This window comes from Agrobacterium sp. 10MFCol1.1, from assembly GCF_000381165.1.
Lineage (GTDB): Bacteria > Pseudomonadota > Alphaproteobacteria > Rhizobiales > Rhizobiaceae > Agrobacterium > Agrobacterium tumefaciens.
Map to the genome: position 1 here is coordinate 396,811 of NZ_KB906074.1, position 57,671 is coordinate 454,481.

The window sequence follows — 57,671 nt, forward strand, 5'->3', positions numbered from 1 at the left end:
CCGCCAGTCGACGCATCGCTATAGGGCTCGGTCAGTACTGGCTTGCCGGCCTTGACGGAGTCCAGATACCAGGGACGCTTGCGCGGGTCGTAGCCTTCCGGCAATGGCAATTTCGGGAAAGTCGTGAAACTGCCGCTTTCGGCATTGCCGAAATATGTGGACATGAACTGAGCCGTCAGCACGTCGTTCTGGAGGAACTGCAGCTTGGCGTCGTCATCTGGGAGCTTGGCGAGCGTCTTCGCAACCGTTTCGGTCAGCATGATGCGGCCGTTCAGCCAGTTGGCGATGCTTTGCGCTGCCTGCTTGCCGGACGAATCGATATTTTCCGCCACGGCTTGCGTTGTCACCTGGTGTTGAAGACTGTCGATATAGAAGGAAAAGCCGGCAAAAGCGGCGACGACAAGCGATGACGCCGCAAACAGAATGCGCGTCATGAGATTGGTTTTTTTGGGCAAGCTACACGTCCTTGGAACCAGATGTGCCCATTCGGCTCATCTTGGAAAATAATGGGAAAGACATGCCTCAATGGCGGGAATATTCTGCGTCATGCAGCTTATGGTTTGAAAGAACTTCGCGATATTCTAATGCGTAAAGTGAAATGGTAAAATTCGGCTAAATTTGTTATATGTCAGGCCTTTTCGGCCCAAGTGGACGTAAAATTGCCGCTCTGCGTAAATTTTGATCATTGATCCGCAAAGGTTGCGTGCAGGAAGGGAATATTTTATTCATCACCTGCTGCCATTGCGCAATTCGCGGGCAATGGCCAAAATTCAGGTGAATTACAATGTCTTCGTCGGTTGTTGCAGAAACCGTTCCCTCTGGATCGGGGTCGTGGCTTTCGCATTTCAAGGCTACGCTTGCGCTTGGAATTCCGCTTGTCGGTGCGCAGCTCGCGCAGCTTGGCATCCACACTACAGATATGGTCATCGTCGGTCAGCTCGGAGCTGAGAAGCTGGCGGCCATGGTGCTGGCCGGGCAGTTCTTCTTCGTTGTCTTCATTTTCGGCTCGGGATTTTCCGTGGCCGTGGTGCCAATGGTAGCGCAGGCTTACGGGCAGGGCGATGCGACGGCTGCCCGCCGCTCGCTGCGCATGGGCATGTGGGTTGCAATCGCGTACTGGATTCTTGCCCTGCCGATATTCTTCAACGCCGAGCGCATTCTGGTCTATCTCGGACAAAACCCCGAAGTTGCGGCGTTGACCGGCCATTATCTCGCCATCGCCAAGTTCGGCCTTTTGCCGGCGCTGCTTTTTTACGTGCTGCGCGGGCTTGTCAGTGCCATCGGCCGTGCGGGCATCATTCTGTATGTCACCATCATCATGCTGGTGATGAACGGTTTGATGGCCTATGCGCTGGTCTTCGGCCATTTCGGATTGCCGGTGATGGGTATGAACGGCGCGGCTGTCGTTGCCGTCATCGTCAATGCCTTCAGCTTCATCTTCATCGTCGCTTATGTGCAGACGCGTGAGGAAACCAGGAAATACGAGCTGTTCGTGCGCTTCTGGCGGCCTGACTGGCATGCGCTGTTCGAAGTGCTGCGCCTTGGCCTGCCTATCAGCATCACCATCCTTGCCGAAGTGACGCTGTTTGCGGCGGCTTCGATCCTGATGGGACAGATTGGCACCGTGCAGCTTGCGGCGCATGGCATCGCCCTGCAGCTTGCCTCCATCGCTTTCATGATCCCGCTCGGCCTGTCGCAGGCGGCGACCGTGAGGGTCGGTGTCGCGTTCGGTCAGGGTGATTTCAGGAACCTCGTGCGCGCCGCCATCATGGTCTACGCGATTGCCTGCGGTATTGCCGTTTGCGGCGGCATCCTGTTTGCGGCTGTTCCGGAATTTCTGGCGAAGTGGTTTCTTGACGCGAAGTTGCCGGAAGCGGCGGAAGTGCTTGCCTACGCAAGCAGCCTCGTGGTGATCGCCGGCATCTTCCAGCTGGTCGATGGTATCCAGGCCGTGACAGCAGGTTTGCTGCGCGGATTGAAGGATGCGCGCATTCCGGCGATGCTGGCGCTGATTTCCTATTGGCCGATCGGGCTGGCGCTGGCCTGGACCATGGCCTTTCCGCTCGGCTTTGGCGGACGTGGCGTCTGGTTCGGTTTCGTGATCGGCCTTTCGACGGCGGCCGTTCTCCTGACTATACGTTTCGTCATTCTGGTGAAGCGTGAAATGAAAACGGCCCGCTGAAAGCGGGCCGTATATTTTTCCTGATTTTCCGAAGATGTCTCAGCGCTCGGCGAGCGCTGCCTCACCTTGTCTCTCGCGCAGCAGGTTGACGAAGCGGCGGAAGAGATAGTGGCTGTCCTGCGGGCCGGGCGATGCTTCCGGATGGTGCTGGACGGAGAAGACCGGCTTGCCGACGATGCGCAGGCCGCAATTGGTGCCGTCGAACAGCGACGTGTGGGTTTCTTCGACGCCATCAGGCAGCGACTTGGCGTCAACCGCAAAACCATGGTTCATGGAAACGATTTCCACCTTGCCGGTGGTGAAGTCCTTGACCGGATGGTTGGCGCCGTGGTGGCCCTGGTGCATCTTTTCAGTCTTGGCGCCGACGGCCAGGCCAAGCATCTGGTGGCCGAGGCAGATGCCGAAGATCGGCAGGTCGCTGTTGATGAGGCTCTGAATGACCGGTACGGCATATTCGCCTGTCGCGGCCGGATCTCCCGGACCGTTGGAAAGGAAAACGCCATCCGGCTTCAATGCCAGAATGTCTTCGGCGGATGTCTGGGCCGGAACCACCGTGACCTTGCAATCGAGACCGGCGAAGAGGCGCAGGATGTTGCGCTTGACGCCGAAATCCACGCAGACGACATGGTACTTCGCATCGGCTTCATTCAGCGTGCCGTAACCCTCGTTCCATACCCAAGGCGTTTCCGTCCAGGTGGAGGATTGGCCGGATGTGGCTTCGATGGCGAGGTCGAGGCCGACGAGACCGCTCCATGCCTTGGCTTCCGCCTTTAGCGCCTCGATGTCGAACACGCCGTTGGGATCATGGGCGATCACCGCGTTCGGTGCACCGTTTTCGCGTATCCATGCCGTCAGCGCGCGCGTGTCGATGCCGCAAAGGCCGATGACGCCGCGGGCTTTCAGCCAGGCATCCAGATGCTTGGCGGCGCGGAAGTTCGAAGGGGCGGTGATGTCGGCCTTGAAGATGACGCCGACTGCGCCGCGGCGGGCGGCTGGCGTCAGGTCTTCGATGTCTTCCTCATTGGTGCCGACATTGCCGATGTGCGGGAAGGTGAAGGTGACGATCTGGCCGAGATAGGACGGATCGGTCAGGATTTCTTCGTAACCGGTCAGTGCGGTGTTGAAGCAGACTTCCGCCTGTACCTTGCCGGTTGCGCCGATCCCCGTTCCCTCGATCACTGTGCCATCGGCAAGAACAAGCATTGCGGTCGGTTTGCGGGTAGTCCAGGGCGCTGTCTCGGTCATCTCGTTCCGTTTCTGCCGCTTCGCACCCCGCCTCTTGAAAGGCAGGGGGAGAGGGGCCATTTTTTGTCGCAGGCTTCGTGACATAAAGGGGCGCGCGAAAAACTCGCGTTTTGACCCTTCGTTAAAATCTCGTGCAGGTGCCGGAAAATAACGAAAGCTGCTTAAACGGTCAACCGCAGGCTCGAGATTTACGCGGAATTAAACCTTCGCACATTCAAGGGCTTATGCATTTGATTTGCTTGAGCGGGTTTGCTCGGTTATGTCGTTTCGAAAAATAAGGTGGAAAGTTTCCGTGTCGAGAAGCTGCGGAATGCACTTTCCCAAGGAGAAGAAGAAATGATGCGCGACACGTTCGCTAATACTCTGAAAGACGCGCTGAAGGCTCGTGACGCCCGGCGTACATCGACCGTGCGTCTCATCCAGGCGGCCATCAAGGATCGCGATATTGCCAATCGCGGCGTGGGCAAGGACCCCGTCACCGACGACGAGATCATGCAGATCCTGACCAAGATGGTGAAGCAGCGGGAAGAGTCCGCCAGCATCTATGATGGTGCCGGTCGCGCCGAGCTTGCCGCTCAGGAGCGCGAGGAAATCGTCATCATCAAGGAATTCATGCCGGAAGAAATTCCGGCCGAAAAGGTGCGCGAATTGTGCCAGGCCGTCATCAGCGAAACCGGCGCCTCCGGCCTGCGTGACATGGGCAAGTGCATGAATGCGCTCAAGGAGCGCTATCCCGGCCAGATCGACTTCGCGAAAGCCTCCGGCGTCGTCAAGGATTTGCTGAAGTAGTTTTCGCCCGTTCGGAAAAAGTAAAGGCAGGGCAGCCATGGCTGCCCTGCCTTTTTGCTGCCGACGAAGGCGCATTTCGGCGGATCAAAATGCGGTCACGCGCAGGCGTTTTTCGGGGGACGTGCCTGCGGGCGTCAGCAGCTTTATGAGAATGTCCGGGCGCTGCCTTTGAATATGTTTTATACCTCGGCGACGGTTGGCTCAAATTACAAAAACATAATTTTTTGTGATGATGCGCTGCCATAAATTTGCCCGAAGCGGGCGACAGCGGCGATGCGGTTTTAGTGCGATGGCCTGTGAATATCGGGTATTCCGGTTCTTTGGGTTTGGTACTGACCCCTTTCTGCGCTTATATGAAAGACTGGCCTCGAACAGGTAACCCATGCGATTTTCCAATTCTTTTCTCGATGAGATACGCGACCGCGTGAACATCTCCGATGTGATCGGCAGACGTGTGTCCTGGGATAAGAAGAAGACCAATACGCCGCGGGGCGATTATTGGGCCTGCTGCCCGTTCCATGGCGAAAAAAGCCCGAGTTTTCATTGCGAGGATCGCAAGGGGCGATACCATTGTTTTGGTTGCGGTGTTTCCGGCGATCATTTCCGGTTTCTCACCGATCTCGAGGGGTTGAGTTTCCCCGAAGCCGTTCAGCAGATCGCCGACATGGCCGGCATCTCCATGCCGCAGCCCGATCCGCAGGCTGAGAAGCGCGAGCGCGAGCGCACCTCTTTGCAGGACGTCATGGAAATGGCGACGCTGTTCTTTCAGGATCAGTTGCAGACCGCGCTTGGTGCGCGGGCGCGGGCTTACCTGCGCGATCGCGGGCTGACTGGGCGCACCATCGAGACATTCAGGCTCGGTTTTGCACCAGATAGCCGCAATGCGCTGAAGGAGCATCTGGCGAGCAAGGGTGTGGCGCGCGAACAGATGGAAGCCTGCGGGCTGGTGGTGCATGAAAACGTGCCGGTTTCCTATGACCGCTTCCGCGACCGCATCATGTTCCCGATCCTGTCGTCGCGCGAAAAGGTGATCGCTTTCGGCGGCCGCGCCATGGCGGCGGATGCAGTGGCCAAATATCTGAACTCCAACGAGACCGAGCTTTTTCACAAGGGCAATGTTCTCTACAATTTCGCCCGCGCGCGGCGCGCCTCGCAGGCTTCCGGTGGGACCGTCATTGCCGTCGAAGGTTATATGGATGTCATTGCGCTTTATCAGGCGGGTGTCGAAAATGCTGTCGCCCCGCTCGGCACGGCGCTGACGGAAAGCCAGCTTGAGCTCCTGTGGAAAATGTCGCCGCAGCCGATCCTCTGCTTTGATGGCGACGGCGCCGGCATTCGTGCCGCCAACCGTGCAGCCGATCTCGCCTTGCCGCATATCAAGCCTGATCGTTCGGTGAGTTTTGCGCTTTTGCCCGACGGAAAAGACCCTGATGATCTCGTGCGGCTGGAGGGGCGTGCGCCTTTTGACCGTGTGCTTTCCGAGGCAAAACCGCTCGCGGCGATGATCTGGAGCCGCGAGACGTCTTCGGTGACTTTCGATACGCCTGAAAAGCGTGCCCAGCTTGAAAGCCGGCTGCGGCAGATCGTTGCCGTCATCGGCGACGAGGCGGTGCGGCGTTTTTACCAGCAGGATATGCGCGACAGGCTCAATGCCTTCTTCCAGCCGCGTTTTCAGCAGGGCGGTTCGCAGGGTGGAAATTTCCGCCGCGATGGCCAGCAGGGTAATGGGCGCGGGTTCCAGAGGAACGCTTCCGGACGGGGTGGAGCCATGGCTGCGCCGGCCAGCAACATTTCCGACCGGCTTACCCAGTCGGGTCTGGTCAGGGGGCACCAGACCAAGCCTTCACTTCGCGAAAGCGTTCTCGCCATCACCATCGTCAACCATCCCGAACTGCTGCTTGAGGAATATGACGAGATCGCCGCGATCGATTACGAGAACCGCGATCTGCAACGCCTGTGGTCGACTGTGCTGACCTTTGCTGCGGAAAGTGCGGCCGAGATTTCGCGGGCAGGGCTGATCGAGCGCCTGTCGCAGCAGGGTTTCGAGGTTCTTTTGAAAACCATGGACCAGCAGGTGCGCAATGCGCGCCTGTGGACGGCCACGGAACAGGCGGCGCTGGAAGATGCGCGTGAGGGATATGTGCAGGCGCTTTCCCTGCACAAGAGGACGAAATCCCTGCTCTGGCAGAAGCGCGAGCTGGAGCGGGAAATAGGCGAGGCGACGGACGACGAACGCGGCACGCTTCTGGTGCGGGCGCTGGCCGAAGTTCAGCTGGAAATCGGCCGAATGGAAAATCAGGAAGCGATCATCGATGGTTTCGGCGTCATGTCCGGCCGGGTAAAGGGTCCGGCTGTCGGCCATGGCTGAGGACTGCGGCCAAGAATAGAAAGACGTGTGGGGTTGCCTTTTGCTGCAAGCGCCCTAAATAGGGGGTAGTCTGGTGATAACTCGCAAAATGCGGCCCTTTTTATGAATTTCCGTGGCTGTCTCGCCCTCAAAGGCTTGACGGGGCGGGAAATAGCGGGAATCACCAATTCAGGAATAGTAAGGTGGAATGAGCCTTGGCGGATAGAAATTGCATGAGCAAGCATTTTCGGGTGCACTGTCTTTGCATTCTGCCTGAGGCTGCCGTGGTTAATCGGCAATTAAAGATCACTCCGTTAGGTGTCTGACAGTGATTCGCTGTTATCAGCCGGATGCTCTCAAGGCGAACGGCTATGCGGCGGAACAGGTGTTAGCGTCAGGGAAAGCGACGAGATAGATGGCAACCAAAGTCAAAGAAAACGAAGAAGCAGAAAACGAACGCGACGGTGCGACGGACGGTCCGCTTCTCGATCTTTCGGATGACGCGGTCAAAAAGATGATCAAGGCCGCCAAGAAGCGCGGCTATGTGACGATGGACGAGCTGAATTCCGTCCTGCCGTCCGAAGAAGTGACGTCCGAGCAGATCGAAGACACGATGGCGATGCTGTCCGATATGGGCATCAACGTTATCGAGGACGAGGATGCCGAGGAAGCACCGGGCGAAGCCGAAAGCGACGATTCCGATAACGAAGAGTCCGAAGGCGGCGAACTGGCACCTTCCGGCGGTACCGCGCTTGCGACCGCGAAGAAAAAAGAACCGACCGACCGTACCGACGATCCTGTGCGCATGTATCTGCGCGAAATGGGTTCCGTAGAGCTTCTGTCGCGCGAAGGCGAAATCGCCATCGCCAAGCGCATCGAGGCCGGCCGCGAAACGATGATCTCCGGCCTTTGCGAAAGCCCGTTGACGTTCCAGGCGCTGATCATCTGGCGCGACGAACTCAACGAAGGCACGACGCTGCTGCGCGAGATTATCGATCTCGAAACCACCTATTCCGGCCCGGAAGCCAAGGCTGCCCCGCAGTTCCAGAGCCCGGAAAAGATCGAGGCGGATCGCAAGGCCGCCGAAGAGAAGGAAAAGACCCGCAGACTGCGTGCGCCTTCCGGTGACGAGGATGTGACTGATGTGGGTGGCGATGGCCTGCCGCCGGAAGAGGAAGAAGAGGACGACGACGAGTCCAACCTTTCGCTTGCTGCGATGGAAGCCGAGCTGCGTCCGCAGGTCATGGAAACGCTCGACACCATTGCCGACACCTACAAGAAGCTGCGCAAGCTTCAGGACCAGCAGGTCGAGGCTCGCCTTGCCTGCACGGGGACCCTGTCCTCCGGTCAGGAGCGCCGCTACAAGGATCTCAAGGACCAGTTGATCACGGCTGTGAAGTCGCTGTCGCTGAACCAGAACCGTGTCGACAGCCTTGTCGAGCAGCTTTACGATATTTCCAAGCGTCTGATGCAGAACGAAGGCCGGCTGCTGCGCCTTGCCGAATCCTATGGCGTCAAGCGCGACAGCTTCCTCGAGCAGTATCACGGTGCGGAACTCGATCCGAACTGGATGAAGTCGATTGCCAATCTGGCCGCCCGCGGCTGGAAGGAATTCGCCCGCGAGGAAAGCAACACGATTCGCGAGATCCGTCAGGAAATCCAAAATCTGTCGACGGAAACCGGTATTTCCATCGCCGAATTCCGCCGTATCGTTTCCATGGTACAGAAGGGTGAGCGCGAAGCGCGTATCGCCAAGAAGGAGATGGTCGAGGCCAACCTGCGTCTCGTGATCTCCATCGCCAAGAAATATACCAACCGCGGCCTGCAGTTCCTCGATCTCATTCAGGAAGGCAATATTGGCCTGATGAAGGCGGTGGACAAGTTCGAATATCGCCGTGGTTACAAGTTCTCGACCTATGCGACATGGTGGATCAGGCAGGCGATCACCCGTTCGATCGCCGACCAGGCGCGCACGATCCGTATTCCGGTTCACATGATCGAGACGATCAACAAGATCGTTCGCACCTCGCGCCAGATGCTGCACGAGATCGGCCGCGAGCCGACCCCGGAAGAGCTGGCGGAAAAGCTGGCCATGCCGCTTGAAAAGGTGCGCAAGGTTCTGAAAATCGCCAAGGAGCCGATTTCGCTCGAAACCCCTGTGGGTGACGAAGAGGATTCGCATCTCGGCGACTTCATCGAGGACAAGAACGCGCTGCTGCCGATCGACGCCGCCATTCAGGCCAACTTGCGCGAGACGACGACCCGCGTTCTCGCCTCGCTGACGCCGCGTGAAGAACGTGTTCTGCGCATGCGTTTCGGCATCGGCATGAACACCGACCATACGCTGGAAGAAGTCGGCCAGCAGTTCTCGGTCACGCGCGAACGTATTCGTCAGATCGAGGCGAAGGCACTGCGCAAGCTGAAGCATCCGAGCCGCTCCAGAAAGCTCAGAAGCTTCCTCGACAGCTAAGCCTTTGCCTGCTTTAAAATTGAACCCGGTCAGTCACCTCTGGCCGGGTTTTTTGTTTCCCGCACTGGCGATCTCTGCGACAAGCCTTATGTGTGAAAACAAAGCGTTCCGCTTTTTCGGAAATGCTCAGGTTCGATTTGGCTCGATAACATGCAACAGGTTTCGGCAAGCAGATGGCGAGGGAAGGGATGGGCGGTGCCCGTCTCCGTGTTGCTGCATCTGGCTGTGGTCGCGATCTTTCTTTTTGAACTGCCCGAACGCATAGCCGAACCGCAGGAGCCGGAAAGCATCAGCGTCGATCTGGTGCCGCCGCCTGAGGAAAAGAAGCCGGAGGAAGCCAAGCCTCCCGCCGCCGAGCAGGCAAAGCAAGAAAAGCCGCAGCCTCCACCGCCGCCGCCCGCTCCGCCGGCAGACGAGCCGAAACCTTCGCCGCCCTTGCACGCGACGCTGCCGGCGATCGCCATGCGGCCGGAGGTGACGCAGGCGGACCCAGAGGACAAGCCAGGTAAGGCGGAGGAAGCGGACAAGGCCGACCCTTCCAAGGAGCCTGAAAGCCAGCCTGAAAAGACGGCTGAGGACAAGCCCGCGCCATCTGCCGACAACGGCGATCTCAAGGCGTCCGCCGAACAGGGCGAAATTGCGGTTTCACCCGTCAAGCAAGAGGCTGAGCCGGAAAAGGCGCCTGTGCCGCAGGAGAAACCGGCTGACGAAAAACCTGCCGAGGTGGTAAAGGAGAAGCCCGCGAAACTTCCGGCCGCGAAACAATTATTGTCTTCGTCGCTGCTTTCTCCGGCCCAAAGACGCCAGATGTTTGGTGATCTGCCGCCCCGCCGCCGCATTGTTCAGCTTTGCAGCACGGAGGCTCTGGCGCAAATTCAGGGCGCGGGTTTTGCCGCCCGTGGCATGATACCCTATTCGGATACGGGCGGGAGGATATCGGGGAATTCGATTGATGCTTCCGGCGGCGCATTCAACACCGGCAATAGCTGGCACGATGTGTCTTTTCAGTGCGAGGTCGATCTGGATAACTACGCCGTGACGGCCTTCCGGTTTAAAATTGGGAACGCCTTAACACCGGATGAGGCGAAAAAGCGGGGCTTCACCCGATTTCAATGAAGGCTAGTTTTTTAAACTTTCGGTTTGCTGACGAAGGTTTCCGTCCGCCACTCCGTCGTCCTCGGGCTTGTCCCGAGGACATGCAACCGACTGATTTTGTAGACGTGTTTAAATCCTCGGGACAAGCACAAGGATGACGTCAAGTCTGGAAATGTGTCGGTCAGCAGGGCTGGGAGTTTACACCCTCTCCGTATCACCGACCAACAGCCCGATACCCGCCATCAGCGCATCCTCGTCGTAAGGCTTCCTGATGACAGGCACGTTGCCGAAGTCGTCAGGCACCATGCTGGCATCGGCATAGCCGGTGGCGAACAGGAAGGGGATCCCGCGGCGGTGAAGCTCGCGTGCGACGGCGATGGAGGTGTCGGAACCGAGATTGATATCGAGGATAGCCACATCCGGCACGTAGCTCTTCAGCTTCTCGATGGCCATTGCCGAGGAGGTCGCGGTTTCGATTGTCTTGATGCCGTTGTCTTCCAGCATGTTTTCCACATCCATGGCGATCAGCATCTGGTCTTCTACGAGCAATATTTTCAACGTTTCCTCCCGGTTGGACCGTCTGGGTTGTGTTGCGGCGTCATCCTCCGTCTTCATCTCGGAAGCTGTCATGACTGCTGAGATATGGCGGGAGGGCAGGAGAATTTCCGCCTCCAGTCCATCAGGCAAATACCGAATGGTGCTGCGTCCGCCCAGATCGTAGGGGATGCTGCGGCTGATGAGCGCCGTGCCGAACCCGGAGCGTGATGGTGTGGGCAGCTTGGTAGGCAGAGTTTCGCGCCAATGTATCAGGCAATCGCGGTTTTCGTCGACTTCCCAGCGTAGATCCAGTTTTCCGCCGGTCTGAGCAAGCGCGCCGTATTTGGCAGCATTCGTCGCCAGTTCATGCAGTACGAGGGCCATGACGGAAAATGCGCGCGAATCGAGCGTGACCTGTGGTCCGGCGAGATCAACAATAGCCTCGGCTGAACGGTGCGGCGACAATTCGGCGTCCAGCAGGTCGCGCAACGACCCGCCGCCTTCACCGCGGATGATCTGGTCATGGGCAAAGGACAGTGCCTGGATACGACCCTTCAGCGCACCGACATATTCCTGCAGGGTTTTACCCTCCTGCGAGGGATTGCCGACCAGCGATTTGATAATGGCGAGAACGTTCTTGACGCGGTGGTTGAGTTCCTCGTTCAGCATGCGCTGGCGCACTTCCGCGCGCTCCCTTTCGCCCGCCATCAGCTCGCTGTGATGGAATGCGACCTCGACCAACGCTATTCTTGCGGCTTCGGCAATTTCCCGGTCCGCATCTGACCATGGCTGCGCCTGCAGGCGCACGGTCTCCTTCCAGATCGCGAAGCTCTTGCGCGGCGTGAGACGATCGCCGAGCGGACCGGTCTCATAGGATTTTTCCGGGTTGCCGGCCCAGTTCAGGTTCTGCACGATCTCCCTGCGGAAAAACAGCAGATAGTCGTTTTTGACCTGCGACAGCGGAATGGCGAGCATTCCGGCTGCGATATCTGCATAAATCTCCGCTTCCGGTATGGCTTGCGAGATGGCATGGGTTGCCCAGACCCTTCCCTCACTGACAGAGGTTACGAAGCGCGCCAGCCTTGGAATGGCATCCGCGGGCGGCGTTGCGCCGTGGCCGTGCCAGTTGTTGTCCACCCAAAGCCCGACGCCGTCGCATGGCATCAGATCGGCAAAATCCTGGAAACTGTCGATCAGCAGTTCCTCGATGTGCGCGTGATGGGCGGCGAGCCGCAGGAAGCGGTCGAGAGCGGCATGGGCGTGGTTGACGGTATCGAGTTTGCGCTTCTGCTTAAGGACCTGCAAATGCATGGAGAAAAACTCTCCAAACATTTCTGCGGCGATCCTGACCGACATCGTCAGAACGCGTGGCGAATAATGGTGGCAGGCGATAAGGCCCCACAGGGCGCCATCGACGATCACCGAAATCGACATGGAGGCACCAACGCCCATATTGCGAAGATATTCGCAATGGATGGGAGAAACGCTGCGCAAATGCGCGAATGACAGATCAAGCGGTTCACCAGACACATCGATGGCGGGCAATACGGGAACTCGTATTCCGCTGGCGTCGGAGATGATGCGCAGTGTGTTTTTAAGATAGAGCGTGCGGGCCTGCTGCGGTATGTCGCTTGCCGGAAAATATTGTCCGAGAAAGCTTTCCAGTTCCGGCTGCTTTGCCTCCGACACGACCTTGCCTGCACCGTCATCCTCGAAACGGTAGATCATCACCCGGTCGTAACCCAAGGTCGCCTTTACCAGCCGGGTTGTTCTCGAAATCAGGCTTTCGACCGTGTCTGCCTCGCGAATGCGGTCCACCATCTTGCGTGCGGTGCCAAGCGGCTGGGTCTCGCTCCCCGACGGTTCGAATTCGATGATCGTCGTGGATTTATAGCGGTGGAGCGCAATATCGAAGCTGCGACCATCGCGCAGTTCCATATTGGGCAGCATGGCAGGGCGGGTGGTCCTGCCGGTTACCGTGAGTGCATTGCGAAGGTCATGGACAAGATTTTTACCAAGCACTTCTTCGGCGGTTCTGCCGTTGATATCGCCATCGACGCGCAAAATCTCGCGACAGTTTTCCGAATGCCGCAGGACCATGCGCATGGCGTTGTCGCAAGCGATCAGGCAGCCGTGCGATTGAATATAACCTGGAATGTGGATGGGTTCGCGGTCGCAATTTGTCAGGTCGACATTATAATCAGTGGATGCCATGAATCTATCTCTCGCACCCTTTGCCTGTCTTGCACTGAAAATAGTTTAGTCGTCCGCAGACGGGAAAGCCTGAATGGTTCATTCTGATAGTGCCAATCCTTCCCCGTTTTTTGCAACCGTGACGCCGGTATTCCGTTCTATTAAAGGCAGCCGCCATGTCATGGAAGCACGCCTTTTCGCCATCAGTTACAATTCGACATGGTCCAACGTTTGCAGTGCCTAATTTGTTCCGAATTTTCTAAAGGAAATAACGTGCCGCAGAAGAAAATGACCATTACCACCACCCACGGGCAGGGGCTCTACGAATTTACGTCCGAGGCCGAGCGCTTTGTGAAGGAGGCAGGCGTGGACGAAGGCCTTTTGACCGTCTTCGTCAGGCACACATCCTGCTCCCTGCTTATCCAGGAAAATGCCGATCCGGATGTCCGGCGTGATCTGGCGGTATTTTTTTCCCGCCTCGTGCCACCTTCCGACGATGTCTCCATGCGCTGGGTCGTCCACACGCTCGAAGGCCCTGATGACATGCCTGCTCACATCAAATCGGCCCTGACCGCGGTTTCCATCGGAGTACCGATCAGCGATGGCAGGCTTACCCTTGGCACATGGCAGGGCCTTTATCTTTTCGAACATCGCGACCGGCCGCACCGCCGTGAAATCGTTCTGCATATCTCCCCATGATTCCCGTCAAAAGCCCCGACTTTTCCTTTCGTTTTCCCGTTAATGTCTCTGAACGTCTGCTGAACATGCGGTTCTGTCGGCGTTCAGGCGGGCGGGTCTAGGGTCTCGTCAATCGCCGGGGGACGTCCCTGCCGGCGCAGAAACAAACGGAGTGAGTTCATGTTCAGCACCTTCGCAAAAGCCGGCCTGGCTGCCCTCATCGCCCTCGGCGGAATTTCCGTCACCGCTCCAGCTGCCTCGGCTGGCCCGGATGTTCAGCTCAGAGTTCAGGTTCAGGATGGATACGGTCATGACAGAGGCCGCGGCCCGGGCTGGGGTCGTCCCGATCGTCCTGGTCCGGGTTGGGGCCGTCCTGACCGCCCGCGTTACGGTTGCTCGCCGCGGCTTGCGGAGGAAAAGGCTAGCCGCATGGGTCTTCGCCGCGCGCGCGTTGTCGATGTATCGCCGCGCCGTGTCGTGGTTGCAGGCTTCGACCGTCGCGGTCCTGACCGCATCTTCTTCGCCAATGAGCGTGGTTGCCCGGTGATCCGTCGCTAAACGGCTGATATTGATCCGCGGAAATCCCCCGCCCTTCGCGCGGATCAAAAAAAATGCCCCTCGCTTGTCATGACAGGCGGGGGGCGTTTCTTTTTGTGGCCTCTCGGGTGGCGGTTACGCGCAGCCGTTCGGCAAATGCGGGCGGCGGGCAATGCCGCCGCTCCGACTGTTTTATTCGCCCAGGGCGAAGGTGACGTTGACCACCACGCTGTAGCTGTTCTCACCCGAAGCGATCGGCACGCTGTCGGCCTCCTTCGCCATCGAAGCGCGCATCATGGTCTGCGGCACCGGCATGGGGCGCTGCATGTTCTCGCTGATCTGGATCACGCGTCCAAGCTTCACGCCCGCCGCTTCCGTCAGCGTTTTAGCTTTGGCCAGCGCATCGGCAACGGCCTGCTTGCGGGCCTCGGTAACGGTTGCTTCCGGCTTGTCATTGGTAAAGGTAATATCGCCGCCCTGGTTGATACCGAGCTTGACGGAGGTATCGAGTATCTCGCCCAGCTTCTTCAGGTCGCGTACGCGCACGGTCAGTCCGTTGGAAACCTGATAGCCGGTAATTTCCGGTGCGACGTAAACGCCGTCTTTCGGCTCATAATGCTTGTAAAGCGGCTGTACGGAGAAATTGCTGGTCTGCAGGTCGCGGTCTTCGATGGCGGACGCCTTCAGCGATTTCAGAACCTCGGCGAGCGCCTTGGAATTCTCTGTCAGAGCCGCAGCCGCCGTTTCCGCCTGCTTGACGACACTGAATGACAGGATCGCCATATCGGGCGCGATTGCCGACTGGCCTTCGCCGGAAACACTGATGGTTGCTTCGCGCGGGGTGGCATCCTGCGCAAGGGCATTACCGGCAAGCGGCATCATTGCTGCTGCGGTCAATGCACTAAGTGCGAAAAGGCGGGCCTTTGTCGTCGTCATGGTGTTTCCTCGTTGATTGTGTCCCTTTGCAGGGTATTGCCTTAGATTGTGAAGCTAATACGGCGACGGCAGCTTGCGATAGCATCAATGGCTTGTCGGGCCGTAAAAATTACGTTAGAGCGTGACCCACCGGATTCGAACCATTGCGAAGCCGGTGTTTCGGATAATTTTTCCGAAAGGGCCTGTAGCTCAATGGTTAGAGCCGGCGGCTCATAACCGCTTGGTTGGGAGTTCGAGTCTCTCCGGGCCCACCATTTTCCTTATATTTTGAACGGGTTGGTGCGATTCCGTATAGCAAGTCGACACATCATCGATCATTGCGCATTCCTTGGTTTTTGCTCATCCAACAAAAAATCCGACCAGCCATTCAGACTGATCGGATTGTTCATTACGGATTTTCAGCTATGGGGTCAGTCGCAGACCCGCATGCTTTCGGTGTGCCAGCCGCCATCATAGGAATTGGGAACGCGGCGGTCTTCGAACCAGCAGCGTGGGCGGGGCGGCGGTGGTGGCTCGTAGTAGCGGGGACCGCTGTTGCCGCCGTTGGCGATTGCGCCGCCGATCAGGCCGCCGATAACGCCTGCAGCCAGTCCGCCGGCAATCGCAGCACCATCATTGTGGCGGCGGTGTTCGCGATAGGGCGGTGGGGGCGGGCCGCCACGGTCGTAGCGCGGACGATAGGGATAGTCCTGCGCGGCAGCGGTGCCGTAGGACGCGAAGACGCTGCCGGTGGCAACCAGCGCGGCAAGGGTTGTAAGAATGATCTTTTTCATCGAGGGCTACTCCATAAGCCTGCTTCGGGAGATAGAGGCTCATTATGCCCGCATGATGGCACGGGCCGGCTGAACGGTCCGTGAATATCTCATTTTTGCGATGTTCACATTTTCCACGTTTTTACAGTCTCAGGGCGAAGCTGGTGCGGCGTTCCGACAAAGAAAAAGCCCGGCACTTGGCCGGGCTCTTTTGCTGACGTTTGTCGACGCTATCAGAACTTCACACCAAGGCCGACCTTGACGGTGCTCTGGTCGAAATCGGTGTTGACGCCGAAGATGTCCTTGTCACCATAGTCATTGTAGCGATATTCAATCCTGCCGAACACATTGTCGGTGAAGGCATAGTCCAGGCCAGCGCCGACGGTGTAACCGTTGAACGTGGTGCTATCCTTGCCGGCGCCAGGCGTTTCGATGAAGCCGCGCGTCGCTGTCCAGCCGGCGGTACCATAGATCAAGGCACGGTCGAAAGCGTAACCGACACGGCCACGAACGGAGCCCTGCCAGTCGGTGCCGATGTTCACGCCGGCATAGTCATTGTCGTTCCAGTTATAATCGACATCGCCTTCGATACCGAGGACGAAATTATTGTCGAACTGGTAATTGTAACCGGCAAAAGCGCCCAGAATGCCGCCATCGAAACTATCCGACGCGACGGGGCCGCCAGCCGAAAAATCGCCGTTCGCCCAGCCTGCGCCGCCTTGAATACCAAGATAGGGACCAGACCAGGTAAATACCGGCAGGGTTTCCTGCGCGACCGGAGGCGCCGGGGTTTCGTAGACGGCATCCGCAGCCATCGCGGTGCTGGCGGACAGGGCCAAGAGTGACGTTACGATCAGCGTTTTCATCGTTTTTCTCCCTGAGCTGATTGACTTCTATAACATATATTAGGTGCATTTAATATGGGTTGGAGATCGGCGGTTCCAAGGGGCAGATTGTTCCCTCGAGTTGCCGGCCTCCCTTGCCCAAATCGCGACGTTTTTTACCGCCCGGTCATGCTGTTCTGATGCGGCGAACGCCTTCAACGGCGTTTGGTTCCTTTCGCCGCCTTGTCAAAGCAACGGAAGCGGGGTCACGCTTGGTTGTCTTGACAGCGAGGGGCACGACCATAGAGTTGTGCCTGTCTGCGGCAATGCCGGTGCTTCGACACCTGGATAGGGCTGATGTTGCGGGCAGGAATGGGCAAGGGAGGACAGGATCGCATGCGGGTTAGTTTTCATGGGGGAGGGGCGACGTGATTGTCGGAGCCGTTCTCAGTGCCATTCTTCTTCTCACCCTCATCGCGTTTCCGCGGCACCTCAAACCGGTCGTCATCTGCCTGCTGGTGATCTGGGGAACCACCGCCGCCTTTGTCATTTACGACTGGCAGCGCGGCAGCCAGCGGCTCGACCATGTCATTGCGACGGCTAGCTTCGATGCGGCGTGCACGGATGCGGCATTGCCGATCCGCGTCAGCTTCCGCAACGACAATAATGTTGCCGTGCAGCGCCTGACCTATACGCTTGAAGGGTTCGAGCCTGCCTTCCGCGCCTCCGTCGCCTTTGATCCCTATCAGGTGAGTGAAAGGCGGATCGAGGCCGGGGAGACCTTTGCCGCGTGCCGCTCTTTCCGACTGCGCAACAACGAAACGGTAGATCCGCAACGGCTGGAATGGCGCGTCACCATCGTTTCTGCGGAATTCGATTGAACGGCTGTCGCTGCTTCCGACCCTCACGGTTTCTTGAACATTTTCGTGCTGTCGCCTGAACCCCTTGTTTCGCAAGGGGTTCGTAAAGGTGCCCGCGTCGTTGCCGGTCACGCCGAGGCCGCTTTCGCCGTTGCGGGACTTGTTTTCGCCGATTTGCAATGCCACCTGCCCACCCGTCCGATGAATGTTGCGGGTTTAGGTTTTGCGTATACTTCTGAAGTTTCTGAAAATTGCCGCCATTGGCCTGGTGGCTCTGCCGGTTCTGGCCGGCGCGCATATGGGCATTGGCCAGCTGACCGGAAATTTTCACGAGGTCATTCCCGGCGAACTTTATCGTTCGGCCCAGCCGAGCGGCAAGGACATCACTGCCTATGCCAAGGCCTACGGCATCAAGACGATCATCAATCTGCGCGATGAAAAGCGTGAAGGCTGGTATGACGCCGAAAGCCAGGCAGCGAAAAACAACGGCGTCCGGCTGGTCGATTATCCGCTAAGTTCAAGCGAGAAGGTCTCGGTGGAGGAAGCGGAAACGCTCGTCGCCGTGCTGCGCAACGCTGAAAAACCGATCCTCATCCATTGCGAACACGGCGCCAACCGAACCGGGCTCGCCTCCGCGATCTATGTGAGCGCTATTGCCGGCAAAAGTGAGGCTGCCGCCGAGTTCCAGCTTTCACCCTATTACGGACATGTGCCGATCCCGGGTATCGGCCGTTATGAAATGTACCAGTCCTGGGATGATTTCGAGGAAACTATCGGATTTTGAGGCGCCTCGATATGCCGACACCCCGGATTTGATCCGGGGTCCAGCATGATAACGTCCGGCATGACGCAGCGTGTCAGATGCTTCATTCTTGCAGCGGCCTCAATAGGAGCCGCCGACTTCCTTGATCACTTTCGTCAAACTTCCCGTTGCCGGAAATAGCGGGATCAGGCAGGCCTGAAGCGCGTGGTAGATGTCGCCCTTGCCGGGGAAAAGCGTGTTGGCTGGAATCAGATTTTCCGTCAGCTCCTCGTGCCAGCCGCCATTGTCGTGGTCGATGAAATTGTTGGCGATCGTGCTCCAGATGCGGCGGTAGCTGTCTTCGTAAAATTCGTCCGCCGGCAGATTTTCGTTGAGGAAGTGGGCTGCACCCGCCGCCTCGCACATGGGCCACCAGAGCTTTGCCGTCTTGTCGGGATTGTCGTGCCAGTCGAGCGTATAAAAGAAGCCGCCTTTTTCGCGGTCCCAGCCAAGCGCCATGGATTGCACGAAGAGCGATTTTGCCGCCACCGGCATCCAGTCATGGCGGCGTTCGCCCAGCACCCACAATTGCAGGATGAGGCGCGCCCATTCCAGCCAGTGGCCGGGAGTGGAGCCGGAGGGGCGGAACATTTCGTTGCCACGATACTCCTTGTCGAGTGTCCAGTTCTCGTCAAAATGTTCCGGCACGCGGAAATCCAGCTCACCGGCGCGGCGGCGGATGACGAGATCGGCGATGCGTTCGGCCTTTGTCAGGTAATGGCTGTCGCCGGTCGCCTCGTAGGCGGCCATCAGCGCTTCGGTCAGATGCATGTTGGAATTCTGGCCGCGATAATTGTCGATGGGTGACCAGTCGCGGTTGAATTCCTCGGCGATAGCGCCGTGTTTTTCTTCCCAGAAACGCGTTTCCAGAACCTCGGTGATGTCGGCCAACATCTTGTCAGCAAGCGGGTGGCCGACAGTTTTGGCGGAGGAAGCGGCCAGAAGCACGAAGGCGTGGCCATAACCCTGTTTGGTGGCGTCCACCGGGCCGCCATCGTTGACCTGCCAGAAATAACCGCCGTGCTCGCTGTCACGATGATTGTTCCAGAGGTAGGTCATGCCGTGGTCGACAATATCGCCGCAGCCCGGCCGTCCGAGCAGGTGGCCGATGGAGAAGCAATGCACCATGCGTGCGGAGGCATGGATGCCGCGCACGGGATCGTTTTTCTGCAGCGGCGCACCCTTTGCGTCGAGATCGAAGAAGCCACCGGCCGGATTGACGGCGCTGTACTGGAAGAAGTCGAAAAGCCCATCGGCCTGTTTGACCAGCCACTGGCGATGCCATGGCAAGGTGTTCCAGTTCCGGTTGTTGTGGTCGTCCTCGGGCATTTCGTCCTCCATACGGTTTGCTGCTTCGGCTTATATCCTTGCTGCATAAACCTGTCATCTGTCAGTGAAATTTCGTAGTCTGCCGCAACGACGCAAAGCCATACCTATACCTTGAAGATATATTGACATAAACATATCTTTATGTGACTTGACGGCTTGCGATCTTGCAAATCGAAATGAGGAGTGCGCCCGTGTTTGACGATCTGTTCGGCCCTGAAGGGGCAAAGCGCGACGGCGCGGAAATTTTGCGCGCGCTGCGCCAGGCCGCCAGCGAACGTATCCTCATTCTCGATGGCGCAATGGGCACGCAGATTCAAGGACTGGGGTTTGATGAAGATCATTTTCGCGGTGATCGTTTCATCGGCTGCGCCTGTCACCAGCAGGGCAATAACGACCTTCTGATCCTGACCCAGCCGGATGCCATCGAAGAAATCCATTATCGCTATGCGATGGCGGGCGCGGATATTCTCGAAACCAACACGTTTTCGTCGACGCGCATCGCGCAGGCGGACTACGAGATGGAAAACGCCGTCTACGATCTCAACCGCGAAGGGGCGCAGATCGTCCGCCGTGCTGCCCAGCGAGCTGAGCGCGAAGATGGCCGCCGCCGCTTCGTTGCGGGCGCGATCGGTCCGACCAACCGCACCGCCTCGATTTCGCCTGATGTCAACAATCCTGGTTACCGTGCCGTCAGTTTCGACGATCTGCGCATCGCCTATGGCGAGCAGATCGACGGTCTGATCGATGGCGGCGCGGATATCATCCTCATCGAGACGATCTTCGATACGCTGAACGCCAAGGCCGCAATCTTCGCCTGCGAGGAGCGCTTCGAGGCCAAGGGCATCCGTCTGCCGGTGATGATATCAGGCACGATCACCGACCTTTCCGGCCGCACGCTGTCCGGCCAGACGCCGTCTGCTTTCTGGAACTCGGTGCGACACGCCAACCCCTTCACCATCGGCCTCAACTGCGCTCTTGGTGCAGATGCCATGCGTCCGCATCTGCAGGAGCTTTCGGATGTGGCCGACACCTTCGTCTGCGCCTATCCGAATGCCGGCCTGCCGAACGAATTCGGGCAATATGACGAAACGCCCGAGATGATGGCGCGCCAGGTGCAGGGTTTTGCCCGCGACGGTCTTGTCAACATCGTCGGCGGTTGCTGCGGCTCGACGCCCGAGCATATCCGGGCGATTGCCGAAGCCGTCAAGGATTACAAGCCGCGCCCCATTCCCGAGCACAAGCCCTTCATGTCGCTTTCGGGTCTCGAACCCTTCGTGCTGACCAAGGACATTCCCTTCGTCAACGTGGGCGAACGTACCAACGTCACCGGCTCGGCCCGCTTCCGCAAGCTGATCACCGCCGGCGATTACACGGCGGCGCTGGCTGTCGCCCGCGATCAGGTGGAAAACGGTGCGCAGATCATCGACATCAACATGGATGAAGGCCTGATCGACTCGCAAAAGGCGATGGTGGAGTTCCTGAACCTCATTGCCGCCGAGCCTGATATTGCCCGCGTACCTGTGATGATCGACTCATCCAAGTTCGAAATCATCGAAGCCGGTCTGAAATGCGTGCAGGGCAAATCGATCGTCAATTCTATTTCGCTGAAGGAAGGCGAGGAGAAGTTTCTCCAGCAGGCGCGGCTCGTCCACAATTACGGTGCTGCGGTCGTGGTCATGGCATTTGACGAGGTCGGGCAGGCGGATACCTATCAGCGCAAGGTGGAGATCTGCACGCGCGCCTACAAGCTTTTGACCGAAAAGGCGGGCCTGTCGCCGGAAGACATCATCTTCGATCCAAACGTGTTTGCGGTGGCCACGGGTATCGAGGAGCACAATAATTACGGCGTGGACTTCATTGAAGCCACAAAGACCATCCGCGAAACCATGCCGCTGACGCATATTTCCGGTGGCGTTTCCAACCTGTCCTTCTCCTTCCGCGGCAATGAGCCGGTGCGTGAGGCGATGCATGCCGTGTTCCTCTACCACGCCATCCAGGTCGGCATGGATATGGGCATCGTCAATGCCGGGCAGCTTGCGGTTTACGACAACATCGATGCGGAACTGCGCGAGGCCTGCGAAGATGTGGTGCTGAACCGCCGCGACGACGCGACGGAGCGGCTGCTTGACGTGGCGGAGCGTTTCCGCGGCACGGGTGAAAAGCAGGCGAAGGTGCAGGATCTTTCCTGGCGCGAGCTTTCCGTCGAAAAGCGGCTGCAACACGCGCTGGTCAACGGCATTACCGAATTCATCGAAGCCGATACGGAAGAGGCGCGCCAGCAGGCCGCCCGCCCGCTGCACGTTATCGAAGGGCCGCTGATGGCGGGCATGAACGTGGTCGGTGACCTGTTCGGCTCTGGCAAGATGTTTTTGCCGCAGGTGGTTAAATCCGCCCGCGTGATGAAGCAGGCCGTAGCCGTTCTGCTTCCTTACATGGAAGAGGAAAAGCGCCTGAATGGCGGTGAGCAGAACAAGGCCGCCGGCAAGGTGCTGATGGCGACCGTGAAGGGTGATGTGCACGATATCGGCAAGAACATTGTCGGCGTCGTTCTTGCCTGCAACAATTACGAGATCATCGATCTCGGCGTGATGGTGCCGACGACGAAAATCCTTGAAACGGCGATTGCCGAAAAGGTCGATGTGATCGGTCTTTCCGGTCTCATCACGCCATCGCTTGATGAAATGGTGCATGTGGCGGCGGAAATGGAGCGGCAGGGTTTCAACATCCCGCTGCTGATCGGCGGCGCAACGACGAGCCGCGTGCATACGGCGGTGAAAATCCATCCGCGTTACGAACAGGGCCAGGCGATCTATGTCACCGACGCCTCGCGCGCGGTGGGCGTCGTCTCCGCACTTCTCTCCGCCGAGCAGAAGCCAGCCTATATCGACGGCATCCGGGCTGAATATGCCAAGGTGGCGGAGGCGCACGCCCGCAATGAGCGCGAAAAGCAGCGTCTGCCGCTTTCCCGCGCCCGCGAGAATGCGCACAAGATCGACTGGTCGACCTATAGTGTCGTGAAGCCGCAATTCTTCGGCACCAAGGTGTTCGAGACCTATGACCTTGAGGAGCTGTCCCGTTACATCGATTGGACGCCGTTCTTCCAGACCTGGGAGCTGAAGGGTCGCTACCCGGCGATCCTCGAAGACGAGAAACAGGGCGAGGCCGCGCGGCAGCTCTATGCCGATGCGCAGGCGATGCTGAAGAAGATCATCGAGGAAAAATGGTTCCGGCCGCGGGCTGTTATCGGCTTCTGGCCCGCCAATGCGGTGGGCGACGACATCAGGCTGTTCACGGATGAAAACCGCTCCGAAGAACTGGCGACCTTCTTCACGCTGCGCCAGCAGCTTTCCAAGCGTGACGGCCGCCCCAATGTGGCGCTTTCCGATTTCGTCGCGCCTGTCGATAGCGGCGTTGCCGATTATGTCGGCGGCTTCGTCGTGACGGCGGGTATCGAGGAGGTGGCGATTGCTGAACGCTTCGAGCGGGCCAATGACGATTATTCGTCGATTCTCGTCAAGGCGCTGGCCGACCGTTTTGCGGAAGCCTTTGCCGAACGTATGCATGAGCGGGTGCGCAAGGAATTCTGGGGTTATGCGCCCGAAGAAGCTCTTGCCGGCGATGAGCTGATCGGCGAGGCCTATGCCGGTATCCGCCCTGCGCCCGGTTATCCGGCCCAGCCTGATCATACCGAAAAGAAAACCCTGTTCTCCCTGCTCGACGCCACCAACGCGGCGGGCGTGGAGCTGACGGAGAGTTATGCCATGTGGCCCGGCTCCTCCGTCTCCGGCCTCTATATCGGCCATCCCGAGAGCTACTATTTCGGTGTTGCCAAGGTGGAACGCGATCAGGTGCTGGACTATGCGCGTCGTAAGGACATGCCGTTGGTAGAGGTAGAGCGCTGGCTCGGACCCGTGCTCAACTACGTACCGGTAAACGGTGCCGAGGAGATCGACAGCGCGGCCTGACGTTTCGGCCACCGTTGTTGCAATAAAAAGCGCGGGTCCTGCCCGCGCTTTTTTGTGTCGTCGTTGGGCTTACGACCTGAAGGCCGCCAGTTCCTCTATGCCGACATGGCTTTCGATCTCGCTGCCGCGCAGATAGAGGTAAACGCCGATGCAGAAGGCGAGGGCGGCGATGAACACCAGATACCACGCATGCGCCATTGGATTGACGGCTAGCGCCATCGTTACGCCAATCGGTGTCAGCCCGCCGAAGATGGCATAGGAGACGTTGTAGGCGAAGGAGAGGCCCGAGAAGCGGACCGATGCCGGGAAGGCGCGCACCATGACATAGGGCACTGCACCCGCCATGCCAACCGACAGGCCCATGACGCCGTAAAGCACGAACATGGTTTCGAGCGATGTGCCGGCATAGCTGTAGAAAGTGAAGGTGGCGATGCCGAAGAAGATGCTGGCGGCCATGAAGAAAATGCCGGAGCCGACACGATCGATCAATGCGCCGGCGATGATGACGCCGAAGATGAGGAATAGCGTGCCGAAGCTGGTGCCTGCCAGCGCCTGCGTCGGTGTGTAGCCATAGAGCTTCTGCAGGAAGGTTGCCGTCATCAGCGTGGTAACGACGATGGCTGCGGACAGAACCCAGGTCAGCAGCGCGGAAATGATCACGCCGCGCATATGGTGCTTCAGCACGAGGCCAAGCGGAAGCTTGTCCGTCAGCGACTTCGACTTTTTCATCTCCATGAAGATCGGAGTCTCTTCCAGCCAGCGGCGCAGATAGACGGCAATCAGGCCGAATATGCCGCCGAGCAGGAAGGGAATGCGCCATGCATAGGCCGCCACATCTGCTGCCGAGAAGAGGGAATTGATGGCAAAGGCAATCAGCGAACCGAGCATGATGCCGAAAGAGAGGCCGGACGTCAGAAAACCGCAGGCGAGCCCGACGCGGCGAAAGGGCACGTGCTCCGCAACGAAGGTCCAGGCACCCGGCACTTCGCCGCCGATGGCCGCACCCTGCAGCATGCGCAGGACGATGAGCAGGATGGGGGCCGCAACGCCGATGGTGGCATAGGTCGGCATCAGCGCCATGCCGAGCGTCGAAAGCGCCATGAGCAGGATGGAGAAGGCGAAGACGCGTTTGCGGCCATAACGATCGCCATAATGCGCGAGAACGATGCCGCCCAGCGGCCGCACCAGATAACCGGCGGCGAAGATGCCGAAGGTCTGGATCATCACCAGCCAATCGGGCATTTCCGGCGGGAAGAACAGATGGCCGATGACGGTGGCGAAAAACACGAAAATGATGAAATCGTAGAACTCCAGCGCGCCGCCGAGGGCCGAAAGGCCGAGAGTTCTGTAGTCCTGCCTGTTCAGGGGCCGGGCAGCTGCCGGTGTGGTGGTGGGAGACATAAGCCTGCTTCTTTTTCTAATTCACATGTTGCTAATGGGCATGAGGCAAGCGATGCGCGATTTCAAGCCTTATCAGCTCCTAATCGCTCATGAATTTTGATGGACGATCAAGAAAGCGCCGCAGGAAACTGATGTTTTCCAGCTCGTCATAAAGACGCTCGGTGATGCCGTTCTCGTCGAAGTAATAAATCGTCGCTTCTGGAATGGCCAAGAGCACCGGCGAATGGGTTGCGATGATCAACTGCCCACCACTATCTGCCGTGTGACGGACGAGGGCTGCAAGCTCCAGCTGCTTTTGCGGTGAAAGAGGACTTTCCGGTTCATCAAGAAAATAAAGGCCGGCGCCGTGCAGGCGCTGCTGCATGATATCGAGAAATCCCTCGCCATGCGAACGCCGGTCTATGACGTTGCTTCTAACGATATGCATGAAAGTGTCCGGTGGTTCCTCGGGAAAATCTTCGCCTCTTTTCAGGGCTTTTTCCCGCTCCCAGCGAAAGTCATCCAGGGTCTCTTCATTCTGCTTGCGGATGTAGCCAAGCACGTCTTCGGCGCGCATGAACATGCGGATTTTCGGGTATTTCTTGCGGGCGAAATAGAATGCCTTCGCCACGGTTTCCGCATGCTGAAGATAGAGGTCGCCGGCAACCTGTCCATGATTGCCGATGGCATAGGCCGTCATTCCGGCCGCCAGCCCTTCCAGCAGCGTGGATTTGCCGGAGCCGTTATTGCCAGCGAAAAAGGTGATCGGCGTCTTGAATTCGAGGCGTTCCAGCTGGCGCAGCGCCGGAACGGTAAAGGGGTATTCGTCCCTTCGGTCCGGAGTTTCCTTCATGGTCACGCTGTCGAGAAACAGCATTTTCAATCCTCTTTATCGATGCTTCTTTTTCTGTGCGTCCGTTTGCGGCGGAAGAGGAGTATATTATATTGGTGTATATTATAAGTATCAAAATTACATCTGTGTATTTTCAAAGTAATTAAATGAATAGTCATCGATTAAATTTTATATTAAGGCGATTGTAGAAATATATCCCGATATTTTTGTATTGCGGGGAAGATATGAATCAGATTGCGCTGGTTTACGTCGCCATCATATTTTTGTTCGCGTCTGCTGTGGATGCCGATGCCAAGCGTTTTCGGTTTTTTGCGGTGCCTGGCTTCAGTCGCGGTGAGACGATCGACAGGGTCTACGACTTGCCCAATCAAACGACTTTCGTGGTGGAAGGGAAGTTCTTTGACCTCGGCTATCTGAACAGCAGTAGTGGCGACGCTTATGTTCTTTATAATGGCGACCAATACGTGAAGTTGGACGAGGTGGGCCTTAAGGGCATTTCCAGTATGCTTGGATTTGACCCTACCGTCGAGGACCGCAAAAAGCGTGCGGCGGCTTCGGAGGCGGCTGAGCCTATAGGGAGACTGATAGGTGGGTTTGTGCTGCTCGTGGGCCTGTTCGTGCTCCTGCGCAGGGGTATTCGCTGGTACTATCGGTCGGGTAGCAGAAACGCTCGTCTCGAGCGGGAAGATATCGAGGCGGTCGTCGAATTACCGGAACCCCGTCCGCCGACCATACGTCAGCAACGTGCTCCAGTTACCCAGGATTATACGCCCGCTCTCAATGAGGTTGCACCGCCGACCAGAAGACCGGAGGCCGCGCCAAATCGCGCGGGGATGGCAGTCCGGCCGTTCGGACGCAGGAATGCCTGATGCCGTCTAGACAAACGGCATTTTCCGGGACGTTCCGGCTGTGACTGTTATTCGAACCTGTCGATGATGCTGATGCCACTTTCCTGGAAACGGTCCATGGCGGGAAGGGCGGTGATGGCATCGGAAAGGGTGATGTGGCGGCCGATCAGTTTTTCGGGCGCGAGCTTGCCGCTATCGATCATCGCCAGCATGTCTTCGTAGCGCCATGCCTGCATGCCGTGGCTGCCGTAAATCTCCAGCTCGTGGGCAATCACCCGGGCCATGGGGATGGCTGGCATGGCGTGATCGGCCAGCATCAGCCCTACCTGAACGTGGCGCCCGCGCCGGCGCAGGTTATTGATGGAATTGCAGCAGGTCTGCGGGTGGCCAAGCGCGTCGATAGAGACATGCGCGCCGCCGCCGGTCACTTCGCGCACCGCCTCCGTAACATCGGCAACCGAGCGGCTGTTGATGGTGGCGGTTGCGCCGAGTTGGCGGGCAAGTTCGAGCTTGTCTTCCGCAATGTCGATGGCGACGACCTGAGCGCCGAGGCCTGCGCCAATCATGATGGCGGAGAGGCCGACGCCGCCGCAGCCATGTACCGCCAGCCACTCGCCGCCTTTCAGGCGACCCTGGTCCGTCACTGCCCGGAAGGACGTGGCGAAACGGCAGCCGAGACCGGCGGCAGTGGCGTAGCTCATCGTATCAGGCAGATGAACAAGGTTCTGGTCCGCGTAATCGATGGCGACATATTCGGCGAAAGAACCCCAATGGGTGAAGCCGGGCTGGAACTGCGTTTCACACACCTGTTGATTGCCGGAGCGGCATTCATGGCAACGGCCGCAGCCGGAAACGAAGGGAACGGTGACACGGTCGCCTGTCTTGAACCTGGTAACGTTCTTTCCGACCGCAGCGATAACGCCGGCGAATTCGTGGCCAGGGACATGCGGCAGGCGAATATCCGTATCGTGGCCCATCCAGCCATGCCAGTCGCTGCGGCAGAGGCCCGTCGCCTTCACCTCGATGACCACGCCGCCGTCGGTCGGTTCCGGATCAGGCAGGGATGCCACAATCGGGGTCTCGCCGAACAGTTCGTAAAAAAGCGCGCGCATCCTGGCCTCACATTGTCGGTAAGCAGATTTGAATTATACCTGCTCTATCTGCTTCCGACGCTGGAGAAAAGCCATTTAATCTTTGATCACCATAAGATCACCAGCCGCGAATTTAAGCGTTACTTGTTCGCCAAGGGCGGGCGGTGCGGTGCCTGGATCGTTGAACATGTCGAAAGACAAGGTCGAACCGCCGAGATCAAGACGGGTTCGGATGACCGAACCCAGGAACTGGCTTGAGGTGACGATACCGGAAATAGCGACGTCTCCCTTCGCGTCAGCCCCGAGAGCTCCTGCTTCCGGGCGCAAGGCGAGGGTGATTTTTTCACCGTTTGCAACATCGACCGGCTTGTGGAGCGTCACGTTCTGCTCTCCGACACGAATTGTGCTGGTAGAGGAATCGACGACGGTTGCGTCGATCAGGTTCAGCGTGCCGACGAAGGAGGCGACAAACCGGGTCGCGGGCTTGTTGTAGATATCGAAGGGCGAGCCGATCTGGTCGGCGCGGCCGGAATTCATGACAACGATACGGTCGGAGATCGACAGGGCCTCTTCCTGATCGTGGGTCACGAAAATTGTGGTGATGCCAAGCTTTCTCTGGATCTGGCGGATTTCTTCGCGCAGCGATACGCGGATCTTGGCATCGAGCGCGGAAAGCGGCTCGTCCAGCAGAAGCACTTCCGGCTTCGGGGCCAATGCGCGGGCAAGCGCCACGCGCTGCTGCTGGCCGCCTGACATCTGGTAGGGGTAACGATCCGCCAGATGCTCCAGATGGATGAGCTGAAGCATTTCCTTCACGCGTGCATCGATCTCGGCTTTCGGCTTGCCGGCGACTTTGAGGCCGAAGGCGACATTTTCGTAGACGTTCATGTTGGGGAACAGCGCATAGGCCTGAAACACCATGCCGATATTGCGCTGGTTCGGTCTGAGCGTCGTCTGGTCCTTGCCGTTGATGACGATCGATCCGCCGGTCGGGATTTCGAAACCGGCGATCATGCGCAGCACGGTGGTCTTGCCGCAGCCCGACGGGCCTAGAAAGGAGACGAACTCGCCCTTTTCGATGGCCATGTTGAAATCATGGACGACCTGTACGGAGCCGAAGGATTTCTTGATATTGCTAAGTGTCAAAAAGCTCATGAAAATCTTGTCCTCAGGCCTTGGGAGGCGCGCCCTTCTGGTAGCGTGAAACGAGTTGGATCAACCCAAGGCAACCCCAGGTGATGCCGAAGGAGATCACGGCAAGTGCAGCCGGTTCATAGGCGCGGTTGGCGCCAAGCAGCTGCATATAGGGGCCAAAGGCCGGGCGGTTCAAAAGGGCGGCCATGGTGAATTCACCGATGACGATGGCGAAGGTCAAAAACGCACCTGACAGCACGGCGACCAGAACATTGGGCAGGATGATGCGCGACAGAATGGTCGTCCACCCCGCGCCAAGGCTCTGCGCCGCTTCCGTCAGCGTCGAGACGTCGATGGTCCTCAGACCAGTATCGACGGCGCGGTACATGTAGGGCAAGGCGAGCGTGGCATAACCGAACATCAAAAGCAGGTTAGTGCCGAAGGTCGTGCCGGTCAGCGGAAGCCAGCTGGAGGTGTTGTAAAGCCTGATATAACCGAACACGATGACGATGGCCGGGATGACCAGCGGCAGGAGCGTGATGAATTCGATATAGGGGCGCAGGCCAGGCAGTTTGAGGCGGACCCAATAGGCCGTGGGCACCACCAGCAGCACACCGAAAACGATGGTGAAGAGAGCCATCACCACAGAATAGCTGAAGGTTTCCTGAAAACGCGGGTCGGTGAGCACCTTGCCATAGGCGTCGAAGGAATATTCACCGCGGCGCATTTTCAGCGAGAAGTTGGTCATGCCGATCAGCGGCAGGGCGAAATAGAGCAGGCCGAAGATCAGCGCGCCCCAGGCGAAGAACTTCTTCATTTGAGCCACCTTTCGCTACGGGCGCGCAGCCAGATGTAAAGCGCATTGGCAATGCCGGTGACGACGATCATGCCGAAGGCGAGAGCGTAACCCAGATGCGGATTGCCGAGAACGTCGCCGCGGATCTGCGCGAAAAGCAGGATGGGCACGATGTTGAGCGACGAGCCGGTAAGCGCGATCGCGGTGGCCACCGCACCGAAGGCATTGGCAAACAGCAGCGACATGGTGCCAAGCAACGATGGCAGGAGGATGGGGAAGGCCACCATGCGCCAATATTGCACGCCGGTCGCGCCAAGGATTTCCGCAGCTTCGCGCCACTCGCGCTTCAATCCGTCAAGCGCTGGCGTGATGATGAGGATCATCAGCGGAATCTGGAAGAACAGATAGGTGACTGTCAGGCCCCAGAAGGACAGGATGTTGAAGCCGAGGAGTCTCAGATCAATGCCGATCTGCGTCTTCAAAAACACGGTGAGTAGGCCGACCGGGCCGAGTGTGGCGATGAAGGCGAAGGCGAGCGGCACGCCGGCAAATTGCGATGCGACGCCCGAAAAGGTCAGGAGCGGTCCGCGAATGCGCTGCGGCAAACCGCCCAGAACCACGGCGGCGGCGACGGCAAAACCAATCAGGCAGCCAAGAGCCGCCGAGGCGAGGCTGATCTTGATCGAAATCCAGTAGGCCGCGAGGATGGACGAGGTGAAAAGCCCGGCGACGTTTTCCAGCGTCAGGCTGCCATCGGGACGCTGGAACGCACCGACCACGATTTTCATCGTCGGAAAAATCAGAAACAGCAGAACAAAAACAGCAAAAGGTACGACGCCTAACCAATGAAGCGGCAACTTTCTGCCCGCATCGGATGGTCCGCCGGTGTTGGTTGATGGCATGCCTGGTCCCCAAACGCCGTTTTCAAACGGTCTGTCTATAAAGTTCTGTATTATCGCACGTCCGGTAAAAACGGAATCGTCAGACGCACTTTCGATCTTTGTTTTGTGCAATTTCCGGGGGTAAAACCTAGGGAGTTTTACCTGAAATGCTTTCAAAGAAGCACCCCGGCTTTTTGAAAAGCCGGGGTGTATTTTTCAAAGGTTACTTCACGTTCGCGCCGACGACGCTGTCCCAGCCGCCGGTAACGGCGGCCTTGTTGGCGTCGACATCTTCGAGCGTCGGGAAGATTGCCTTTTCATAGGCTGCTGCCGGCGGCAGGCTGTCGATCAGTTCCTGCGGAACCTTGCCGGCCTTGACCATCGCGTTGAAGCGGATCGGGTGGCAATAACCCTTCAGCCAGCCGAGCTGACCGTCGTCGGAGTAGAGGTGTTCCATCCAGAGCTTGGCAGCGTTCGGATGCGGGGCGTAAGCGGAAATGCCCTGAACGTAAACGCCAGCCAGAACGCCTTTTTCCGGAACCACGACTTCCGTGGGCGGGTTGTCGTTCAGTGTCTTCTTCCAGGAGAGCGCGTTATAGTCCCAGGCGACGATGATCGGGGTAGCACCCTGTGCCAGCGTGCCAGCCTTGCCGATGACTGGCAGGAAGTTGCCAGCCTTGTTGAGCTCGGCGAAATATTTCAGGCCAGCCTCACCGGCTTCCTTGCCGGACTTCGCACCGCTGGCAAGACCGGCGGCGAGAACGCCGAGGATAGCCTGGTTGGAAGCGCGCGGATCGCCGGCAAGCGCTACCTGACCGGAATATTCCGGCTTCTGCAGGTCGGCCCAATCCTTCGGCACGTTCTTGACGAGGTCCTTGTTCACGAAGAAGGACATCACGCCGTAATAGTCGCCGTACCAGTAACCTTCCGGATCCTTGACGTTGTCAGGGATTTCGTCCCAGGTGGAGACCTTGTAAGGCTGCAGCAGGCCTTCGGCCTTCATCTGCGGGCCGAAAGCGAGACCGACGTCGACAACGTCAGGAGCCTGCGGGCCCTTGTTGTCCTTGTTCGCCTTTACCGCTTCAACTTCATCGGCAGAGCCGGCGTCGGGGTTGAGTTCGTTGACGGTGATTTCCGGATATTTCGCCTTGAAAGCGGCGATGACGTCGCCGTAACCACACCAGTCGTGCGGCAGCGCGACGGTGGTCAGCATGCCTTCCTTCTTGGCGGCAGCGATCAGTTCGGCGCTTGGCGCAGCGGCAGCGATCGCGGTGGAGGCCATTACCAGAGCGGTGGTGGCAGCAAGCAGTCGACGGCAATGAGAGATCACTTTTTTCTCCTCTTCGTGTTCTCGTATTACGGACGCTGATACGGATTCTGGATGAAGCTAATGTGACGGCTGGATTGCAATTTATTTATCCGGATTCCGTCACTTTACGCCCATTTTCCGCCATCACCCGGCTTTGTGCCTGCAATCGCGGGGTAATCCCATCATCATTCGTGTTGGACAGATATGTTCCCCAGCTTGTTTTTATCCCGCTTTATCGCGCTGGTAGCGATTTCAGGTATCCAATCAGCCGGCGGTTTCCGCGTCAAGCACTGTGCCGGCTACTAATGTTCATGTCCGGTCCGGCCTGCGGAACAGACGTGTCTGCTCGAACAGGCCTTCCAGCGCGTTCATGCGCTCCTTGGTTTCATCCCAGGTGCTGCTCTGCACTGCTTCGATCAGCGCTTCGACGACAAACAATGTAACGACCGATGAATCCCATGCCGAGGGGGCTTCGATCTTCACACGGAAGGTGTGCAGCGCGTGGCGCGCCACCGGCGATGTCCACTGATCCGTGAAAAGAATGATCTGTACGCCGTTTGCCTTCGCCACCTCGGCAAGCGTCGTCATGTCGTGCTCATAGCGGCGGATGTCGAAGATCACCAGCACATCGCCGGCGCTCATATTCAACATATATTGAGGCCAGGCGCTGGAGTTGGACGACATCAGCGTCGTCTTCGGCCGGATCACCTGCATATGCGTGAAAAAATATTCGGCAATCGCGCCTGTGATGCGCCCGCCGACGAAATAGATGCTGCGTTTGCGGTCCGAGAGCAGCCTCGCGGCATTGTCGAAGACCGCGGTGTCGAGATCGCTCAAAGTGTCGCGCAGATTGCCCGTTATGGCGTCGGCGAAACGGTTGAGAATATGCAGACCCGGCGCATTGGTTGCCCAGCGGTCATGTTTGGCAACCGGGCCGGAGATCGTCGCTTCCAGTTCTTGGTGCAGATGGGCCTGAAACTCCGGGTAACCTTTGTATCCGAGCTTCTGCACCATGCGCGCCACCGTCGGCGTCGAAACACCGGCATTTTCGGCAATCGTGGTGATGCTGCCGAGACCCGAGACGGGGTAGTTGCCGAGAAGGCTCTCCGCCAGCCGTTTTTCCGAACGGGTCAGCGCGTCATAGTGGGCATGGATGACATCCGACACGGTGGCCGTCGTACTGCGCAAATCTTTCCCCTTCCGGTCTTTTTGCCGGTGTATTGGCGAATATAAGCATCTGTGCCAGCTATCGAGTCAATGGGGAAAATGAAGAGAAAATTTCAAAATTCCATTTGACACTCGCGATAATGTGAAGAATTCTTTTCGTCATCGGCGGGATGGCAGGTTTCGGGGCGGGATGCGTGCATGACGGTGCGTTCACGGTTTTTCACGGAAGCGGAAGGACAGGCTGTCGGCGTCGAGAACGCCGCAGCAAAGGGCGACGTCGTTCTCGTCTGCGAACATGCTTCAGCCACCATACCGGAAAAACTCGGTACGCTTGGTCTTTCGCCGGACGTGCTTTCGAGCCATGCGGCTTGGGATCCGGGCGCCTTGGCGGTTGCGAGGCTGCTTTCGCAGAAGCTCGATGCCACGCTCATTCATCAGCGGTTTTCGCGTCTGGTATATGATTGCAACCGGCCGCCGGAATCGCCTTCTGCCATGCCGGTCAAAAGCGAGATTTACAATATTCCCGGCAATCTCGATCTGAGCGATGCGGAACGGTTTGCCCGAACCTCGGCGCTTTACGTGCCGTTTCACGACCGTGTCAGTGAGATTATTGCTGAGCGGCAGGACCGCGGCCGCAAGGTGGTGGTGGTGACCATTCACAGTTTCACGCCGGTCTATCACGGTCAGTTCCGTGAAGTGCAGATCGGCATCCTGCACGATACTGACAGCCGGCTGGCCGATGCGATGCTGGTGGGCGCCGAGGGTTCTGCGCTCACGGTAAAGCGCAACGATCCCTACGGTCCGGAAGACGGTGTAACGCATACATTGCGGCTGCATGCGCTGCCGGACGGACTTTTGAACGTCATGATCGAGATCCGCAACGATCTGATCGCCAATGAAGGAGACCAATCGGCAATTGCCGATTTTCTCCACGAGCTTATGGGGAAGGCGCTCTCATCAATCGATGAGTGAGGGAGCAATGGGGCGGCTTATGGTGAAAACACCGCGGCCGACCGTCAATGAGACTGCCGCAATCGACAAAAGCCGGAACGGCATGAAGCGGCAAGGGAACAGCAGATGCGTGCGGCGCAGTGCGGGAAACCTCCCGGGCGATGCCGGAAACTGGGGGCACAATCGGCCAATAACGGCTGGCTGGCTTTTTTTTCTATTAAGGAGAGAAGGGCATGGACGGTTCATCATCAGGCGTCAGCTACAAGAAGGCTGATGCATCCTATTTCGAAAAACGTGGACTATCCCGATACGCGGGCGTGTGGTCGCTGTGGTCGCTTGGCGTCGGCGCGGTTATATCAGGGCATTTTTCCGGATGGAATTTCGGCTTTTCCACCGGCGGCTGGGGCGGCATGCTGGTGGCGGGCATCATTATCGCCATCATGTATCTCGGGCTGACATTCTCGATTGCGGAAATGAGCCCGGCGCTGCCGCACACGGGTGCCGCCTATTCCTTCGCCCGCACGGCCATGGGCCCGTGGGGCGGTTTCGTCACGGGACTTTGCGAGAATGTCGAATATGTGCTGACGCCGGCGGTCGTCGTTACCTTCATCACCGCCTATGTGAACTCCATTCTCGGCCTCGATCCGGCCTATTCACCCTTCGTGTGGATAGCCTTCTACGCCATCTTCCTTGCTCTCAACGTCTTCGGACTTGAGCTTTCTTTCAAGGTCACCCTGGTCATCACGCTGATTTCACTCGGCGTTCTGGTGTTCTTCTGGGTCAGCGCCATTCCGAACATGGATTTTTCGCGTTACGCGCTTAATATCGGTGTCGGACCTGATGGCAAGGCTGTGGAGCTGCCGGAAGGCAACGGTTCCTTTTTCCCATTTGGTTTTTCGGGCGTTCTTGCCACGCTGCCTTTTGCGGTCTGGCTGTTCCTCGCCATCGAGCAGCTGCCGCTGGCGGCTGAAGAATCCGTTGATCCGAAACGCGATATGCCCAAGGGTATCATTCTCGGCGTCATCACGCTGATGGTTTCGGCCTTCATGATCGTGCTGCTGAACCCGTCACTACCGGGCGTCGGCGCCTTTCATCTCAGCTCGTCGCTTGAACCGCTGCTGGATGGCTTCAAGGCGATCTACGGCGATGGCGGCGTGGTGCTGCTTGGTCTCGTGGCGCTGACAGGCCTGATCGCCAGCTTCCATACGATCCTCTATGCGCAGGGCCGCCAGATCTATTCGCTGTCGCGTGCGGGTTACTTCCCGACAGTGCTGTCAATCACTCATTCGAAATACCGGACGCCATACGTTGCCAATATTGCCGGCGCGCTCGTCGGCCTTGCGGTCATGCTCGTCATCTGGTTCTCGCTGGGTGCGGAACAGGGCGGCAGCATCATCGGCAGCGTGCTTTTGAACATGGCCGTGTTCGGTGCGATGTTCTCCTACATCCTGCAGGCGATTTCCTTCATTCTGCTCAGGAAAAATCTGCCGCATATCGAGCGGCCGTTCCGCTCGCCCTTCGGCATTCCGGGCGCGGTGTTGACAATCATCATCGCCATCGTGACGCTGCTCTATCAGATCCAGGATCCGAACTTCACCAAGGGTGTGCTGTGGGTAGCCGTATGGTTTGCGGTTGCCATTGCCTACTTCGCCTTTGTCGGACGCCATCGCCTCATCCTGTCGCCGGAAGAGGAGTTCGCGCTGGAGCACAAGCAGGCTGCCATGGCAGCGGCGGCTGCAAAGGCCTGATGCTCGAACTGACGGGCGGCCGCATACCGGCCGCCTGCTCGCCACATGAAAAGGGATGGACAAAATGACGAGCTATACATTCGACGCGCTGAAGATGGATGTGGCCGAAGGGCGCATCGACACGGTTCTGGCCTGCCTTGTCGACATGCAGGGGCGTCTGATGGGCAAACGGTTCCAGGCGGAGTTTTTCGTTGAAAGCGCCTTTGAGGAAACCCATAGCTGCAACTATGTGCTTGCCACCGACATGGAGATGGAAACCGTTCCCGGTTACAAATCCTCAAGCTGGGAAAAGGGCTATGGCGACTATACGCTGAAGCCCGACCTTTCGACGCTGCGGAAGGTGCCGTGGCTGGAAGGCACGGCGCTGGTTCTGTGCGATGTGCTCGATCACCACACCCATGAAGAAGTGCCGCATTCGCCGCGCGCGCTGCTGAAAAAGCAGGTGGCGCGGCTGGAGGCGATGGGGCTGAAGGCCTATATGGCCACCGAGCTCGAATTTTTCCTGTTCGACCAGACCTTCGATGCGGCACGCGCCAGCGGCTACAGGGACCTGAACCTCGCCAGCGGCTACAACGAAGACTATCATATCTTCCAGACGACCAAGGAAGAGGACGTCATGCGGGCGCTGCGCAAGGGCCTGCAGGGTGCGGGAATTCCGGTCGAGAATTCCAAGGGCGAGGCGTCTCCCGGTCAGGCGGAAATCAATGTGCGTTATGCCGAGGCGCTGACCATGGCCGACCGGCACGCCATCATCAAAAACGCCACCAAGGAGATCGCCTGGTCGAAGGGTAAGGCGGTGACGTTCCTTGCCAAGTGGAACTACAATGCCGCTGGCAGTTCCTCGCATATCCACCAGTCGCTGTGGAGCCTGGATGGCAAGCCGGCTTTCCTCGACAAGGATGGCGAACACGGCATGTCGGATGTGATGCGGCATTATGTTGCCGGGCTTCTGGCGCATGCCAGCGACATCACCTATTTCCTGGCGCCCTACATCAATTCCTACAAGCGTTTCATGGCTGGCACTTTCGCGCCGACCAAGGCGATATGGAGCCTCGACAACCGCACGGCAGGATACCGCCTTTGCGGCGCGGAAACCAAGGGCATCCGTATCGAGTGCCGTGTCGGCGGGTCGGATCTCAATCCCTATCTCGCCATGGCCGCTCTTCTTGCGGCGGGCATTGACGGCATTGAAAATAAACTCGAACTTGAGCCCGCTTTTGTCGGTGACGCCTATGGCGGGAAGGACGTGCGCGAGATACCCAAGACATTGCGCGACGCGACCGCCTTCCTGGACGGATCGAAAATGCTGCGTGAGGCCTTTGGCGACGACGTGGTCGATCACTACGTGCACGCCGCAAGGTGGGAGCAGGAAGAATACGACCGCCGCGTGACCGACTGGGAAGTGGCGCGCGGTTTCGAGAGAGCCTAATCATTACGGGAAAACATCATGACCATGATCCAGAATATCTCGCCCATCGACGGCTCGGTTTATGCCGAGCGGGAGGCGATGTCGCTGGAAGCGGCGCGCGCCGCCGTTTCGAAAGCGCGCAAGGCGCAGAAGGACTGGGCGCGACGTCCGCTTGAGGACCGCGTTCAGCTGGTTCTCAAAGGTGTGGCGCGCCTTAACGAAATGGTGGCCGAGGTGGTGCCGGAACTGGCGCATATGATGGGCCGCCCGGTTCGCTATGGCGGCGAGTTCAAGGGCTTCAACGAGCGCTCCAATTATGTCGCCTCCATTGCGGCGGATGCGTTGGCGCCGCTCGTCATCGAGGAAAGCGGCAATTTCGAACGCCGCATCGAGCGCGAAGCACATGGCGTGGTCTTCGTCATCGCGCCGTGGAACTATCCCTACATGACGGCGATCAATACCGTTGCCCCGGCTCTGATGGCCGGCAACACAGTCGTCATCAAACATGCGGCGCAAACGCTTCTCGTCGGCGAGCGGATGGTGCGGGCTTTCGTCGAGGCGGGCGTGCCTGACGATGTCTTCATCAATGTCTTCCTCGATCACGGCACGACCTCGGCGCTGATTTCCGAAGGCCTGTTCAATTTTGTCAACTTCACCGGTTCGGTGGAAGGCGGCCGAGCCATTGAGCGTGCTGCTGCCGGCACCTTCACCGGTCTCGGGCTTGAACTCGGCGGCAAGGACCCCGGCTATGTGATGGAGGATGCTGATCTCGACGCTGCCGTCGATACGCTGATGGATGGCGCGACCTATAACTCCGGGCAATGCTGCTGCGGCATCGAGCGTATCTACGTCAACGAAAACCTCTATGACGCATTCGTCGAGAAGTCCGTGGCGTGGGTGTCCAACTACAAGCTCGGCAATCCGCTGGAACAGGAAACGACACTCGGGCCGATGGCCAACAAGCGTTTCGCCAAGGTGGTGCGCGCACAGATCGCTGATGCCGTCTCAAAGGGCGCCAAGGCTTTGGTCGATCCCAAGCTTTTCCCTGCCGATGACGGCGAGAGCGCTTACGTCGCTCCGCAAGTGCTCGTCAATGTCGATCATTCCATGGAGTTCATGACCGAAGAAACCTTCGGCCCCGCTCTTGGCATCATGAAGGTGAAAAACGACGACGAGGCCATCGCCCTGATGAATGACAGCAAATATGGCCTCACTGCCTCGCTCTGGACGCAGGATGCAGCGCGTGCCGGGCGTATCGGCCGTGAGATCGAAACCGGCACCGTGTTCATGAACCGTGCGGATTATCTCGATCCCGCGCTCTGCTGGACAGGTGTGAAGGAAACGGGCCGTGGCGGCTCGCTTTCCGTTCTCGGTTTCCAGAACCTGACCCGACCGAAATCCTACCATCTGAAGAAAGTCACGAAATGAATATCGTCGCCAACTGGAGCTATCCCACCGCCGTCAAGCTTGGCCGTGGCCGGATCAAGGAACTGGCGGAAGCCTGCAAGACGCTCGGCATCAAGAAGCCGCTTCTCGTCACGGATCGCGGCCTTGCCAATATGGCGATTACCGCGCATGCGCTCGATGTACTGGAAGAGGCTGGGCTCGGCCGGGCGATCTTCGCCGACGTCGATCCGAACCCCAACGAAATCAACATGGAAGCCGGCGTAAAAGCCTATCGCGATGGCGGCCATGACGGCGTCGTCGCCTTCGGCGGTGGTTCCGGCCTCGATCTTGGCAAGACCATCGCATTCATGGCCGGGCAGACGCGCCCGGTCTGGGATTTCGAGGATATCGGTGACTGGTGGACGCGGGCGGACGCCTCGAAGATTGCGCCCATCGTCGCGGTTCCGACGACGGCGGGCACCGGTTCGGAAGTTGGCCGCGCCAGTGTCATCACCAATTCGCAGACCCATGTGAAGAAGATCATCTTCCATCCAAAGCTTTTGCCCGGCGTCGTCATCTGCGATCCGGAACTGACTGTCGGCATGCCGAAGGTCATCACGGCAGGCACGGGCATGGACGCCTTTGCCCATTGCCTCGAAGCCTATTCGTCGCCGTTCTTCCATCCGATGAGCGCCGGCGTTGCGCTTGAAGGCCTGCGTCTGGTCAAGGAATTCCTGCCACGCGCCTATAAGGACGGCACGGATATCGAAGCGCGCACCAATATGATGGCGGCGGCTGCGATGGGGGCGGTTGCCTTCCAGAAGGGTCTCGGCGCCATTCACTCGCTCTCGCATCCGATCGGCGCTGTCTATAACACCCATCACGGCATGACCAATGCCGTGGTCATGCCTGCCGTCCTGCGTTTCAACCGCCCGGCCATCGAAGACAAGATTGCCCGCGCTGCCGCATATCTAGGCATTTCGGGCGGTTTCGATGGTTTCTATGATTATGTGCTGGAGCTTCGCAAGGAACTCGGCGTGCCTGATAACCTAACCGCCATGGGCATTAAGCCTGACCGCATTGACGAACTGGCGGCAGAAGCGATCAAGGATCCGAGCTGCGGCGGCAATCCGGTGCCGATGACGCTGGAGAATACCAGGAAATTGTTTGAGGACTGCTTTTAAAGGGTAGTTATGGCAGCCATGAGATTTTCAGTTTTTTCGCCATTGCTCGCAGTGGCGTTTCTAAGCCTGCCCCTTGCGGCGCAGGCCGCTTCTTTCAAGGAACTTTCCGGTCAGGGTTACAAAGTCGGAGCTCTGTCGAGCACTAAGGCGGGAATCCGGGGATGGAATTTGTCCAGGGGTTCAGACCGCTATTTCTGTGAAATGCGCGCGACTATGGCGTATTCTGGAAAGAACGGCATGGTGTCCTTCACGAGCGCCGGACGCATGATTACGCTTGATCGTGCAACCGTTGAGAAAAGGCTGGGCAGTTCCCTGAACTTGCCGAAGTACGAGGATCTAAAAGCCGGTCGCCTGCGTGCGGACGATGTGGGTTCCTGCCGAAAGCTGGCGTGATCAATCAGATGGCAAAAGCCCGCGATTTATCGCGGGCTTTTTGTTGTCCACACAAACGATCTTAGTCTTTTCTTAACCATGTTCGTTAAGGTTATGGAAAGCACCATGATTGGTTCGGTGCGTGAATGAGCATGAAACAGCTCTGATCATCAGGGGATATCATGCCTGTCATTACTTTTGCCAACACCAAGGGCGGCGCGGGAAAAACAACTGCCGTATTGCTTCTGGCAACCGAACTTGCCCGCAGCGGCCACCGCGTGACGGTTCTGGATGCCGATCCGCAATTGTGGATTTCCCGCTGGCACGAATTATCAGGCGAGATCGAAAATCTCTCGGTAATTTCGCATGTGACGATGGCGTCTCTCGAGGGGCATATCCGCGAAAACAATGCCAATACCGACTGTTTCATCATCGATCTGCCGGGAGCGAAAAACCCGCTTCTGACCATGGCGCTTGGTATTTCCGATCATGTGCTGATACCGGTGCAGGGCTGCGCCATGGATGCGCGTGGGGCTGCGGAGGTTCTTGACCATATCGAGTTCCTGAACCGCAAGATGGGCAAGGCGATCGCCCACTCCATCGTGCTGACGCGGGTCAACGCCATGGTGGCGACCCGCTCGCTGCTGCTTGTCAAAATGCTGCTGGCCGAGAAGAACGTTTCGGTTCTGAATACGCCGATTGTCGAAAGAGCGGCTTATCGCGATATCTTCGATTATGGCGGAACGCTTCTCTGTCTCGACAAGGACAAGGTCAGCAATATCGACAAGGCGGTGGAGAATGCGAAAGCATTCGCGAGCGAGTTGCTAGGCCTTTTGCCGAAACCCCTGTCGCGGTTGGGCACCCAACCCGCGCGCTTTTTCACCCGCAAGGCGGCTTGAAAACACTCCCAATGCCCGGACTGCTGGAGGTGCGGGCATTATTTTTGCTTGATTTGGAAATGATCATTTCCTATATTGCGATCATGACCGATACCAGCCACACCAATTCCCCGGAACAACGCCATCGCGGCAGGCCGCGCGAGTTCGATATTGACCGCGCGCTTGATGGAGCAATCCGTGTTTTTTCTAGGCGCGGGTATCACGCCACCTCTGTCGGTGATCTTACAGATGCGATGGAACTGGCGCAGGGCAGTCTCTACAAGGCTTTCAAGGACAAGAAATCCATCTTCATCGCGACGATGGAGCGCTACAGGACCTTGCAGACGGAGCGGTTTGAAGCCGCCGTTGCCGGTTATGATACCGGTTACGAGCGTTTGCGAGCCGGCCTGATGTTTTATGCGGAACGGTCGCACGGTGCCACCGGTTCGGATGGATGCCTCGTGGTTGGCGCCGCCGCCGATCTTGCCGCACTGGACGACGATATCGCTGTCGTGGTCGAGCGGGCGGTGAAGGCGAGGGAGCGGATCGTTGCCCGGCTGGTGGCTGAGGGGCAGAGGGATGGTTCCGTGCAGTCGAAGACTGATCCCGATGATCTCGCCAGAGCGATGTTGTGCATGATGTACGGGATGCGGGTGGTGGGAAAGACCGGGCGCAGTCTGGAAGAGATGACGGCCGTGGTGGATATCGCCCTGAAACTTGCCGAATAATTTTGTGGCTATTTAGGAAACATTCGTTTCCATATTGGAGAAAATGATGACGACGCGTGTAGTTGAAGGGGAGGATGTTTACGAAACATCCATTTCCCCGGCCCTGACTTTTCTACTGGCTACCGCCTGCGGACTGATTGCGGCTAATCTTTATTATGGCCAGCCCCTTGCCGGCATCATCGGGGCGGAGCTTGGCCTGTCTGCCGGCGCAACCGGTCTGATCGTGACCCTGACGCAGATCGGCTACGGCGTCGGCCTGCTGTTCGTCGTGCCGCTTGGCGATCTGGTCGAGAATCGCAGGCTGGTCGTCAGCACCGTTTCGATGGCGGTGCTTGCGCTCCTCGCGGCGGCTTTTGCCCCGCATGCGGCACCTTTTCTGATTGCGGCCTTTCTGGTCGGTATCAGTTCGGTCGCGGTGCAGGTTATCGTTCCCTATGCGGCGCACATGGCGCCGCACGCTGTTCGAGGGCGGGTGGTCGGCAATGTCATGAGCGGATTGATGGCGGGTATCATGCTGGCGCGCCCGGTCTCCAGCCTCCTGTCGGAAGTCGTCTCCTGGCGCGGTGTGTTCCTGACTTCGGCTGGCGTCATGGCAATTCTCGCCGTTGTGCTCTATCGCCTTTTGCCCGTTCGTGTGCCTGAGGCAAGGCTGGGTTATGGGGCGTTGATGGCCTCCATGGGCAGGCTTGCCGCCCATACGCCTATCCTGCGGCGGCGGGCGATCTATCACGCCTTCCTGTTTGCGGCCTTCAGCCTGTTCTGGACGACGACGCCGCTTTATCTGAGCGGGCCGCATTTCAATCTCAGCCAGGGCCAGATTGCGCTGTTTGCCCTTGCCGGTGCAGCAGGCACCGTCGCCGCCCCGATTGCGGGGCGCATGGCTGACCGGGGCTGGACCTATGCCGCTACTTTTGCCGCGATGGTGGCAGCGGCGCTGTCATTCGCCGTCACGCATCTTGCACCCGAAGGATCGCATCTGGCACTTGGCATTCTCGTGGTCGCCGCCATCGTTCTCGATTTCGGCGTCACCACCAATCTGGTGCTCGGTCAGCGCGCCATCTTCACGCTCGGCGCCGAATTCCGCAGCCGTCTGAACGGCGTCTACATGGCGACATTTTTCATGGGCGGTGCGATTGGCTCTGCCGTCGGCGGCTGGGCCTATTCCGTCGGGGAATGGGGTGCTGCGTCCTGGGTCGGCTTTGCTCTACCAGCGGCAGCGCTGCTTTACTTCCTGACTGAAAAGCGCGGATAACATTCATCAACGAAAAAGCCCGGCGGAATGACATCCGCCGGGCTTTTGCAATTCGTCTTCGCGGTCAATCCTATTCCGCGAACTCAACCACGACGCCGGGTCGGACCATTTTTGCCAGCTCCGTCGCATCCCAGTTGGTGAGGCGGATACAGCCGTGGCTGTTGGTCTTGCCGATCTTCGAGGGTTCCGGCGTGCCGTGGATACCGTAGGTCGGTTTGGAAAGGGCAATCCAGACTGTGCCAACAGGGCCGTTTGGACCGGGCGGAATTTGCAGGATCTTGTCGTTCTGGCCCTGCCTGAAGTTGATCTTCGGATTGTAGGTGTAACCCGGATTAAGCGCGACGCGCTCGACGGTGTGCGTGCCGCTTGGCGAAGGCGTGTCCGTAGAACCGATGGTGGCGGGATAGGCGGCGATCAGAGCACCATCCTCTCCATAAGCGAAGACCTGCTTGATGCCCTTATGCGCGACGATGCGGGCCACCTGTCCCTTTTTCGGTTCCCCCGGATTGACGACCTTGATGATGGTGCCGGGCACGGAAAAATCGATGCCGGGGTTCAGTTCTTTCAGATAGGTCTCGTCCATGTGGAAGCGTTCGGCCAACGCCTCCGACGTGGAGGTGAAGGAGAGGGCGGGTAGCTGCGACTTCTCCGCATAGTCATCCGGAATGGAAGCGACATAGGGGCCGGCTGCATCGGCTGCGGTGATCGTATAATCGACGATCGGCATGCCGCCGGAGGCGCGCAGACGCTCGAGAATGTCCTCGGAATTGTTCGGGTCGAGCTTTTCGCCGGTCATGTCCTGCCAGGCGGCAATCGCCTTGTTGACGTTGTCGCCCATCTTGCCATCGATCACGCCGGGCGAGATGCCTTCGCGGTCGAGGAAAGTCTGAAGTGCTACGATCTCCTGGCGGGACCGGTTGACCGGTGTGGTGACGGGCGTGTGGCGCTCGATCAGGTGCTGCGGCTGCGGAACGGCAGCCGTGGTGCTTTCTTCGGGCATCGGCTGGTTGAGCGGCGCGCTTTCGACGGCGCCCGGGCCGGGAACCGAGCCGGTATAGACATCGTCGCCGGAACCATTGCCGCGATATTCGCGGTAATCGCGCACGCTTCCATTATCCTGATAACCGTAATCGCGCTGCGGCTCACGATATTCACCGCCGGGGGCCGGGGGATAGTAGGTGGTGTCGCGTTGCTGTACCTGTTGCCGCTGCTGATAGCCTGACGGCATTTCAGTGGCCAGCAGGTTGCCGTACCGGTCATAAAATACCGTGCGGCCCATATTGTCGCGACTGATGACGATGTCGCCACGTTGGGGCACGAAATCGAGAACACGGCCATCCGGCGTCACCAGAACCGGCTGTTCCTGATAGCCATAACGCTGCTGCGCGCCAGCCTGTAGAGGCGCGCAAACCGCCGCCAAGGCAATCGCCAGACCCAGAGCTGCGTTAACAAACTGTTTCACGATTCTGCTATCCCTTACTTCGTTCACCGATAAACACACCGTAATCTTGACCCTATTGTGAAAAAGGTGAATTCACGGTTAAAGCAATCTTAATTTACGTCACGGTTAGTAGCGTTTCCGTGATTATTGCGCTTTTACTGCCACAGGGAGGTTGTCTTGCGTTCGTTTCAGGCCGGCAAATCGCCACGCATTTTCCTCGATGAAACCTCCGTTTTCGATATTGGCGCCTGTGTTGTCGATGGTATCGACATCGCGCCCGGCCGTGCCATTCCAGATGATGGCGATCCGCGCATCGACCATTCGCTTGAAGGCTTTCTGTTCACCTGCGGTCCCGATCATATCCGCCATCCCGAACCGATCGGCGGTGAGGGCGAGGGGCGTCGATATCCGTTGCATGGGTCCCTCTCCGCGCATCCCGCCAAGATAGTTGCCTTCGACGTTCATGAGTCCAATGCATTGGCGCGTGCCGAGGTTCCCGTGAACCTTGCCGATGGCGACACGGCCCTTCTTGAGCGGACATGGCGCATCGATGGCGAAAGCGGAGAAGTGAGCCTCGATGACCGGATCGTCAATACGAGTTCGCGGCCGATACCGGTCTTTCTGATGTACCACATGAATGTTGGCGCGCGGTTGTTTGACGAGGCCGTTCGGCTAGAAGGTGCCATGTTCGATGGCGGTGGTCATGGCTGGCGCTTTGGCGAGGAGCCGGGCACGGTGTTCTGTGTTCCCGCCGGTCAGGACGAATGGGCGGAACTTGCGCTCGGTCCGATTGCTACAATTGGTGGCAAGACGCTGAAAGTACGTTTCGGCACGGAGACGTTGCCCTATCTGCAGATGTGGCGGAACCAGAAGGATCCGGCCAATGTGCTTGGCATCGAACCGGTTTCGCACCGCTGGGTGGGGCGCGGCGAGCTTGAGGCCGCCGGCGAGTTCAATATGCTGCCGCCGGGCGAAAGCCGCTCCTATGGTCTTCGCTTTTCCATCCTCTGAATAGGCGACTGAATGGTGTACCGAATGAAGGCGCCGCATCATTGACGCAAGAGTTTTGAGCCCTTACATCGGATGCGGATTTCAGACAGTGGCGACAGCGTGCCAGCGGCGCCAAGGCGCCGGTTTAAGCGGAGGCATTATTATGGATATCAGGCGCATAGACGACGAATATTCGGTCACGGGACAGATCAGCGTTGCCGATCTCGACGAGGTCAAGGCGCTCGGCTTCAAGTCGATCGTCTGCCACCGCCCTGACGGCGAAGAAGAAGGCCAGCCGCTTTTCGCCGATATTGCCGAGCGTGCCGAACAGCTTGGCCTGACCATCGTGCATGTACCGGTTGGCCGCTACGGCGTCGATGCGGATGCGGTTACCGGCATGGTGGATGCGCTTGACGAATTGCAGCGCCCGATGCTCGGCTATTGCCGTTCCGGCGCGCGCTCGACCGCGATCTACGAAAAGACCCATCACCTGCGCGGCTGATTTTCCGCGGATAATTCGACTTTCTAAAGCCAATCAACAGGAGTTTTCCATGACCATCAAGCGTATCGAACCGGGCAAGCGCATGAGCGGCGCCGTCATCCACGGCAACACCGTTTATCTGGCCGGCCAGGTCGGTGAGGGCGTGTCCGTGACCGATCAGAGCAAGTCGGCGCTGGCTGAAGTCGATCGTCTGCTGGCCGCTGCCGGTTCAGACAAGTCGAAGATCCTGCAGACCATCATCTACCTCTCCGACATGTCCACCTTCGGCGAAATGAACGCCGTCTGGGAAGGCTGGATCGACCCGGCAAACCCGCCGGCCCGCGCCACCAGCGAAGCGGCGCTTGCTACTCCGGACTACAAGGTTGAGTTCATCGTTACCGCTGCTCTCTGAGTAACGGTTTGATTTTGAGAAAGGCCGGGTTGCGGAATGCAGCCCGGCCTTTTTTGTTGGGAAAATTCGAAACGCCCGTTTTGTCATCCTCGGGCTTGCCCCGAGGATCCAATCACGTATCGCAAATTGATAGGTAGCAGATGCTCGGAACAGGCCCGAGCATGACGGAGGAGAGGCGATTGTCTCAGGTTTGTGAATCGCTTGCGCCCTTCATTTCAGAAGCTAAGCAAGCGCCTTCTCAAGCTGCTTCAACGTCTTCACCCGTTCTGCAAACCACAGCCGTGCCAGGTCGTTGGCTGAGGCGAGGTCGATACCATCAGGGTCTATGGAAGTGATTTTCCAGCGTGCGGTTTTCGCACCCGCAAGAGCGGCCAGCCGTGATGCCTCGCCCTTGATGGCGTTGAGGCGCACGGCCTCGTCCGCTGCCGCAGCCATCAGCTGTTCCGCGCCGGAAAGGTCACTGCGCAGATCGGCAGGTGTGATGTTGCTGGCATTGCGGGCAGGGCCACCATTGATCTGCACGCCCTCTGTCCGCAGCCGGTAGAGCCTTGTATCGGGAAGAGAGAGGTAGAGTTTTGCCTTGGGATAGCGGTCGATGTAGCGCTGTCTGGCAAGCGGGATTTCTTCCGGATCGATCAGTTCCGCCTTGCCTACCAGTGTCAGCCGCGGCAGCGTCAGCGCGTCACCCTTGCCGAAGGGGGCAAGTGTCAACGAGATGCGCGGGTCGGCCTCCATGTTTCGGGCATGCAGCGTCAGGCCCGCCGCGAAGAAGAACGGCGTACCATCCGGCTCTATGCCGATATTGGTGGCGGTCGTATAGGGATAACCGCTGACCGGATCGAGGGTCGCGAGCGCCGCAGTGCGGGATGTGTGCAGGACATCGCGTGCCACGCGCACGGCCTCGAATGGCGCACCGGCCGAAGGTTCGATCTTTGCGCCGCGTGGGGTGATGACGGGAGGGGCTGCATCCGGCATGTCGTTTCCTAACCTGTATGTTCTAGTCAGGATTTACACCATGCCGGAGCCATGTCCATGCGCAATATCAGGTCCGGCTTCTGATCTGGGTCAGCGTGCGGGTTGGCGTGATCGCTTCGGCATCCAGCTTCACCTCGATGATGGCGGGCTTGCCGCTTGCCCGGGCGCGTTCGAAGGCGGCGGCGAAGTCTTGCGTCTTTTCGACCGTTTCGCCGTGGCCACCATAGGCCTTGGCGAAGGCCGCGAAATCCGGGTTGACGAGATCGGTGCCGCTGACGCGGCCGGGATATTCCCGTTCCTGATGCATGCGGATCGTGCCATAGGTGCCGTTATTGACCAGCACGGTGATGATCGGCAGTCCATACCGCACGGCGGTGATGAATTCCTGCCCATGCATCATGAAGCAGCCATCACCGGCAAAGCAGATCACCTCGCGCTCGGGAAACAGGTGCTTGGCGGCCACAGCCGCGGGCAGGCCGTAACCCATCGAGCCGGAGGTCGGCGCCGATTGAGTGTTGAAGCGGCGGAAGCGGTGGAAGCGGTGCACCCAGGTGGCATAGTTGCCCGCGCCATTGGTGAAGATGGCATCATCCGGCACGTTGGCCTCGATCCAGTCCATGATCGGACCCATCTGCACCGCGCCCGGACCGGTCTGCGGCGGTGTCGACCAGGTAAGGTAAGCCGAATGCATGGTGGCCGTGCGGTCCGCCCAGGCGGCGTTATCGGGGAGCGTTACGGAAGAAAGGGCGGCGACGAAATCATCCGGTGAGGCGCAGATTGCGAGATCGGGGCGATAGACGCGGCCAAGCTCTTCGGCTTCCGGGTAGATGTGGACAAGTTTCTGCGACGGGTAGGGAATGTCGATCAGCGTGTAGCCGGAGGAAGGCATTTCCGAGAGGCGACCGCCGAGCAGCACCACGAGGTCGGCTTCCTTGATTTCCTTCGCCAAGGCCGGGTTGATGCCAATTCCGACATCGCCCGCGTAAGATGGGCTCAAGTGATCGAACAGCATCTGGCGACGGAAGGAACAGCCGATGGGCAGTTTGTTCCTTTCGGCAAAAGCCGTGAAGCTTGCGACGCTTTCTTCGGACCAGCGTGTGCCGCCTATGATGAAGATTGGCCGCTTGGCCTCGCCCAGCATTTTTGAGAAAGCGGCGATCTGCGACGGGCCGGGATGCGCTTCGACCGGGGTATAGGGCTTTGCCTCGGGGGCTTCAACCTCTTCAACCAGCATGTCTTCGGGTAACGTCAGCACCACGGGGCCGGGGCGGCCGGAGGTGGCGACGGCAAAGGCGCGGGTGACGAATTCCGGAATGCGGCGCGCATCGTCGATCTCGCCCACCCATTTGGCGAATTCGGTAAAGGCGCGGCGATATTCCACTTCCTGAAACGCCTCACGCTCGCGGGCTTCGCGCTGTACCTGGCCGATGAACAGGATCATCGGAATGGAATCCTGCCTTGCGATATGCAGGCCGGCCGAGGCGTTGGTGGCGCCGGGACCGCGCGTTACCATGCAGATGCCGGGTTCGCCGGTCAGTCTGCCCCAGGTGTCGGCCATCATGGCAGCGCCGCCTTCCTGGCGGCAGACCACGGTTTCGATGCCGCTTTCATAGAGCGCGTCCAGCACCGCCAGATAGCTTTCACCGGGAACGCAGGAAACGCGGGAGACGCCATTGGCTTTCAGCGCTTCGACGATCAGTTGTCCGCCTGTTCTTTTCATTCCGGTTGCTTTCATGGCGTCGTGGTCCTTTCGATGTTTTCCAGTTCGGCCAGCACTTGCGCCTGATGCTCGCCAAGCTTCGGGCTCGGGCGTTCGTAACGCAGCGGCGTCTGTGACATGATAATCGGTGTCCGCACACCGGGGATGACGGTGCCATCCTGCGCCTCGAGATCAACACGCAGGCCGCGTGCCTGAACCTGTGGATCGGCGAACATTTCCTCGATGGAGTTGATTGGCCCGGCCGGTACGGCGTTCTGCTCGCAAGCGGTCAGAAGATCGCGCTTCTGCCATTTCAGCGTTTCGGTGGAAATGATCTGCCGGACCTCGACCTTGTGCGCGACGCGGGCCTTGTTTGTCGCGTAACGCTCGTCATCGGCAATCGCGCCAATGCCGAGAATATTACAGAGGCGGCGGAACTGGCCGTCATTACCGACGGCCAGGATGAGAAAACCATCCTCTGTCGGCATGACCTCATAGGGTGAGATATTCGGATGGGCGTTGCCGAGCCTGATGGGGGCATTGCCGGATATCAGATAGTTCATATTCTGGTTGGCGAGCACTGCCGACTGCACGTCCAGAAGCGCCATGTCGATATGCTGGCCTTCACCTGACCGCATGGCGTGGATCAGCGCGGCCTGAATGGCTGTCACGGAATAGATACCGGTAAAGATATCGGCAACGGCAACGCCCGCCTTCATAGGCTGACCGTCGGGTTCGCCGGTGATCGACATGAAACCGGACATGCCCTGCACGATATAGTCGTATCCGGCGAAATCGGCATAGGGCCCGGTCTGGCCGAAGCCGGTGATGGAGCAGTAGATCAGCTTCGGATTGAGAACCCTGAGACTCTCATAGTCGAGGCCATATTTGGCAAGCCCGCCGCGTTTGAAATTCTCGATGACAACATCGGCGGTTCGCACGAGCCGCCGCACCAGCGCACAGCCTTCCGCCGTCTTGAGATCGGCGACGATGGAGCGTTTGCCGCGATTGGTGGCATGGTAATAGGCGGCGGAGAGGTTTTCACCATCGGCGCTTTCGACAAAGGGCGGACCCCATGCGCGGGTATCGTCTCCACCTTCAGGGTTCTCGACCTTGATGACATCCGCACCCATATCGGCCAGCATCTGCCCCGCCCAGGGACCGGCCAGAACACGCGCCAGTTCGATGACGCGAATGCCTGATAGTGGCGGTTTCCTGTTCGGCGTTTCGGTCATTTGTCCCCCGGTGTTTTCTGCTTGCCGGTTTATAGACGTCTCCCCGCATTGCCGCATGTGATTTTATCTCATGGACTTATTCCGTTTCGGCAAAGGCTCGTCAGTTGCCAACGACGCGGCTGCACCAGGCGGCGAAATCCGCAGCCACGGCATGCCAGCCGATCTCGTTCAGGGTTTCGTGGCGCATGCCCCGATAGATCGTGTGTTCGACATGGCCGAAACCCGCTTCGCGGAAGCGTTCGGCAAGCCAGACGATCTCCTTGCCGTCATTGGTCGCGGCATCCTGATCGCCGCTGACAAGCAAAATCGGCAGCGTCTTCGGCAGGCGTTCGATGAGCCTCGGCGCACGATAGGACAATTCAAAGACATCCTGCCACAGGGAGACGCTGGCCTCGAACTGGCAAAGCGGATCCTCCACATAAGCGTCCACCGCTACCCTGTCATGGCTCAGCCAGTCCGCATGAGTGCGCTTTTCCGGCATTCTGGCATTCCAGGCACGGAAGGTTGCTTTGGGCAGGATGGCGCTCGGCACATCAGAGCCTTTCAGCATCTTTTCAAGGCGCAGCACGATCTGTGCAAGACGGCCCATGACACCGGGATTGAGGTTGGAATTCCAGATGGACAGACCATCAAAGGCATCCGGATGGCTGACGGCGGTGTTGAGCGCCACAAGGCCGCCCATGGAATGGCCGAACAGGATGACCGGCAGGCCGGGATGTCTTTCGCCGACCATCCGGCGCATCGCCATGACATCGGCAACGACCTTGCTGTCTCCGTCCTTCCAGGCGAAGCGACCGAGAGGCGCATCGGCAGCCTTTGTGCGGCCATGTCCGCGATGATCGTGGGCGTATACCTCGAAACCCTGCTTTGCCATGACATCGGCAAAACGGCGGTAACGGCCGGCGTGCTCCACCAGGCCGTGGCAAATCATCAGCACGCCGCGTGCCGGAGAAAGGGCAGAGGGTTGGTGGCGAAAGGCGATGGATGCGCCTGATGGAGCGTCGAGCCTCTCAATCCGGCTGAACGTCAAGTCATCCGTCGTCTCATTCATGCTTTCACCCGTGCCTGCCATGGTATCCCTTGTCATAATCATGGGGTCATAATCGTGCCAGAGGTTGCCCCAAGGTCCTATTTACCCTACATAGCGGCAAATTTCCCGATACGTACTCTTTAAAATCCGATGTGGAGCATTCGCTACAATGGCACGTCAATTCATCTATCACATGGCCGGGCTGAACAAGTCCTATGGCGCGAAGAAGGTTCTTGAGAACGTCCATCTCTCCTTCTACCCCGATGCCAAGATCGGTATCCTCGGTCCGAACGGTGCCGGTAAGTCGACCGTTTTGAAGATCATGGCCGGTCTCGACAAGGAATATACCGGTGAGGCCTGGCTCGCTGAGGGTGCGACGCTCGGTTATCTCGAGCAGGAGCCGAAGCTCGACGAAAACAAGACCGTGATGGAAAACGTCATGGAAGGTGTGGCGAGCAAGACGGCAATCGTCGACCGCTACAACGAGCTGATGATGAACTATTCCGACGAAACGGCGGATGAGGGCGCAAAGCTTCAGGACATCATTGACAGCCAGAACCTGTGGGATCTGGAAAATCAGGTCGAAATGGCCATGGATGCACTGCGTTGCCCGCCTGGCGACTCGGCAGTAACCGGCCTTTCGGGTGGTGAGCGTCGTCGCGTGGCGCTCTGCAAGCTGCTGCTTTCGCAGCCTGACCTGCTGCTGCTCGATGAACCGACCAACCATCTTGACGCCGAAACCATCGCCTGGCTCGAAAAGCACCTGCGCGACTATCCCGGCGCCGTGATGATGATCACCCACGATCGCTACTTCCTCGACAACGTCACCGGCTGGATTCTCGAACTCGACCGTGGCCGTGGTATTCCCTACGAAGGCAACTATTCCGCCTATCTGCAGGCAAAAGCCAAGCGCATGCAGCAGGAATCCCGCGAAGACGCCTCGCGCCAGAAGGCCATCAGCCGCGAACAGGAGTGGATCGCTTCCAGCCCCAAGGCTCGCCAGACGAAGTCCAAGGCGCGTATCCGCGCTTATGACGAACTGGTGGAAGCCGCTGAAAATCGCCGTCCCGGCGACGCGCAGATCGTCATTCCGGTCGCCGAGCGTCTGGGCCGCGTCGTTATCGAGGCGGAAAACCTCACAAAGTCCTATGGTGACCGGGTTCTGATCGAAAACCTCACCTTCAAGCTGCCTCCGGGCGGCATCGTCGGCGTCATCGGCCCGAACGGTGCTGGTAAAACCACGCTGTTTCGCATGATCACCGGTCAGGAAAAGCCCGATAGCGGTTCGGTGACCATTGGTGAGACCGTGCACCTTGGTTACGTCGACCAGAGCCGCGATACGCTGGCGGGTGACAAAACCGTCTGGGAGGAAATCTCCGGCGGCAACGACATCATCAAGCTCGGCAAGTTCGAAACGAACTCCCGCGCTTATTGCGGCGCCTTCAACTTCAAGGGCGGCGATCAGCAGCAGAAGGTCGGCAACCTCTCCGGTGGTCAGCGTAACCGCGTTCACCTTGCCAAGATGCTGAAGGCAGGCGGCAACGTGCTGCTGCTCGACGAACCGACCAACGACCTTGATACGGAAACGCTGGCAGCGCTCGAAGAAGCGCTGGAAGCCTTCGCCGGTTGCGCCGTTATCATCAGCCACGATCGCATGTTCCTCGACCGTCTGGCCACTCACATCCTCGCCTTCGAGGGTGACAGCCACGTGGAATGGTTCGAAGGCAACTTCGAAGACTATGAAAAGGACAAGGTCCGTCGTCTCGGCCCGGAAAGCATCAAGCCCGGCCGCGTCAGCTACAAGCGCCTGACGCGCTAATCCTGTTCTCGGATCACTTCAGAAAGGCCCGCCCAAAAGCGGGCCTTTTTTGATGCAATAAATGGGGCTTGAGGGGAGAGCGTGGCAAATTGCGCTTGCATCTCGCGTGACGCCGACATAAAGATATCTTTATATGTTGATTAGATTGCAAGGTGCGGCAGACGTGGCGTTCGGTTTGGATAAATTGGTGGATCTCTTGAAGGCGGCCGGCGAGCCGACGCGCTTTCGCTTGCTGGCGCTTCTGGCGGCCGGCGATCTGACCGTCACCGATCTCACCGAAATTCTCGGCCAGTCGCAGCCCCGTATTTCCCGTCATCTCAAGCTTTTGACGGAAGAAGGGTTGATCGAGCGCTATCAGGAAGGCGCCTGGGCCTATTTCCGCCTGCGGCAGGATGGCGAGCCCGCCGTTGTTATCAGGCAGCTGCTGGGCGCCGCATCGCCCTCTGACGCCGTTCTCCAGCGCGACAGTGAACGCCTTGCCACCGTCAAGCGGGTAAGGGCGGAGCGGGCGCAGGATTATTTCAGCCGAAATGCCTCCGCCTGGGACGAGTTGCGCCGCCTGCATGTGAGCGACGAGGCCGTGGAAGGGGCATTGCTGAAGCTGGTCGGAACCACCCCGATCGACTCGCTGCTCGATCTCGGTACCGGGACGGGCCGCATCCTCCAGCTTCTGAGCGGTATCTATCGCCGGGCAATCGGTGTCGATGCCAGCCGCGACATGTTGTCGGTGGCGCGCTCAAATCTGGACAAGGCGGGCGTGGTCAATGCATCCGTTCGCCATGGCGATATTCTCAACCTGCCGCTGGAAGGCCAGGATTTCGATCTGATCGTCATCCATCAGGTCCTGCATTTTCTCGATCAGCCGGAGATCGCGCTTTCCGAAGCCGCCCGCATGTTGCGTCCCGGTGGCCGGCTGATCGTCATCGATCTTGCACCGCATTCCTTCGAGCATCTTCGTGATGAGCATGCGCATGTGCGGCTCGGCTTTTCGCATCCGCTTATGGATGAATGGCTGAAAAAGGCCGGGCTCGTGCTCGACCGTGCCGTCGATCTTCATTCTGAACGGGCGTCCGATGAATCCTTGGACGTCACGATATGGGTTGCCCGCGACCAGCGGCTGCTGATGGCAGACGATGTGGTGCAAGAGGCCGTTTTACTTGCTGCCGGGAGGGCATGATATGTTGAGATCGGAAACCGCGCGCCACAATGGCGAAATCCGGGGGGATATCCGGTTATCTTTCGAGTTTTTCCCGCCCAAGAACCCCGAGATGGAGAACCAGCTCTGGGAAACGGTTGCCGAGCTGAAGAAATGGGATCCGGATTTCGTCTCCGTCACCTATGGCGCGGGCGGTTCCACCAAGGCGCCGACGCTGGATGCGGTGCGTCGGATGATCGGTGACAGTCATCTGCCGACCGCCGCGCACCTGACCTGCGTGGATGCTAGCCGTGACGACGTGCATCAGGTCGTTGAAGAGTTTCGCAATGCTGGCGTTCGCCATTTCGTGGCGCTGCGCGGCGATCCGTCGACCGGTATCGGCACGGATTACAGGCCGCATCCGCAAGGTTACGAGAATGCTGCCGCTCTGGTGAAGGGGCTACGCGATATCAGCGATTTCGAGGTTTCCGTTTCTGCCTATCCCGAAAAGCACCCGGAGAGCGCCAGCGATGCGGTCGATATCGATATGCTGAAGCGCAAGGCGGACAACGGCGCAACGCGGGCGCTGACGCAGTTCTTCTTCGATAATGACGTGTTCGAGCGCTACATGGAGCGGGTTACGGCTGCGGGCATCACCATTCCGGTCGTTCCGGGTATCATGCCGATCCAGAACCTGACCCAGCTCAAGCGTTTCGCCGGCCGCTGTGGTACCAGTGTGCCCAGTTTTCTGGATGAGCGTTTTGCAGGTTATGATGACGATCTCGAGGGACGCGCCCGCGTTGCGGCGGAAGTTGCTGCCGAGCAGATCGCCGATCTTCAACGGCGCGGTGTCAACGAGTTCCATCTCTACACCATGAACCGTGCGCCGCTGGTCGATGCGGTGCTTGAGAACCTCGGTCTTGAGCGTTTGCGCCGCAGCGCCGCCTGATTTCAGATATCCCATTTACGACAGGAAAAAAGCGCAGGCCCGACAGGACCTGCGCTTTTCAAACTCGTGTCATCTACGGTTCTTTTCTGCGTTTGGTCTTCACGTCTAGTCAGATGAAAAGCATCATCGCTACGAACAAAAACGCCAAACCGACTGCCAAGGCATTGAGAGATTTTGTAAGTCCCATGGGTGCCTCCTGTTGTTGACAGGTTCGATAATATGACCGTTTTGTGGCACTTGAAAAGCGGTTTCTGTGATGCGGTGCAGCATGCTTTGCGGCCGCTTAAAAAAGTAACTTCTGTAATTAGTTGAAAATAAAAGATTATTTTCTCATCGCGCAGTGCTTCATATCTTTAAAAAAAGTAAATGACCGGGGTGTTATCCCCAGTCATCCGGTCGAGATTAACAGTTTAAGCCTTGATTCCGGCCGATAGATTAAAGGCCCGAAGGTGCGATTAACACAGGTTAAAGCGCCTGGAGAAGTGCCTGGGTCGGCCATCCATCCGCAGGGATTCCGAGACGCTGCTGTTCCTTCTGGATGGCGACGCGGGTGCCGGAACCTAGAATTCCGTCCACCTTGCCAACATCGTGGCCGCGCGCTTCAAGCTTGGTCTGCAACTCTTTCATCGTCGCGTCATCGAAGCCTGGATCGGGATTGCCCTTGTTATAGACAGGGGCGCCCATCAGACGGTTGGCGAAATAGGCAGCCGAGGTCGTGTAGATGAACGACTGGTTCCATTCCAGATAGATGTTGAAGTTGGGATAGGTGAGGAAGGTCGGTCCCTTGCGGCCCTGCGGCATGATGAGGGCTGCGGGCAGGGAGGCGAAATTTTTGTTACCGTCGCGAGGGGTCACGCCGAGGGTAAACCAGTCACCGGCGGTAAGCGAACCGCCGAGGCCGGATTTTTCCCAGGGCAGGTTTTCCGGTACGGAAACTTCCTGCATCCAGGGTTCGCCCTTCTTGAAGCCGAGGTGCTGGATGAATTTCGCCGCCGTGAGGATCGCATCCGGTGCGCTGCTCTTGACGTTGACATGGCCATCGCCATCACCATCGATGCCGAAAGCGATGATGTCCTTGGGCAGCATCTGTACCTGGCCGATTTCACCGGCCCACGCACCCGTGTTGGACGTGGGGTCGAGATCGCCGTGCTGGACCATTTCGATGAGCGCCAGCAATTGCGGACGGAAGAGTTCCGGGCGGCGGCAATCGTGCGAGAGGGTCACCAGCGCGTTACGGGTGTTGAAATCGCCCTGGACGGCACCAAAATCGGTCTCCATGGCCCAGAAGGCAGCAATGACGCCAGCCGGTATGCCAAATTCGTTCTCGGCACGGGCAAAGGTTGATGAGAGCTCCTGCAGCTTCTTGCGGCCGATATCGAGACGGGCCTGGCTGACGGTGCGCTGGGAAAATTCGAGGAAGGTCTGGCGGAAGACGCCCTGTGCGCGGTCACGTGAAAGCACTTTGGGGTCTATCTGCGCGCCGGCCAGCGCCTTTTCGATGGCAGCCGCCGGAACACCCTTGGCAGCGGCCTCAGCCTTCACGCCCTCAAGAAATGCGCCGAGATCACCGCCGCAGGCAACCTGCTTTGGATCGTCAGGCGAGGCCACAGGCGGTGTGGCAAGGGCGGAGCCGGTGGAGAGAAGCGACAGAGCGGCGGCAAAAATGATGCTGCGCGACCGAAAAGTGGGCATGGGAATTTCCTCGATAGGTTGTTAGCCCGCTTTACCCACATGTTTGCGACAAAAAAACGGGTCCAGCGATCTGCCGGTGCAGAAGAACGCCGATTTTTCGAATGTGTTGCTTCTTGGCCGTATTATTTGGCCGAGGCGATCCATTTCCGCCAGTTTTTCTCACTTCCGGCGAAGACATTGATGTCGGTTGGGCCGTTGACGCCCGGCACGACGCCGGTGGCCGTATATTGCCAGAACGCCCACTGCCGGTCTTCGTAAATCTTGGCGGGATGCGCGGCCACGGAGCGCACCCAGAAATGGTAATTCTTGAACTGGCCAACGAGGTTGTCGCGGTGGAAGTCGACCGAGGTGTAGATGATCGGGCGCTTGCCGTAATGGGCCTCGAGGCGGTCGAGGAAACGCTGCATCTCGGCACGGACGATGCCAGGAGCCGGGCGCGTCTTGCAGGTGGGGGAGGAGGGGTTCCATTCAACATCGAGAACCGGCGGCAGGGTGACGGCTTCCTTTGGCACGTTGCTGATGAACCAGTCGGCCTGAGCGTCCGCCGTAGAGCAGAAGTAGTAGAAATGGTATGGCGCGTGCAGGATATCTGCCGCCGCCGCGCTGCGCCAGTGGTCCCCAAATTTCGGATCGATGCGGTCTGAGCCTTCGGTGGCCTTGATGAAGACGAAGGAAACGCCGGATTTGCGAACGGTCCGCCAGTCGACGTCGCCATTCCATTTGGACACATCGATACCATGCACCTCGTGGCGATGCGGGTTGTTCGTGCCAAAATCCTGTGGGTCGGTATCGGAGAATTTCGGCTTGGAAACAGAAGCCGTTTCAAGCAGGTCATAGCTCGTGGACGTACAGCCGCCGATCAACAACATAGCCGACAAAAGTGCCGATAGACGCAGCCGCATTGGA

At 58.6% G+C, this 57,671-nt stretch carries 48 protein-coding genes and 1 tRNA gene (1 of these 49 running past the window's edge); 27 read left to right on the plus strand and 22 right to left on the minus strand.

Going from position 1 to position 57,671, the window contains the following annotated elements; all coding sequences use genetic code 11:
• On the minus strand, positions 1-455 hold the 5' end (the start) of the coding sequence (locus tag F617_RS0110275) for a methyl-accepting chemotaxis protein (protein WP_026330774.1). 1,636 nt of this gene lie to the left of the window's left edge; only the first 455 of its 2,091 coding nucleotides appear in the window; the start codon lies at positions 453-455; its stop codon lies beyond the left edge, outside the window.
• A 329-nt stretch (positions 456-784) separates the two neighbouring features.
• On the opposite strand from F617_RS0110275, the gene F617_RS0110280 reads away from it, so the two are divergent.
• Entirely contained in the window at positions 785-2,182 is a 1,398-nt protein-coding gene (locus tag F617_RS0110280) for an MATE family efflux transporter (RefSeq protein ID WP_013636556.1), read from the plus strand.
• 39 nt (positions 2,183-2,221) lie between these two features.
• Here the strand turns inward: F617_RS0110280 and carA are convergent, their stop codons facing one another.
• A complete protein-coding gene (gene carA, locus F617_RS0110285; protein WP_019565244.1) occupies positions 2,222-3,427 on the minus strand; it encodes a glutamine-hydrolyzing carbamoyl-phosphate synthase small subunit in 1,206 nt (401 codons plus the stop codon).
• Between the two features lie 339 nt (positions 3,428-3,766).
• Between carA and F617_RS0110290 the strand changes: the two genes are divergently transcribed.
• The 4 genes from F617_RS0110290 to F617_RS0110310 all read left to right on the plus strand — a co-directional run bounded on the left by F617_RS0110290 (position 3,767) and on the right by F617_RS0110310 (position 10,149).
• Positions 3,767-4,216: a GatB/YqeY domain-containing protein gene (locus tag F617_RS0110290; protein WP_026330775.1), complete on the plus strand. Its 450-nt coding sequence runs from the start codon at positions 3,767-3,769 to the stop codon at positions 4,214-4,216.
• Between the two features lie 382 nt (positions 4,217-4,598).
• Complete coding sequence (gene dnaG, locus F617_RS0110300; protein ID WP_003513370.1) at positions 4,599-6,584, plus strand: DNA primase; 1,986 nt, start codon at positions 4,599-4,601, stop codon at positions 6,582-6,584.
• 394 nt (positions 6,585-6,978) lie between these two features.
• The gene (gene rpoD / locus F617_RS0110305) at positions 6,979-9,033 is read left to right on the plus strand and encodes an RNA polymerase sigma factor RpoD (RefSeq protein ID WP_003513359.1); all 2,055 of its coding nucleotides are present in this window, start codon (positions 6,979-6,981) and stop codon (positions 9,031-9,033) included.
• Positions 9,034-9,228: 195 nt separating this feature from the next.
• A complete protein-coding gene (locus F617_RS0110310; protein ID WP_019565247.1) occupies positions 9,229-10,149 on the plus strand; it encodes a DUF930 domain-containing protein in 921 nt (306 codons plus the stop codon).
• Between the two features lie 177 nt (positions 10,150-10,326).
• On the opposite strand, the gene F617_RS0110315 is transcribed toward F617_RS0110310, so the two are convergent.
• Positions 10,327-12,879, minus strand: coding sequence for an HWE histidine kinase domain-containing protein (locus tag F617_RS0110315; protein ID WP_019565248.1), 2,553 nt, complete (start codon positions 12,877-12,879; stop codon positions 10,327-10,329).
• Between the two features lie 252 nt (positions 12,880-13,131).
• Here F617_RS0110315 and F617_RS0110325 point away from each other — a divergent pair, with 252 nt between their 5' ends.
• Both F617_RS0110325 and F617_RS0110330 read left to right on the plus strand, forming a co-directional pair.
• On the plus strand, positions 13,132-13,557 hold the full coding sequence (locus F617_RS0110325; protein WP_026330776.1) for a secondary thiamine-phosphate synthase enzyme YjbQ: 426 nt from the start codon (positions 13,132-13,134) through the stop codon (positions 13,555-13,557).
• 159 nt (positions 13,558-13,716) lie between these two features.
• The gene (locus F617_RS0110330) at positions 13,717-14,094 is read left to right on the plus strand and encodes a hypothetical protein (protein ID WP_003513350.1); all 378 of its coding nucleotides are present in this window, start codon (positions 13,717-13,719) and stop codon (positions 14,092-14,094) included.
• A gap of 171 nt (positions 14,095-14,265) precedes the next feature.
• On the opposite strand, the gene F617_RS0110335 is transcribed toward F617_RS0110330, so the two are convergent.
• Positions 14,266-15,009: an SIMPL domain-containing protein gene (locus F617_RS0110335; protein WP_003513348.1), complete on the minus strand. Its 744-nt coding sequence runs from the start codon at positions 15,007-15,009 to the stop codon at positions 14,266-14,268.
• Between the two features lie 178 nt (positions 15,010-15,187).
• Here F617_RS0110335 and F617_RS0110340 point away from each other — a divergent pair.
• Positions 15,188-15,263 (plus strand) — tRNA-Ile (locus F617_RS0110340).
• A 156-nt stretch (positions 15,264-15,419) separates the two neighbouring features.
• On the opposite strand, the gene F617_RS0110345 is transcribed toward F617_RS0110340, so the two are convergent.
• The gene (locus tag F617_RS0110345) at positions 15,420-15,782 is read right to left on the minus strand and encodes a hypothetical protein (RefSeq protein WP_003513347.1); all 363 of its coding nucleotides are present in this window, start codon (positions 15,780-15,782) and stop codon (positions 15,420-15,422) included.
• A 212-nt stretch (positions 15,783-15,994) separates the two neighbouring features.
• Complete coding sequence (locus F617_RS0110350) at positions 15,995-16,627, minus strand: outer membrane protein (protein ID WP_003513345.1); 633 nt, start codon at positions 16,625-16,627, stop codon at positions 15,995-15,997.
• Between the two features lie 386 nt (positions 16,628-17,013).
• On the opposite strand from F617_RS0110350, the gene F617_RS0110355 reads away from it, so the two are divergent.
• Both F617_RS0110355 and F617_RS0110360 read left to right on the plus strand, forming a co-directional pair.
• Complete coding sequence (locus F617_RS0110355) at positions 17,014-17,466, plus strand: hypothetical protein (protein WP_019565250.1); 453 nt, start codon at positions 17,014-17,016, stop codon at positions 17,464-17,466.
• A 202-nt stretch (positions 17,467-17,668) separates the two neighbouring features.
• Positions 17,669-18,229: a dual specificity protein phosphatase family protein gene (locus tag F617_RS0110360; RefSeq protein ID WP_019565251.1), complete on the plus strand. Its 561-nt coding sequence runs from the start codon at positions 17,669-17,671 to the stop codon at positions 18,227-18,229.
• A 99-nt stretch (positions 18,230-18,328) separates the two neighbouring features.
• Here F617_RS0110360 and F617_RS0110365 read toward each other — a convergent pair whose 3' ends face one another.
• A complete protein-coding gene (locus F617_RS0110365) occupies positions 18,329-19,588 on the minus strand; it encodes an AGE family epimerase/isomerase (RefSeq protein WP_019565252.1) in 1,260 nt (419 codons plus the stop codon).
• Between the two features lie 179 nt (positions 19,589-19,767).
• On the opposite strand from F617_RS0110365, the gene metH reads away from it, so the two are divergent.
• Positions 19,768-23,541 carry a methionine synthase gene (metH, locus tag F617_RS0110370; protein ID WP_019565253.1) on the plus strand — a complete coding sequence of 1,258 codons (3,774 nt, stop codon included), beginning with the start codon at positions 19,768-19,770 and terminating at the stop codon, positions 23,539-23,541.
• Positions 23,542-23,610: 69 nt separating this feature from the next.
• Here metH and F617_RS0110375 read toward each other — a convergent pair whose 3' ends face one another.
• Positions 23,611-24,942 carry an MFS transporter gene (locus F617_RS0110375; protein ID WP_019565254.1) on the minus strand — a complete coding sequence of 444 codons (1,332 nt, stop codon included), beginning with the start codon at positions 24,940-24,942 and terminating at the stop codon, positions 23,611-23,613.
• Positions 24,943-25,021: 79 nt separating this feature from the next.
• Positions 25,022-25,798 (minus strand): AAA family ATPase, encoded by a 777-nt coding sequence (locus F617_RS0110380; protein ID WP_019565255.1) that lies wholly within the window; start codon positions 25,796-25,798, stop codon positions 25,022-25,024.
• Positions 25,799-25,998: 200 nt separating this feature from the next.
• On the opposite strand from F617_RS0110380, the gene F617_RS0110385 reads away from it, so the two are divergent.
• Positions 25,999-26,643: a hypothetical protein gene (locus F617_RS0110385; protein ID WP_019565256.1), complete on the plus strand. Its 645-nt coding sequence runs from the start codon at positions 25,999-26,001 to the stop codon at positions 26,641-26,643.
• Positions 26,644-26,690: 47 nt separating this feature from the next.
• Here F617_RS0110385 and F617_RS0110390 read toward each other — a convergent pair whose 3' ends face one another.
• The 6 genes from F617_RS0110390 to F617_RS0110415 form a co-directional block, all read right to left on the minus strand.
• Positions 26,691-27,734, minus strand: coding sequence for a zinc-dependent alcohol dehydrogenase family protein (locus F617_RS0110390; protein ID WP_019565257.1), 1,044 nt, complete (start codon positions 27,732-27,734; stop codon positions 26,691-26,693).
• A gap of 75 nt (positions 27,735-27,809) precedes the next feature.
• On the minus strand, positions 27,810-28,868 hold the full coding sequence (locus F617_RS0110395) for an ABC transporter ATP-binding protein (RefSeq protein WP_003513332.1): 1,059 nt from the start codon (positions 28,866-28,868) through the stop codon (positions 27,810-27,812).
• A gap of 13 nt (positions 28,869-28,881) precedes the next feature.
• Positions 28,882-29,664 carry an iron ABC transporter permease gene (locus F617_RS0110400; RefSeq protein WP_003513330.1) on the minus strand — a complete coding sequence of 261 codons (783 nt, stop codon included), beginning with the start codon at positions 29,662-29,664 and terminating at the stop codon, positions 28,882-28,884.
• Positions 29,661-30,545, minus strand: coding sequence for an ABC transporter permease subunit (locus F617_RS0110405; RefSeq protein ID WP_003513327.1), 885 nt, complete (start codon positions 30,543-30,545; stop codon positions 29,661-29,663). The genes F617_RS0110400 and F617_RS0110405 overlap by 4 nt, the downstream gene beginning before the upstream one ends.
• A 202-nt stretch (positions 30,546-30,747) precedes the next feature.
• Entirely contained in the window at positions 30,748-31,854 is a 1,107-nt protein-coding gene (locus tag F617_RS0110410; protein WP_003513325.1) for an ABC transporter substrate-binding protein, read from the minus strand.
• A gap of 288 nt (positions 31,855-32,142) precedes the next feature.
• Positions 32,143-33,021, minus strand: coding sequence for a MurR/RpiR family transcriptional regulator (locus F617_RS0110415; protein WP_003513323.1), 879 nt, complete (start codon positions 33,019-33,021; stop codon positions 32,143-32,145).
• 177 nt (positions 33,022-33,198) lie between these two features.
• Here F617_RS0110415 and F617_RS0110420 point away from each other — a divergent pair, with 177 nt between their 5' ends.
• From F617_RS0110420 to F617_RS0110460, 9 genes are all read left to right on the plus strand, one after another.
• Positions 33,199-33,972: an N-formylglutamate amidohydrolase gene (locus F617_RS0110420; RefSeq protein ID WP_019565258.1), complete on the plus strand. Its 774-nt coding sequence runs from the start codon at positions 33,199-33,201 to the stop codon at positions 33,970-33,972.
• Between the two features lie 212 nt (positions 33,973-34,184).
• The gene (locus F617_RS0110425) at positions 34,185-35,699 is read left to right on the plus strand and encodes an amino acid permease (protein ID WP_003513319.1); all 1,515 of its coding nucleotides are present in this window, start codon (positions 34,185-34,187) and stop codon (positions 35,697-35,699) included.
• Between the two features lie 64 nt (positions 35,700-35,763).
• Positions 35,764-37,128 carry a glutamine synthetase family protein gene (locus F617_RS0110430; protein ID WP_013636540.1) on the plus strand — a complete coding sequence of 455 codons (1,365 nt, stop codon included), beginning with the start codon at positions 35,764-35,766 and terminating at the stop codon, positions 37,126-37,128.
• 18 nt (positions 37,129-37,146) lie between these two features.
• Complete coding sequence (locus F617_RS0110435) at positions 37,147-38,535, plus strand: aldehyde dehydrogenase family protein (RefSeq protein WP_013636539.1); 1,389 nt, start codon at positions 37,147-37,149, stop codon at positions 38,533-38,535.
• The gene (locus F617_RS0110440; protein ID WP_003513312.1) at positions 38,532-39,677 is read left to right on the plus strand and encodes an iron-containing alcohol dehydrogenase; all 1,146 of its coding nucleotides are present in this window, start codon (positions 38,532-38,534) and stop codon (positions 39,675-39,677) included. The genes F617_RS0110435 and F617_RS0110440 overlap by 4 nt, the downstream gene beginning before the upstream one ends.
• A gap of 9 nt (positions 39,678-39,686) precedes the next feature.
• The gene (locus tag F617_RS0110445; protein ID WP_013636538.1) at positions 39,687-40,070 is read left to right on the plus strand and encodes a hypothetical protein; all 384 of its coding nucleotides are present in this window, start codon (positions 39,687-39,689) and stop codon (positions 40,068-40,070) included.
• A gap of 161 nt (positions 40,071-40,231) precedes the next feature.
• Positions 40,232-40,948 carry a ParA family protein gene (locus F617_RS0110450; RefSeq protein WP_019565260.1) on the plus strand — a complete coding sequence of 239 codons (717 nt, stop codon included), beginning with the start codon at positions 40,232-40,234 and terminating at the stop codon, positions 40,946-40,948.
• A 59-nt stretch (positions 40,949-41,007) separates the two neighbouring features.
• The gene (locus F617_RS0110455; RefSeq protein ID WP_026330777.1) at positions 41,008-41,655 is read left to right on the plus strand and encodes a TetR/AcrR family transcriptional regulator; all 648 of its coding nucleotides are present in this window, start codon (positions 41,008-41,010) and stop codon (positions 41,653-41,655) included.
• Between the two features lie 46 nt (positions 41,656-41,701).
• Positions 41,702-42,907 (plus strand): MFS transporter, encoded by a 1,206-nt coding sequence (locus tag F617_RS0110460; protein WP_019565262.1) that lies wholly within the window; start codon positions 41,702-41,704, stop codon positions 42,905-42,907.
• A gap of 70 nt (positions 42,908-42,977) precedes the next feature.
• On the opposite strand, the gene F617_RS0110465 is transcribed toward F617_RS0110460, so the two are convergent.
• The gene (locus F617_RS0110465) at positions 42,978-44,369 is read right to left on the minus strand and encodes a L,D-transpeptidase (RefSeq protein WP_003513302.1); all 1,392 of its coding nucleotides are present in this window, start codon (positions 44,367-44,369) and stop codon (positions 42,978-42,980) included.
• Between the two features lie 156 nt (positions 44,370-44,525).
• Between F617_RS0110465 and F617_RS0110470 the strand changes: the two genes are divergently transcribed.
• The 3 genes from F617_RS0110470 (at position 44,526) to F617_RS0110480 (ending at position 46,231) form a co-directional block, all read left to right on the plus strand.
• Positions 44,526-45,359, plus strand: a complete 834-nt coding sequence (locus F617_RS0110470) for an aldose 1-epimerase family protein (protein WP_019565263.1) — start codon at positions 44,526-44,528, stop codon at positions 45,357-45,359.
• A gap of 142 nt (positions 45,360-45,501) precedes the next feature.
• Positions 45,502-45,840, plus strand: coding sequence for a TIGR01244 family sulfur transferase (locus F617_RS0110475; protein WP_003513297.1), 339 nt, complete (start codon positions 45,502-45,504; stop codon positions 45,838-45,840).
• A 49-nt stretch (positions 45,841-45,889) separates the two neighbouring features.
• A complete protein-coding gene (locus tag F617_RS0110480; RefSeq protein ID WP_003513295.1) occupies positions 45,890-46,231 on the plus strand; it encodes a RidA family protein in 342 nt (113 codons plus the stop codon).
• 222 nt (positions 46,232-46,453) lie between these two features.
• On the opposite strand, the gene F617_RS0110485 is transcribed toward F617_RS0110480, so the two are convergent.
• The 4 genes from F617_RS0110485 to F617_RS0110500 all read right to left on the minus strand — a co-directional run bounded on the left by F617_RS0110485 (position 46,454) and on the right by F617_RS0110500 (position 51,212).
• Positions 46,454-47,206, minus strand: a complete 753-nt coding sequence (locus F617_RS0110485) for a HugZ family protein (protein ID WP_019565264.1) — start codon at positions 47,204-47,206, stop codon at positions 46,454-46,456.
• Positions 47,207-47,273: 67 nt separating this feature from the next.
• Positions 47,274-48,941 (minus strand): thiamine pyrophosphate-binding protein, encoded by a 1,668-nt coding sequence (locus F617_RS0110490; RefSeq protein ID WP_019565265.1) that lies wholly within the window; start codon positions 48,939-48,941, stop codon positions 47,274-47,276.
• Positions 48,938-50,140, minus strand: a complete 1,203-nt coding sequence (locus F617_RS0110495; protein ID WP_019565266.1) for a CaiB/BaiF CoA-transferase family protein — start codon at positions 50,138-50,140, stop codon at positions 48,938-48,940. The genes F617_RS0110490 and F617_RS0110495 overlap by 4 nt, the downstream gene beginning before the upstream one ends.
• Positions 50,141-50,240: 100 nt before the next feature.
• Complete coding sequence (locus F617_RS0110500) at positions 50,241-51,212, minus strand: alpha/beta fold hydrolase (RefSeq protein WP_019565267.1); 972 nt, start codon at positions 51,210-51,212, stop codon at positions 50,241-50,243.
• A gap of 127 nt (positions 51,213-51,339) precedes the next feature.
• Here F617_RS0110500 and ettA point away from each other — a divergent pair, with 127 nt between their 5' ends.
• From ettA to metF, 3 genes are all read left to right on the plus strand, one after another.
• Positions 51,340-52,989, plus strand: coding sequence for an energy-dependent translational throttle protein EttA (gene ettA, locus F617_RS0110505; protein WP_003513287.1), 1,650 nt, complete (start codon positions 51,340-51,342; stop codon positions 52,987-52,989).
• A 163-nt stretch (positions 52,990-53,152) separates the two neighbouring features.
• Positions 53,153-54,166: a metalloregulator ArsR/SmtB family transcription factor gene (locus tag F617_RS0110510; RefSeq protein WP_019565268.1), complete on the plus strand. Its 1,014-nt coding sequence runs from the start codon at positions 53,153-53,155 to the stop codon at positions 54,164-54,166.
• Position 54,167: 1 nt separating this feature from the next.
• Positions 54,168-55,073: a methylenetetrahydrofolate reductase [NAD(P)H] gene (metF, locus tag F617_RS0110515; protein ID WP_013636527.1), complete on the plus strand. Its 906-nt coding sequence runs from the start codon at positions 54,168-54,170 to the stop codon at positions 55,071-55,073.
• 465 nt (positions 55,074-55,538) lie between these two features.
• On the opposite strand, the gene F617_RS0110520 is transcribed toward metF, so the two are convergent.
• Together F617_RS0110520 and F617_RS0110525 are read right to left on the minus strand one after the other, a co-directional pair.
• A complete protein-coding gene (locus tag F617_RS0110520; protein WP_003513276.1) occupies positions 55,539-56,765 on the minus strand; it encodes a lytic murein transglycosylase in 1,227 nt (408 codons plus the stop codon).
• A gap of 122 nt (positions 56,766-56,887) precedes the next feature.
• Positions 56,888-57,667, minus strand: coding sequence for a GH25 family lysozyme (locus tag F617_RS0110525; protein ID WP_013636525.1), 780 nt, complete (start codon positions 57,665-57,667; stop codon positions 56,888-56,890).
• Positions 57,668-57,671: the final 4 nt, after the last annotated feature.

Coding starts and splice junctions, on each gene's coding strand:
- F617_RS0110290 (WP_026330775.1), top strand. CDS start 3,767: ATGCGCGACACGTTCGCTAATACTCTGAAAGACGCGCTGAAGGCTCGT.
- dnaG (WP_003513370.1), top strand. CDS start 4,599: ATGCGATTTTCCAATTCTTTTCTCGATGAGATACGCGACCGCGTGAAC.
- F617_RS0110405 (WP_003513327.1), bottom strand. CDS start 30,545: ATGCCATCAACCAACACCGGCGGACCATCCGATGCGGGCAGAAAGTTG.
- F617_RS0110525 (WP_013636525.1), bottom strand. CDS start 57,667: ATGCGGCTGCGTCTATCGGCACTTTTGTCGGCTATGTTGTTGATCGGC.
- F617_RS0110390 (WP_019565257.1), bottom strand. CDS start 27,734: ATGCGCGCGCTTTTTTACGAACTGTTCGGCGAGACCCCGATTGTGGCA.
- F617_RS0110475 (WP_003513297.1), top strand. CDS start 45,502: ATGGATATCAGGCGCATAGACGACGAATATTCGGTCACGGGACAGATC.
- F617_RS0110485 (WP_019565264.1), bottom strand. CDS start 47,206: ATGCCGGATGCAGCCCCTCCCGTCATCACCCCACGCGGCGCAAAGATC.
- F617_RS0110450 (WP_019565260.1), top strand. CDS start 40,232: ATGCCTGTCATTACTTTTGCCAACACCAAGGGCGGCGCGGGAAAAACA.
- F617_RS0110330 (WP_003513350.1), top strand. CDS start 13,717: ATGTTCAGCACCTTCGCAAAAGCCGGCCTGGCTGCCCTCATCGCCCTC.
- F617_RS0110315 (WP_019565248.1), bottom strand. CDS start 12,879: ATGGCATCCACTGATTATAATGTCGACCTGACAAATTGCGACCGCGAA.
- F617_RS0110490 (WP_019565265.1), bottom strand. CDS start 48,941: ATGAAAGCAACCGGAATGAAAAGAACAGGCGGACAACTGATCGTCGAA.
- F617_RS0110350 (WP_003513345.1), bottom strand. CDS start 16,627: ATGAAAACGCTGATCGTAACGTCACTCTTGGCCCTGTCCGCCAGCACC.
- F617_RS0110400 (WP_003513330.1), bottom strand. CDS start 29,664: ATGAAGAAGTTCTTCGCCTGGGGCGCGCTGATCTTCGGCCTGCTCTAT.
- F617_RS0110395 (WP_003513332.1), bottom strand. CDS start 28,868: ATGAGCTTTTTGACACTTAGCAATATCAAGAAATCCTTCGGCTCCGTA.
- F617_RS0110455 (WP_026330777.1), top strand. CDS start 41,008: ATGATCATTTCCTATATTGCGATCATGACCGATACCAGCCACACCAAT.
- rpoD (WP_003513359.1), top strand. CDS start 6,979: ATGGCAACCAAAGTCAAAGAAAACGAAGAAGCAGAAAACGAACGCGAC.
- F617_RS0110445 (WP_013636538.1), top strand. CDS start 39,687: ATGGCAGCCATGAGATTTTCAGTTTTTTCGCCATTGCTCGCAGTGGCG.
- F617_RS0110335 (WP_003513348.1), bottom strand. CDS start 15,009: ATGACGACGACAAAGGCCCGCCTTTTCGCACTTAGTGCATTGACCGCA.
- carA (WP_019565244.1), bottom strand. CDS start 3,427: ATGACCGAGACAGCGCCCTGGACTACCCGCAAACCGACCGCAATGCTT.
- F617_RS0110425 (WP_003513319.1), top strand. CDS start 34,185: ATGGACGGTTCATCATCAGGCGTCAGCTACAAGAAGGCTGATGCATCC.
- ettA (WP_003513287.1), top strand. CDS start 51,340: ATGGCACGTCAATTCATCTATCACATGGCCGGGCTGAACAAGTCCTAT.
- F617_RS0110280 (WP_013636556.1), top strand. CDS start 785: ATGTCTTCGTCGGTTGTTGCAGAAACCGTTCCCTCTGGATCGGGGTCG.
- F617_RS0110380 (WP_019565255.1), bottom strand. CDS start 25,798: ATGCTGTTTCTCGACAGCGTGACCATGAAGGAAACTCCGGACCGAAGG.
- F617_RS0110520 (WP_003513276.1), bottom strand. CDS start 56,765: ATGCCCACTTTTCGGTCGCGCAGCATCATTTTTGCCGCCGCTCTGTCG.
- F617_RS0110495 (WP_019565266.1), bottom strand. CDS start 50,140: ATGACCGAAACGCCGAACAGGAAACCGCCACTATCAGGCATTCGCGTC.
- F617_RS0110365 (WP_019565252.1), bottom strand. CDS start 19,588: ATGGAGGACGAAATGCCCGAGGACGACCACAACAACCGGAACTGGAAC.
- F617_RS0110460 (WP_019565262.1), top strand. CDS start 41,702: ATGACGACGCGTGTAGTTGAAGGGGAGGATGTTTACGAAACATCCATT.
- F617_RS0110440 (WP_003513312.1), top strand. CDS start 38,532: ATGAATATCGTCGCCAACTGGAGCTATCCCACCGCCGTCAAGCTTGGC.
- F617_RS0110480 (WP_003513295.1), top strand. CDS start 45,890: ATGACCATCAAGCGTATCGAACCGGGCAAGCGCATGAGCGGCGCCGTC.
- metF (WP_013636527.1), top strand. CDS start 54,168: ATGTTGAGATCGGAAACCGCGCGCCACAATGGCGAAATCCGGGGGGAT.
- F617_RS0110435 (WP_013636539.1), top strand. CDS start 37,147: ATGACCATGATCCAGAATATCTCGCCCATCGACGGCTCGGTTTATGCC.
- F617_RS0110385 (WP_019565256.1), top strand. CDS start 25,999: ATGAATCAGATTGCGCTGGTTTACGTCGCCATCATATTTTTGTTCGCG.
- F617_RS0110500 (WP_019565267.1), bottom strand. CDS start 51,212: ATGGCAGGCACGGGTGAAAGCATGAATGAGACGACGGATGACTTGACG.
- F617_RS0110375 (WP_019565254.1), bottom strand. CDS start 24,942: ATGTCTCCCACCACCACACCGGCAGCTGCCCGGCCCCTGAACAGGCAG.
- F617_RS0110420 (WP_019565258.1), top strand. CDS start 33,199: ATGACGGTGCGTTCACGGTTTTTCACGGAAGCGGAAGGACAGGCTGTC.
- F617_RS0110430 (WP_013636540.1), top strand. CDS start 35,764: ATGACGAGCTATACATTCGACGCGCTGAAGATGGATGTGGCCGAAGGG.
- F617_RS0110345 (WP_003513347.1), bottom strand. CDS start 15,782: ATGAAAAAGATCATTCTTACAACCCTTGCCGCGCTGGTTGCCACCGGC.